This is a genomic window from Specibacter sp. NPDC078692, from assembly GCF_040686835.1.
In the GTDB taxonomy this organism is placed as follows: domain Bacteria; phylum Actinomycetota; class Actinomycetes; order Actinomycetales; family Micrococcaceae; genus Specibacter.
In genome coordinates this window covers 57,672-110,004 of record NZ_JBFBLV010000012.1, presented here as the reverse complement: position 1 = coordinate 110,004, position 52,333 = coordinate 57,672, and the positions used below count along the sequence as shown (strand labels likewise).

General features: G+C 60.8%; 55 protein-coding genes and 1 riboswitch (1 of these 56 running past the window's edge). Of the genes, 33 read left to right on the top strand and 22 right to left on the bottom strand.

Annotated features, from left to right (window positions below; genetic code table 11):
* Positions 1-76 precede the first annotated feature (76 nt).
* From AB0O97_RS10670 to AB0O97_RS10660, 3 genes are all read right to left on the bottom strand, one after another.
* Positions 77-295 carry a hypothetical protein gene (locus AB0O97_RS10670; protein WP_363882298.1) on the bottom strand — a complete coding sequence of 73 codons (219 nt, stop codon included), beginning with the start codon at positions 293-295 and terminating at the stop codon, positions 77-79.
* Between the two features lie 227 nt (positions 296-522).
* Positions 523-999: a GNAT family N-acetyltransferase gene (locus tag AB0O97_RS10665; RefSeq protein ID WP_104109121.1), complete on the bottom strand. Its 477-nt coding sequence runs from the start codon at positions 997-999 to the stop codon at positions 523-525.
* A 17-nt stretch (positions 1,000-1,016) separates the two neighbouring features.
* A complete protein-coding gene (locus AB0O97_RS10660; RefSeq protein ID WP_104108471.1) occupies positions 1,017-1,367 on the bottom strand; it encodes a metalloregulator ArsR/SmtB family transcription factor in 351 nt (116 codons plus the stop codon).
* A 146-nt stretch (positions 1,368-1,513) separates the two neighbouring features.
* On the opposite strand from AB0O97_RS10660, the gene arsB reads away from it, so the two are divergent.
* From arsB to AB0O97_RS10620, 8 genes are all read left to right on the top strand, one after another.
* Positions 1,514-2,545, top strand: coding sequence for an ACR3 family arsenite efflux transporter (gene arsB, locus AB0O97_RS10655; protein WP_104109122.1), 1,032 nt, complete (start codon positions 1,514-1,516; stop codon positions 2,543-2,545).
* A 54-nt stretch (positions 2,546-2,599) separates the two neighbouring features.
* Positions 2,600-3,022 (top strand): arsenate reductase ArsC, encoded by a 423-nt coding sequence (locus AB0O97_RS10650; protein WP_104108472.1) that lies wholly within the window; start codon positions 2,600-2,602, stop codon positions 3,020-3,022.
* Between the two features lie 14 nt (positions 3,023-3,036).
* A complete protein-coding gene (trxB, locus tag AB0O97_RS10645; RefSeq protein WP_363882296.1) occupies positions 3,037-4,008 on the top strand; it encodes a thioredoxin-disulfide reductase in 972 nt (323 codons plus the stop codon).
* Between the two features lie 71 nt (positions 4,009-4,079).
* Positions 4,080-5,588 (top strand): FAD-dependent oxidoreductase, encoded by a 1,509-nt coding sequence (locus tag AB0O97_RS10640; protein WP_363882294.1) that lies wholly within the window; start codon positions 4,080-4,082, stop codon positions 5,586-5,588.
* Positions 5,589-5,604: 16 nt separating this feature from the next.
* A complete protein-coding gene (locus tag AB0O97_RS10635) occupies positions 5,605-6,267 on the top strand; it encodes an arsenate reductase ArsC (protein ID WP_363882292.1) in 663 nt (220 codons plus the stop codon).
* A gap of 9 nt (positions 6,268-6,276) precedes the next feature.
* Positions 6,277-6,798 (top strand): universal stress protein, encoded by a 522-nt coding sequence (locus tag AB0O97_RS10630; RefSeq protein WP_104108476.1) that lies wholly within the window; start codon positions 6,277-6,279, stop codon positions 6,796-6,798.
* Between the two features lie 15 nt (positions 6,799-6,813).
* Positions 6,814-7,233 (top strand): low molecular weight phosphatase family protein, encoded by a 420-nt coding sequence (locus tag AB0O97_RS10625; RefSeq protein WP_363882290.1) that lies wholly within the window; start codon positions 6,814-6,816, stop codon positions 7,231-7,233.
* Positions 7,234-7,533: 300 nt separating this feature from the next.
* Positions 7,534-8,256, top strand: a complete 723-nt coding sequence (locus AB0O97_RS10620) for a hypothetical protein (RefSeq protein ID WP_104108478.1) — start codon at positions 7,534-7,536, stop codon at positions 8,254-8,256.
* Positions 8,257-8,724: 468 nt separating this feature from the next.
* On the opposite strand, the gene AB0O97_RS10615 is transcribed toward AB0O97_RS10620, so the two are convergent.
* Complete coding sequence (locus AB0O97_RS10615; RefSeq protein WP_363882288.1) at positions 8,725-9,459, bottom strand: FCD domain-containing protein; 735 nt, start codon at positions 9,457-9,459, stop codon at positions 8,725-8,727.
* A 190-nt stretch (positions 9,460-9,649) separates the two neighbouring features.
* Between AB0O97_RS10615 and AB0O97_RS10610 the strand changes: the two genes are divergently transcribed.
* From AB0O97_RS10610 to AB0O97_RS10595, 4 genes are all read left to right on the top strand, one after another.
* The gene (locus AB0O97_RS10610) at positions 9,650-10,195 is read left to right on the top strand and encodes a gluconokinase (protein ID WP_363837758.1); all 546 of its coding nucleotides are present in this window, start codon (positions 9,650-9,652) and stop codon (positions 10,193-10,195) included.
* A 64-nt stretch (positions 10,196-10,259) separates the two neighbouring features.
* A complete protein-coding gene (locus tag AB0O97_RS10605; RefSeq protein ID WP_363882286.1) occupies positions 10,260-11,663 on the top strand; it encodes a GntP family permease in 1,404 nt (467 codons plus the stop codon).
* A 515-nt stretch (positions 11,664-12,178) separates the two neighbouring features.
* On the top strand, positions 12,179-12,955 hold the full coding sequence (locus AB0O97_RS10600; RefSeq protein WP_363882284.1) for a type 1 glutamine amidotransferase domain-containing protein: 777 nt from the start codon (positions 12,179-12,181) through the stop codon (positions 12,953-12,955).
* A gap of 263 nt (positions 12,956-13,218) precedes the next feature.
* On the top strand, positions 13,219-13,389 hold the full coding sequence (locus AB0O97_RS10595; RefSeq protein ID WP_363882283.1) for a hypothetical protein: 171 nt from the start codon (positions 13,219-13,221) through the stop codon (positions 13,387-13,389).
* Between the two features lie 8 nt (positions 13,390-13,397).
* Here the strand turns inward: AB0O97_RS10595 and AB0O97_RS10590 are convergent, their stop codons facing one another.
* The gene (locus tag AB0O97_RS10590) at positions 13,398-14,111 is read right to left on the bottom strand and encodes a hypothetical protein (protein WP_363882281.1); all 714 of its coding nucleotides are present in this window, start codon (positions 14,109-14,111) and stop codon (positions 13,398-13,400) included.
* A 179-nt stretch (positions 14,112-14,290) separates the two neighbouring features.
* On the opposite strand from AB0O97_RS10590, the gene AB0O97_RS10585 reads away from it, so the two are divergent.
* Positions 14,291-15,511, top strand: coding sequence for an MFS transporter (locus AB0O97_RS10585; RefSeq protein WP_363882279.1), 1,221 nt, complete (start codon positions 14,291-14,293; stop codon positions 15,509-15,511).
* An 89-nt stretch (positions 15,512-15,600) separates the two neighbouring features.
* Here AB0O97_RS10585 and AB0O97_RS10580 read toward each other — a convergent pair whose 3' ends face one another.
* The 3 genes from AB0O97_RS10580 to AB0O97_RS10570 form a co-directional block, all read right to left on the bottom strand.
* Complete coding sequence (locus tag AB0O97_RS10580) at positions 15,601-16,911, bottom strand: LLM class flavin-dependent oxidoreductase (RefSeq protein WP_363882277.1); 1,311 nt, start codon at positions 16,909-16,911, stop codon at positions 15,601-15,603.
* A gap of 27 nt (positions 16,912-16,938) precedes the next feature.
* A complete protein-coding gene (locus AB0O97_RS10575; protein WP_363882275.1) occupies positions 16,939-17,703 on the bottom strand; it encodes a 3-oxoacyl-ACP reductase in 765 nt (254 codons plus the stop codon).
* Positions 17,704-17,776: 73 nt separating this feature from the next.
* A riboswitch (TPP riboswitch) is annotated at positions 17,777-17,870 on the bottom strand.
* Between the two features lie 77 nt (positions 17,871-17,947).
* Entirely contained in the window at positions 17,948-18,514 is a 567-nt protein-coding gene (locus tag AB0O97_RS10570; RefSeq protein ID WP_363837738.1) for a TetR family transcriptional regulator, read from the bottom strand.
* A 76-nt stretch (positions 18,515-18,590) separates the two neighbouring features.
* On the opposite strand from AB0O97_RS10570, the gene bioB reads away from it, so the two are divergent.
* From bioB to bioD, 5 genes are read left to right on the top strand one after another with little or no spacing between them, the layout of a single operon-like run.
* On the top strand, positions 18,591-19,718 hold the full coding sequence (bioB, locus tag AB0O97_RS10565; protein ID WP_363882274.1) for a biotin synthase BioB: 1,128 nt from the start codon (positions 18,591-18,593) through the stop codon (positions 19,716-19,718).
* A 58-nt stretch (positions 19,719-19,776) separates the two neighbouring features.
* The gene (gene bioA, locus AB0O97_RS10560; RefSeq protein WP_363882306.1) at positions 19,777-21,090 is read left to right on the top strand and encodes an adenosylmethionine--8-amino-7-oxononanoate transaminase; all 1,314 of its coding nucleotides are present in this window, start codon (positions 19,777-19,779) and stop codon (positions 21,088-21,090) included.
* The gene (locus AB0O97_RS10555) at positions 21,090-22,400 is read left to right on the top strand and encodes an 8-amino-7-oxononanoate synthase (RefSeq protein ID WP_363882272.1); all 1,311 of its coding nucleotides are present in this window, start codon (positions 21,090-21,092) and stop codon (positions 22,398-22,400) included. Before bioA ends, AB0O97_RS10555 begins: the two co-directional genes overlap by 1 nt.
* The gene (locus AB0O97_RS10550) at positions 22,387-23,505 is read left to right on the top strand and encodes a cytochrome P450 (protein ID WP_363882270.1); all 1,119 of its coding nucleotides are present in this window, start codon (positions 22,387-22,389) and stop codon (positions 23,503-23,505) included. The genes AB0O97_RS10555 and AB0O97_RS10550 overlap by 14 nt, the downstream gene beginning before the upstream one ends.
* A complete protein-coding gene (bioD, locus tag AB0O97_RS10545; protein WP_363837727.1) occupies positions 23,502-24,209 on the top strand; it encodes a dethiobiotin synthase in 708 nt (235 codons plus the stop codon). The genes AB0O97_RS10550 and bioD overlap by 4 nt, the downstream gene beginning before the upstream one ends.
* Before the next feature lie 251 nt (positions 24,210-24,460).
* On the opposite strand, the gene AB0O97_RS10540 is transcribed toward bioD, so the two are convergent.
* The 4 genes from AB0O97_RS10540 to AB0O97_RS10525 form a co-directional block, all read right to left on the bottom strand.
* A complete protein-coding gene (locus AB0O97_RS10540) occupies positions 24,461-25,270 on the bottom strand; it encodes a DUF1206 domain-containing protein (RefSeq protein ID WP_363882268.1) in 810 nt (269 codons plus the stop codon).
* Positions 25,267-26,010: a phosphatase PAP2 family protein gene (locus AB0O97_RS10535; protein WP_363837721.1), complete on the bottom strand. Its 744-nt coding sequence runs from the start codon at positions 26,008-26,010 to the stop codon at positions 25,267-25,269. Before AB0O97_RS10535 ends, AB0O97_RS10540 begins: the two co-directional genes overlap by 4 nt.
* Before the next feature lie 83 nt (positions 26,011-26,093).
* Entirely contained in the window at positions 26,094-27,026 is a 933-nt protein-coding gene (locus AB0O97_RS10530; RefSeq protein ID WP_363882267.1) for a diacylglycerol kinase family protein, read from the bottom strand.
* A 70-nt stretch (positions 27,027-27,096) separates the two neighbouring features.
* On the bottom strand, positions 27,097-28,263 hold the full coding sequence (locus AB0O97_RS10525) for a phosphatase domain-containing protein (RefSeq protein ID WP_363882265.1): 1,167 nt from the start codon (positions 28,261-28,263) through the stop codon (positions 27,097-27,099).
* Between the two features lie 156 nt (positions 28,264-28,419).
* On the opposite strand from AB0O97_RS10525, the gene AB0O97_RS10520 reads away from it, so the two are divergent.
* Positions 28,420-28,806, top strand: coding sequence for a VOC family protein (locus AB0O97_RS10520; RefSeq protein ID WP_363882263.1), 387 nt, complete (start codon positions 28,420-28,422; stop codon positions 28,804-28,806).
* A gap of 48 nt (positions 28,807-28,854) precedes the next feature.
* On the opposite strand, the gene AB0O97_RS10515 is transcribed toward AB0O97_RS10520, so the two are convergent.
* The 4 genes from AB0O97_RS10515 to serB all read right to left on the bottom strand — a co-directional run bounded on the left by AB0O97_RS10515 (position 28,855) and on the right by serB (position 31,920).
* Positions 28,855-29,265 carry a VOC family protein gene (locus AB0O97_RS10515; RefSeq protein ID WP_363882261.1) on the bottom strand — a complete coding sequence of 137 codons (411 nt, stop codon included), beginning with the start codon at positions 29,263-29,265 and terminating at the stop codon, positions 28,855-28,857.
* 708 nt (positions 29,266-29,973) lie between these two features.
* Positions 29,974-30,189 (bottom strand): hypothetical protein, encoded by a 216-nt coding sequence (locus AB0O97_RS10510; RefSeq protein WP_363882259.1) that lies wholly within the window; start codon positions 30,187-30,189, stop codon positions 29,974-29,976.
* Between the two features lie 671 nt (positions 30,190-30,860).
* A complete protein-coding gene (locus AB0O97_RS10505; protein WP_363882257.1) occupies positions 30,861-30,995 on the bottom strand; it encodes a hypothetical protein in 135 nt (44 codons plus the stop codon).
* A 10-nt stretch (positions 30,996-31,005) separates the two neighbouring features.
* Entirely contained in the window at positions 31,006-31,920 is a 915-nt protein-coding gene (serB, locus tag AB0O97_RS10500; protein ID WP_363882255.1) for a phosphoserine phosphatase SerB, read from the bottom strand.
* A gap of 103 nt (positions 31,921-32,023) precedes the next feature.
* Between serB and AB0O97_RS10495 the strand changes: the two genes are divergently transcribed.
* The 7 genes from AB0O97_RS10495 to AB0O97_RS10465 all read left to right on the top strand — a co-directional run bounded on the left by AB0O97_RS10495 (position 32,024) and on the right by AB0O97_RS10465 (position 37,585).
* Entirely contained in the window at positions 32,024-32,809 is a 786-nt protein-coding gene (locus AB0O97_RS10495; protein ID WP_363882253.1) for an ABC transporter ATP-binding protein, read from the top strand.
* Positions 32,810-32,896: 87 nt separating this feature from the next.
* The gene (locus tag AB0O97_RS10490; RefSeq protein ID WP_363882251.1) at positions 32,897-33,676 is read left to right on the top strand and encodes a sulfite exporter TauE/SafE family protein; all 780 of its coding nucleotides are present in this window, start codon (positions 32,897-32,899) and stop codon (positions 33,674-33,676) included.
* Positions 33,673-34,509 carry an RNA methyltransferase gene (locus AB0O97_RS10485; protein ID WP_363882249.1) on the top strand — a complete coding sequence of 279 codons (837 nt, stop codon included), beginning with the start codon at positions 33,673-33,675 and terminating at the stop codon, positions 34,507-34,509. The genes AB0O97_RS10490 and AB0O97_RS10485 overlap by 4 nt, the downstream gene beginning before the upstream one ends.
* 9 nt (positions 34,510-34,518) lie before the next feature.
* Positions 34,519-34,980: a peroxiredoxin gene (locus tag AB0O97_RS10480; RefSeq protein ID WP_363882247.1), complete on the top strand. Its 462-nt coding sequence runs from the start codon at positions 34,519-34,521 to the stop codon at positions 34,978-34,980.
* Between the two features lie 95 nt (positions 34,981-35,075).
* A complete protein-coding gene (locus tag AB0O97_RS10475; RefSeq protein ID WP_110106206.1) occupies positions 35,076-35,330 on the top strand; it encodes a type B 50S ribosomal protein L31 in 255 nt (84 codons plus the stop codon).
* 93 nt (positions 35,331-35,423) lie between these two features.
* Entirely contained in the window at positions 35,424-36,485 is a 1,062-nt protein-coding gene (locus AB0O97_RS10470) for a biotin/lipoate A/B protein ligase family protein (RefSeq protein ID WP_363882245.1), read from the top strand.
* Complete coding sequence (locus AB0O97_RS10465; RefSeq protein ID WP_363882243.1) at positions 36,464-37,585, top strand: tellurite resistance/C4-dicarboxylate transporter family protein; 1,122 nt, start codon at positions 36,464-36,466, stop codon at positions 37,583-37,585. The genes AB0O97_RS10470 and AB0O97_RS10465 overlap by 22 nt, the downstream gene beginning before the upstream one ends.
* Here AB0O97_RS10465 and AB0O97_RS10460 read toward each other — a convergent pair.
* Genes AB0O97_RS10460 through glgC form a run of 5 tightly spaced genes read right to left on the bottom strand, consistent with a single transcriptional unit; the run spans position 37,582 to position 45,240 of the window.
* Positions 37,582-38,586, bottom strand: coding sequence for a VOC family protein (locus tag AB0O97_RS10460; RefSeq protein ID WP_363882241.1), 1,005 nt, complete (start codon positions 38,584-38,586; stop codon positions 37,582-37,584). The genes AB0O97_RS10465 and AB0O97_RS10460 overlap by 4 nt on opposite strands.
* A gap of 47 nt (positions 38,587-38,633) precedes the next feature.
* On the bottom strand, positions 38,634-41,294 hold the full coding sequence (gene pepN, locus AB0O97_RS10455) for an aminopeptidase N (protein ID WP_363882239.1): 2,661 nt from the start codon (positions 41,292-41,294) through the stop codon (positions 38,634-38,636).
* A gap of 36 nt (positions 41,295-41,330) precedes the next feature.
* Complete coding sequence (locus AB0O97_RS10450) at positions 41,331-42,365, bottom strand: putative sulfate exporter family transporter (protein ID WP_363840515.1); 1,035 nt, start codon at positions 42,363-42,365, stop codon at positions 41,331-41,333.
* Positions 42,359-43,798, bottom strand: a complete 1,440-nt coding sequence (locus AB0O97_RS10445) for an SDR family NAD(P)-dependent oxidoreductase (RefSeq protein ID WP_363882237.1) — start codon at positions 43,796-43,798, stop codon at positions 42,359-42,361. Before AB0O97_RS10445 ends, AB0O97_RS10450 begins: the two co-directional genes overlap by 7 nt.
* Complete coding sequence (gene glgC / locus AB0O97_RS10440; RefSeq protein ID WP_363840521.1) at positions 43,795-45,240, bottom strand: glucose-1-phosphate adenylyltransferase; 1,446 nt, start codon at positions 45,238-45,240, stop codon at positions 43,795-43,797. Before glgC ends, AB0O97_RS10445 begins: the two co-directional genes overlap by 4 nt.
* Before the next feature lie 107 nt (positions 45,241-45,347).
* Between glgC and glgA the strand changes: the two genes are divergently transcribed.
* The 7 genes from glgA (at position 45,348) to AB0O97_RS10405 (ending at position 51,534) form a co-directional block, all read left to right on the top strand.
* A complete protein-coding gene (glgA, locus tag AB0O97_RS10435; RefSeq protein WP_363840524.1) occupies positions 45,348-46,550 on the top strand; it encodes a glycogen synthase in 1,203 nt (400 codons plus the stop codon).
* A gap of 237 nt (positions 46,551-46,787) precedes the next feature.
* Entirely contained in the window at positions 46,788-47,000 is a 213-nt protein-coding gene (locus tag AB0O97_RS10430; protein WP_363882235.1) for an aldo/keto reductase, read from the top strand.
* Entirely contained in the window at positions 46,940-47,134 is a 195-nt protein-coding gene (locus AB0O97_RS10425) for a hypothetical protein (protein WP_363882308.1), read from the top strand. Before AB0O97_RS10430 ends, AB0O97_RS10425 begins: the two co-directional genes overlap by 61 nt.
* A gap of 163 nt (positions 47,135-47,297) precedes the next feature.
* A complete protein-coding gene (locus tag AB0O97_RS10420; protein WP_363840530.1) occupies positions 47,298-48,074 on the top strand; it encodes a cyclase family protein in 777 nt (258 codons plus the stop codon).
* Between the two features lie 47 nt (positions 48,075-48,121).
* Positions 48,122-49,777 carry a thiamine pyrophosphate-binding protein gene (locus AB0O97_RS10415; RefSeq protein WP_363882233.1) on the top strand — a complete coding sequence of 552 codons (1,656 nt, stop codon included), beginning with the start codon at positions 48,122-48,124 and terminating at the stop codon, positions 49,775-49,777.
* Between the two features lie 69 nt (positions 49,778-49,846).
* On the top strand, positions 49,847-50,617 hold the full coding sequence (locus AB0O97_RS10410; protein ID WP_363882232.1) for a DUF6318 family protein: 771 nt from the start codon (positions 49,847-49,849) through the stop codon (positions 50,615-50,617).
* Positions 50,614-51,534: a PKD domain-containing protein gene (locus AB0O97_RS10405; RefSeq protein ID WP_363882230.1), complete on the top strand. Its 921-nt coding sequence runs from the start codon at positions 50,614-50,616 to the stop codon at positions 51,532-51,534. The genes AB0O97_RS10410 and AB0O97_RS10405 overlap by 4 nt, the downstream gene beginning before the upstream one ends.
* Before the next feature lie 78 nt (positions 51,535-51,612).
* On the opposite strand, the gene AB0O97_RS10400 is transcribed toward AB0O97_RS10405, so the two are convergent.
* Positions 51,613-52,333 carry the 3' portion of an acyl-CoA dehydrogenase gene (locus AB0O97_RS10400; protein WP_363882228.1) on the bottom strand. 1,355 nt of this gene lie beyond the right edge of the window, so only the last 721 of its 2,076 coding nucleotides appear in the window; its start codon lies beyond the right edge, outside the window — the gene reads right to left on this strand; it ends in the stop codon at positions 51,613-51,615.

The following is a 52,333-nucleotide window of genomic DNA, read 5'->3' as shown; positions in this document are numbered from 1 at the left end:
CGACGTTGACTTTTCTTCTCTGACATCACTGACATCCTCTCAGCAGGATCAAAAATCCCGCTAATTCGGGTGTCCACTAATTCAGGCTAACCCCATTCAGGGTTGCTGTCGTTGCGAGAAGAGTGTCCGCGGCTGACACGCCCGTGTGGGGTGCCCGTTCCAGAGACTTTGCCAGGGTGCAGCCAGGCCACCAATCCGGCCAAGCCATATTCGGATCGGCAATGACGTCCCAAACTTCCTGCTGGGTATTGGGGAACGTCCATGAAGAAGAGAGGTCGTAAAGGCGAGCTGTCATGGGGTTATTGTTGCACGGGGCCTGCCGTATGGACACCAGGGGCCTTTGTCTCCCCATGGGCGTGACAGCATCCGATGCCGGAGGATCAGAAGATAGCTAGTGCGGTTCATCCAGCCAGACATCCAGCATCCAACTTATTTGTTTCGGCTAGCTTCTTCCGTGGTCTTTGCAGCTTCGTGGGTGGGGTTCGAGGGTGCAGGAATATGGCCATCAATGCTGGATGGTACTTACAGTCTCTGTTCCACCAAGATGGTGTCTCGCCAGGTTCCCGCGTGGGGGCCGTAGTCCATGTGTGCTATGCGTTCGCGGTGGCCGATCCGCCGAAAGCCTGCCTTGTCATGGAGGGCCAAACTGGGGGAGTTCTCAGGGAAGATCGACGACTGGATGCTCCAGTAACCAAGTTCCCGCGCGCGTTCGGCTAAGGCTTGGAGCAGAATAAGTCCGATGCCACGGCCGGCAGCTCCGGGATTCACATAGACGGAATGCTCGATGACGCCTTGGTAGACCTCACGGGTCGAGGTCGGTGTTGCGGCAGCCCATCCCTGCACTGCGCCATCGGCACTGGTGGCGACGAGGTTGAGCCCTGGAATTCTACCGGCGAAGAAGTCCTCCATAGACGGAGTGGAGATAGTGAAAGTAGCGTTGCCACCTTCGATTCCGGCGGCATAGATCCGTTCAACGGCAGCCCAATCGGACGGGATCATCTCCCGAATTTCGGCGCTCACAGGCCCAGGATGCGCGCGGATGCTGCTTCGAGTGCTCCGGGTACCAGCGAGTAGTACGCCCAGGTGCCTCGTTTCTCCCGCTCCAACAAGCCAGCCTCAACCAAGATCTTGAGGTGATGGGAAACGGTGGGCTGGCCCAGGTCCAAGGGTTCGGTGAGGTCACAGACACACGATTCGCCGCCCTCGCCCGCCTTGACGATGGAGAGCAGCCGCAGCCGGTTCGGGTCCGAGAGTGCCTTGAGAATTCGGGCAGAATCCTGGGCGTCGGCGGCGTTGAGCACGGGGCGTTCGCTGGGTTCGCAACAGACTTGCTCGGTGGTGGTCTCCATCGTTAATGCAGTGTTCATGTATCCATTATGCCCATAGATTGACAATTGTCGATATAGGGGTGAATACTTTTTGTATCGACAATCGTCAATCTTACGCTTAACTGGCTAGGAGCCTTGTGAGTACCAAGACCACCACCCCTTCCTTTTCCGGCGAAGCCGCCGTCATGGGCAAGCTCTCCACTCTGGACCGCTATCTTGCGGTGTGGATCATTGCCGCCATGGCTGCCGGGCTACTGTTGGGACGTTTCGTTCCCGGCCTGAACACGGCCTTGGACTCGGTGAAGATTGGTTCAGTGTCCCTGCCGATCGCCATCGGCCTGCTGGTCATGATGTACCCGGTCTTGGCGAAGGTTCGCTACAACGAGACCGGTCGTGTTCTGGCGGACCGGAAACTGATGATCACCTCGCTGATCATCAACTGGGTTGCGGCGCCGGCGTTCATGTTCGCCCTGGCCTGGATCTTCGTTCCTGATCTTCCTGAGTACCGCACGGGCTTGATCATTGTGGGCCTTGCCCGGTGTATTGCCATGGTTATGATCTGGAATGATCTGGCCTGTGGTGACCGCGAGGCCGCGACCGTGCTGGTGTTGATCAACTCCGTATTCCAAGTCTTCGCTTTCGGCGTACTGGGTTGGTTCTACCTTCAGGTTCTCCCGGGCTGGTTGGGACTTCCGACGACGTCGGCTGACTTCTCTTTCTGGGCCATCACCGTCTCGGTGCTGATCTTCTTAGGGATTCCTCTGTTGGCAGGTTTCCTGACCCGCACGATTGGGGAGAAGGCTAAGGGCCGTGACTGGTACGAGGGTAAGTTCTTGCCCAAGCTGGGCCCGTGGGCACTGTACGGTCTGCTCTTCACGATCGTGCTGTTGTTCGCACTCCAGGGAGAAGCCATTACCTCCAAGCCGCTGGACGTGGTCAGGATCGCGCTTCCGCTGCTGGTGTACTTCGTGGTCGTCTTCGCCGCGGGCATGGTGATCGGCAGGGTCCTGAACCTGGGTTACGCGAAGACCACCACCCTGGCCTTCACCGCCTCGGGCAACAACTTCGAGCTCGCCATCGCTGTCGCGATCGGAACCTATGGTGTCACTTCCGGACAGGCACTGGCCGGCGTCGTCGGACCCCTCATTGAGGTGCCCGTACTGGTTGCACTGGTCTACGTCGCCCTGTGGGCACGCAAACGATTCTTCACCAACTAGCCATTGCCGCCTTGCCTCAACGTCCCTCAAACTTTCCTTCAGGAGCATGATCCAATGAGCAACACTGAAACCATCAAGAAGCCCTCCGTACTCTTCGTTTGCGTGCATAACGCTGGCCGGTCACAGATGGCCGCCGCCTACCTCAGCACCCTCTCCAACGGTGCGATCGAGGTCCGATCCGCCGGTTCCCAGCCTGCCGCCTCGGTTAATCCGGCCGCTGTGGAGGCCATGGCGGAAGAGGGCATCGACATGTCCACCGAAATCCCCAAGATTCTCACCACAGACGCGGTGAAGGAATCCGACGTCGTGATCACCATGGGCTGCGGGGACACCTGCCCGATCTTCCCCGGCAAGCGCTACGAAGACTGGGAACTCGAAGACCCGGCAGGGCAGGGTGTGGACTCCGTCCGCCCGATCCGGGATGACATCAAGGCCCGCATCCAGGCCCTCATCGCCGACCTTCTCCCCGCCAACTAGAAAAGGGCCCTGTCATGACTGAACAAATCATCATTATTGGCTCCGGCCCCGCCGGCTACACGGCCGCGATCTACGCCGCCCGCGCCGGGCATGCGCCGCTGGTCATCGCCGGCGCCGTCACCGCCGGTGGGGCGCTGATGAACACCACCGAAGTGGAAAACTTCCCCGGCTTCCCGGCCGGCATCCAGGGCCCCGAACTCATGGACAACCTCCAAGAGCAAGCCGAACGCTTCGGCGCCCGCATCATCTTCGATGACGTCACCGCCACCACCCTGAACGGTCACCTCAAGTCCGTCACGACGGCAGCCGGGGAGAGCTTTGAAGCGCCAGCCATCATCCTGGCCACCGGCTCCGCCTACAAGGAGCTCGGCCTGCCGGAAGAGAAGAAGTTCACCGGCCACGGCCTGTCGATGTGCGCCACCTGCGACGGGTTCTTCTTCCGCGAGCACGACATCGTCGTGGTCGGCGGGGGCGACTCGGCCATGGAGGAAGCGACGTTCCTGACCCGCTTCGCCAAGTCCGTGACCTTGATCGTGCGTCGTGATGAGCTCCGGGCCTCGAAGATCATGGCGCAACGGGCCATGGAGAACCCGAAGATCCACATCAAGTACAACAGCGCCGTTACGGCCATCCAGGGTGAAGACAAGGTTTCCGGTGTCACCGTCCGCGACACCATCACCGGCACCGAAGAGGACCTGGCCGTCACGGGCGTCTTTGTCGCCATCGGCCACCTGCCCCGCACAGAGCTGGTGGCAGGGCAGGTCGATTTGGACGAGAACGGGTACATCCGGGTTCAGGCACCAACGACGCACACGAACCTTGAGGGCGTGTTTGCCTGCGGCGACGCCGTGGACTCCCGGTACCGGCAAGCCATCACCGCAGCGGGAACCGGGGCCGCCGCCGGCCTGGACGCCAAGAGCTACCTCGCTGCCTTGGATGACCGCCACAGCACCACGGCCAGCATCACTGAACCCGCCCTCGCCTAAACACCACCTGGCAGGGCCCTCAGCAACCGCTTACGAAACTAATTGTGAATATCTCAAGGAGAACCACGAACATGACGACCCAACGAAACGACCTGCCAGTAGCCATCATCGGCGCCGGCCCGATCGGCTTGTCCGCGGCCGCGAACCTGATCGAACGCGGCATCACACCCCTGATCTTTGAAAAGGGTGCCGACGTGGGTGCGGCCATTCGCCAGTGGGGACACATCCGTCTGTTCTCCTCCTGGGAGCACAATATCGACCCCGCGTCCCGCCGCCTGCTTGAGCCCACTGGCTGGACCGAACCGCGCCTCACGGCCCTGCCCTACGGCGCCGAACTCGTGGAGCAATACCTCAACCCCCTTGCTGCCGTACCGGCGATCAGCGCTGCCCTGCGTACCTCCTCGACGGTGACGGCTGTGAGCCGATTCGGCATGGACAAAACCCACTCCCGCGACCGTAACGAGCAGCCCTTCCTGGTCCGCGTCGCAACCGCCGACGGGACCGTGGTTGATCACCATGTACGCGCCGTGATCGACACCTCCGGCACGTGGGCGCAGCCCAACCCGTTGGGCCAGGCCGGCCTGCCCGCCCCCGGTGAGACCGAAGCCATCGCGGCCGGCCTGATCACCGAACCCTTGGCTGATGTCACCGGTGCTGACCGTGCCCGCTTCACCGGCAAACACGTGCTCGTCATCGGAGCTGGGCACTCCGCCGCGAACACCCTCATCTCCCTAGGCCAGCTGGCCAAGAACGAGCCCGGTACCCGCATCACCTGGGCCGTGCGCGGGGCCGACGCGTCCCGCCTCTACGGCGGCGGGGACCTCGACGGCCTACCTGCCCGCGGCCAGCTCGGCACCCGGCTGCGCGGCCTGGTGGAAGAGGGGCACATCGAGCTGCACACCTCCTTCACCACCACCGCCTTCTCCACTACGGATCAGGGATTGGCCGTCACTGGCAGCACCCCGAACGGGGACCTGACACTGACCGTGGACCTTCTGATCCCGGCCACCGGGTTCCGCCCCGATCTTGACATCCTGCGCGAAATCCGTCTGGAACTAGACCCGATCGTGGAAGCACCCCGAGATTTGGGGCCGATGATCGATCCCGAGTTCCATTCCTGCGGCACCGTCCCAGCCCACGGAGCCAAGGTCCTGGCCCACCCGGACAAGGACTTCTACATTGCCGGGATGAAGTCCTACGGCCGCGCCCCGACCTTTTTGATGGCCACCGGCTACGAGCAAGTCCGCTCCATCGTCGCCGCCGTGGCCGGAGACCAAATGGCCGCCGATCAGGTCCACCTCGAACTGCCCGAAACCGGTGTCTGCTCAACCGATCTTGGTGGTAGCTGCGATCTCCCGGGAGTCACCGGCACCGAACAGGACATGGCAGCAGATTCTTGCTGCTCCACCCCGGAACCCGTCGTTCTTGGCCTGCCCACCGTTGGTGGGTGCGGTGCCCCGGCCGAAGACACCACCGCGGCGCAGGAAGCAGCATCATCATGCTGCGCCGCCCCGGAACCTGTACTTATCGGAATCCCTACAGGACTGGCCCACGGCCGCTCCGCCACCATCACCGACTAAAGGAAATGAGTCAGCCATGACCGAGCCCCGCAAGAGCGTACTGACAGGCCTCAGGGACGACACCGCCGTCTTAGAGCGCATCAGTGAAGACCTGACACAGAAATTCACGGGCATCTTCGCCGCCGAAACAGTCGAGCGCTACGTTTTTGAGTCCTACACGGCCCTGGCCAGGACATCACGGATCCGGACCTACCTGGCTTCAACCACGGCCCGATTCGCAGCCGACCGACTCAGGGCCTTGGCCCAAGCCAAGGGCGCCATCGCTCACGACGTGCCCGAAGTTCTCTTCGTGTGTGTTCATAACGCCGGGCGCTCCCAGATGGCAGCGGCGTTGCTGAACAAGCACGCCCAGGGCGCTGTGCACGTCCGCTCCGCAGGGTCCGCACCCGTCGCCGAGCTCGAACCCTCCGTCATGGCAGCAATGGAGGAGGCTGGCATTGATCTTTCCGAGGAATTCCCCAAGCCCCTGACCGATGACGTGGTGCGGGCTGCCGACGTCGTGGTCACCATGGGGTGCGGGGATTCGTGCCCGATCTACCCGGGCAAGCAGTATCTTGATTGGAAGATCGAAGACCCGGCCATGAAGGACTTGGCCGGGGCTCGGGAAATCCGGGACGAGATCGACCTGCTGGTCCGGGAACTCCTCACCGAACTCACTACCGCCAAAAAGGAAAACTAAGAGGGTATCATGAGCGAGCAACCAGCCAGGGCAGGGTTTAGCGGTTCACCGGTCATTGTCGGGGTCATCCCCGATCAAGACCCGGCAGTGTGGGCCAGGGCTCTGGAACTGGCCGAAAGCCACTCGGTGCCACTCATCGCGGCGTTCGTGGACCCCGCCAGCTACCTGATCGAATGGACACCAGGGAACAAGGTCCTGCCAATCTCACTGGAACCCGTCATTGAACCAGACGATGAAACCGCTATTGCGGCAGCAGAACTCAAAGAATCTCTGGCTGCCGCAGCGGCCGGTTACGGGGTGGACTGGTCCCTGCGGATCATTGGTGGAGACCCCGCTCTGGCCCTCGGCCGCCTGGCCGAAGCGGTCGGTGCCGCCACCATCGTCATCGGTGCCCGGCGCCCAGGATTCATGGCGAAAGTCGATGAACTCGTCTCCGGTTCCCTCATGCACCGCCTCCTCACCACCCAAACCGTCCCGGTCCTGGGTATCCCTTCCCCCGATGTGCAACGTCACTTCCACTCCCATGGCTGAAAGTAGAACCAATCGATGAGCAACAAACCAGGCGTACTCTTTGTGTGCGTGAAAAATGGTGGCAAGTCTCAAATGGCCGGCGGCCTCATGCGCCACCTCGCAGGCGACACCGTCACCGTCTACACCGCAGGAACGAAACCCGGTCCATCCTTGAATGCCCAGTCCGTGGAATCCCTGACCGAGCTTGGCATCGACATCAGCGGCGAACGAACCAAGCCCATCACGGCCGAGATGCTCGCCAATGTCGGTCTGATCATCACCCTGGGCGGCGAGGCCGTGGTGGATCCTGTCCCGGGGATTGAGATCCGCAACTGGGACACCGATGAACCCTCCGCACGTGGGATTGAAGGCATGGAACGCATGCGTCTGGTCCGCGACGACATCAGGGGTCGCGTCGAAGCCTTGGTCGAAGAAATCAGCGCAACCAACAACTAATAGCAGGGCACACTCATGCTCCATTGGATGGCGATGCCCAGCAGCTGGCCTTGACCGCCTCTGCTGGTTTTCTCCTGTTGCGCCGCTGTTCCTAAAACGGACCGTTTATGACACACCGGTGCGGATTTGATCGCTTCGTGGCAGTGTCCTGTGATCAGTTGATGTTGCACCTGCGCCCGCAAAACAATTCCTCAGTGCGCCATTTTAAGTCGATGTGAGGCGGCGAATGTCTTCGGGAACCAGGGGGGAGGCCGGAGAATTATTCGGATCAGGTACCGTGGGATGCGAGGAGGTACATTCATGACTGTGAAAGCTGCACACATGGTGTCAAAGGGCTATATCCGGGAGTGGGCAGACGCGAAGAACATTGTCGACGTGCTTGATCTCCAGGACGGTCGAGGGTATCGCTCCTCATACAACAAAGCCACAGTCGTAAGCTACGGCTACGACGCCAAAATCCTCACCCGTGACCTCGAGTTGGACTACTCGCATATTGAAAACAGTGGAACCCCGGCGATCGTCAAACTGCGTAACGGAGACCCATTGACGGCGGCTGAACAAAGCGCCGTCATCGCGTTCCTTGACATGCACCTTGATCGGGGGAGGTATGCGGATAAAACTAAGATTCGTGTTCCCGCCATGGTGTTGAAAGCCGGAGGACGAATCGAAGATGCAGAGCTTGCCCTCGGAGATATGTTGCTCCTGTCACAGTCCTTTCAGGATGTCCTCAGGCTGACCGCTCTTGGGCTTGAACATTGGCCGTGGCAGATAAGAGAAGAAATGGGCCTTGCAACCGGAGACGGCGGGGTCCTCCTTTGGCGGCAACCCGACGGTGCTGAAATCTCCACAGTCTCCTTTCCACTCTCCCCGACCCAACTGCTTGTGATCGGTCAAGACCTCGCTGAAGATGCTCCTCTAAATTCGCGGCTTGCAGGGAACAGCAGGCGGTGGATCGTCGGAGAAAAGGGAACGCTCGATTTAAGTATGGCGGCGGTTATTGCGGCTCGACGATCTCAGGGATGATCTTCCCGCTTTGGGTGCTGCCATACTGGCAACGGTCACAATCGATTAGACCATGGATACCCGTTCTTGCATCCAACCTCGGTAAGGATTCTTCTGGATTCTGTTGCATGGCATGCTGAGGGTCTGACTTGAAGCTGTCTGCAGTTGGTGGCGAACAAGAGGATACAACCGACTCGCCATAAACACGCCAGAATCAGCGACAATTGCCGACTGTTTAGTACCCTTCATTGTTGCAAGTGACCCTCTAGAGCAAACGATAATGCGGAGTATTGGCAAGTCAAAATCATCCTCTCAGCCTAAAGCGGGGGTCGTCGGTTCGAATGCCGCAGCGGTTGAAACCGTCAAGAGTCTGGCATCACGGAGGGCGCATGTTCCGCCACGGGGCACCTTCGCAAGAGAATCAGCCTGAGCCGTGCGGCGAGCGGAATGAAGATGATGGTTCAAAAATAGTCCCGCAAAGTAGCGGAGTCAGCGCAAGCCCATCGCGTTCCGGACCTCATTCAGGATGCGGTGGACGGCGGTCTCCGCCATGACAGCGTCACCGCGGGCCACCGCCGCCGCAACATCCTCGTGGGCCTGCAAAGCCTCGTTCCGCGGCTTGAAAGGCATCAAGCCCTGCTTGGTTCGGCTGGTGAGCACCTCGGCCACCATGCCTTCGAGTGCCGTGAACATCTCATTGCCGCAGCTTTCGAGCAGCAAGCTGTGGAACTCGATGTCCACCGCCAGGAACGCCTCGAGCTCGCCGACTTCGCCAAGCCGCCTCAACTCTGCAGCCAAGAAAACCAGCCTGGCCCGTTCCGCCGCGCTCGCCCGGCGGGCAGCTCCGGCAGCCGCAATGGGCTCGATGGCGATGCGCAACTCCGTGAGGCTGCTGTACTGAATATCGCGCTGGGCAGAGCCCAGACGCCAGCCCACCAACTCGGGATCAAAGACATTCCACAGCCTGCGCTCCTGGACCACGATGCCCACCCGCCGACGCGAATACACCAAGTTCATGGACTCCAGGACCTTCATGGTGTCCCGCGAAACGGTACGGGAAACGCCGAACTCCTGCTGAAGGCCCTCAAGGGTCAGCCGGCTGCCCGGCGGAAGGGTCCCTGCAGCGATGGCGGAGCCAACCGCCTCGAGAACGCGTTCATGCATAGCGGGGGAGGCCCCGCCGTCGTGCGCGTTATCCGCGTTCGGTACTGTCGCCGTCGACATCTTCCCTGCTTTCCTCTGCGCTTGCGCGCCCTTCGATCGTACCTAGAAATTTGCAAAGGTATGACTTGTGACACCAAAAGATAGTATCTATCGACAGAAATGGTGATACCTTATTTTTCGGCGGACTTTCTTGTGAGTTGCGCAACGAACGTTCTTCATTGGCCAACGGCGTCTTCTTCGGAGTTGATACATGCAGTATTCAGCCACACATCTGGTGGTGATGGGCGTTGCCGGTTCCGGCAAGTCCACCATTGCGGCAGCTCTTTCCCAGCAGCTTGGCTGGGCATGTGCCGAAGCGGACGAGTTCCACCCGAAGTCCAACATCGAGAAGATGACCCGGGGCATTCCCCTACAGGACGAGGATCGATGGCCCTGGCTGCGGGAAATTCAGGCCTGGATGACCGCCCATGCCGCGGCCGGGAGGAGCACCGTGCTCACTTGCTCCGCGCTCAAGCAGAGCTACCGCAAGCTGCTCTCCGAAGCAAAGGGCCGGGTCCTGTTCATCCACCTCGACGGCGGCGCCGCGCTGATTGGCCAGCGCATGCAGGGCCGCGAGGGCCACTTTATGCCGCCCACGCTCCTGCCCAGCCAGCTGGCCACCCTTGAACCGCTAACCACCAACGAACTTGCCGCCGGCAGCCTACGTCTGGACATCTCCAATTCCCCGGCGGAGATCGTCACCGCTGTGCTGGCTGGCCTCACACTTCCCGCTCAGACCGAGCTCAGTACCCGCTGAGCTCGGCCACCGAGCTTGTCCAATATTTCCCCACTCCCCACGTAGTTCAGTTCAAAGGAGAACCATGGTCATCGAAGGATGGACCCAAACGCTAGGCGCAGGACCTCTGCTGCTCATCGCGGCGGCATCGATCTTCGTACTGCTGTTCCTGATCATCAAGCTTCGGATGCATGCACTCGTCGCCCTGATCGTGATCAGTCTCCTCACCGCATTCGCCACCGGAATCCCCGCTAACCAGGTGGTTCCCGTGTTGGTCAATGGGTTCGGTACAACCCTCGGCACCGTGGCTCTCCTCGTAGGCTTGGGTGCCATGCTCGGCCGCATCGTTGAGACCAGCGGTGGCGCCAAGGTGCTGGCCGACTACCTGATCGGCGTGTTCGGCGAAAAGCGTGCCCCGTTCGCCCTGGGCCTCGCCTCTTTGATCTTCGGCTTTCCCATCTTCTTCGACGCCGGTCTGGTGGTCATGTTGCCCGTCGTGTTCGCCGTGGCCCACCGGCTGGGCGGGGGAGTGCTGCGTTACGGCCTCCCGGCTGCCGGCGCCTTCTCCGTGATGCACATCTTCCTGCCGCCGCACCCGGGCCCGGTCTCCGCCGCTGCCTTCTTTGATGCCAACATCGGCCTGGTCCTGATCGCTGGCCTCATCACCGCCATCCCCACTTGGTACGTCACTGCCTACCTGTTCGGCCTGTGGACCGGCAAGAAGCTGGTCCTTCCGGTCCCGGCGATCCTGGGCCAGGCCAGCGCCGATGCCGAGTCCAACCCGCCGCGCTTCCGCACCATTATCAGCCTGCTGCTCCTGCCGCTTGTCCTGATCTTCATCAACACCGGCCTGAACACCCTGGCATCCTCCGGGGTGCTGTCCGAGGAGGTCAAAAACGAGCAGTGGTTCCAGGTTCTGCGCACCATCGGTGAAACCCCTGTTGCCCTGCTGATCGCCGTTCTGGTGGCCGTGTTTGTCCTGGGCACCCGCCGCGGCCAGAACGCCGGAGCCATAGAGAAGCTGCTCGAATCCTCGCTGGGCCCCGTATGTTCGGTCATCCTGATCACCGGCGCCGGTGGCATGTTCGGTGGTGTGCTCCGCGCTTCTGGCATCGGCTCGGCACTGGCCGATGTTCTGGGTGACCTAGGTATTCCACTGATTCTGGCAGGCTTCCTGATCGCCGCCATCCTGCGCATCGCCCAGGGTTCCGCCACCGTGGCCCTGACCACAACCGCTGGCCTCATCGCCCCGGCCGTGGCCATCGCCGGTGTGAACGGCATGCAGGTTGCCGCCCTGGTAATCGCCGTGGCAGCCGGCTCCGTGGTGGTCTCCCACGTCAACGACTCCGGCTTCTGGCTGGTGGGCCGTTTCTTCGGCATGGACGTCAAGACCACTCTGAAGACCTGGACCGTGATGGAAACTCTGATCGGCGTCATGGGCTTCGCCATTGCCGTGGTCATCTTCCTGTTGGCCGGTGTAGCGGGTTAGCTCGGCACCTGCCAGCCACGGCTGACTGAAGAACGACGGCGGGACGTCCAGATAGATTCTGGCGCCCCGCCGTGGTTCTTGATCAAGGCAAACCTCCCAGAAATAGTCTCCTGTGAAACTCTCGTTGGCAGGTTCTACGGCGGCAAGGCTCGGCATCTTTGGTTTCAGCTGCCCAGTCCCTTCGCCGCATGCCCCACCGAACGCATGCAACCCCTTGATTAGGGGACACGAGGCCAAATTTTGGGGCAAAAATCCTGTCCCATGTGCTCAACTCCCGAAATTGAGTCGATGATGACGGAGTTGCACCGTTCGCGGGGAGGGTGTGGACTTGTTGCGTTTGCCAGGGTTGCGAGAATCAAGATGGTATGTAATCGATCTCGCGACAAGGACCATTAGGACCCTCGTTGGCTGTGACGGCAACGATTTTGCGCGCGCAGCTTCCGGAAGCTTTTTATCCAAACAGGACAGCTTGGCCTGACTCAACTAGGCTGGAAAGTGGACGAAAGGAGCATTTCATGAAGAAAATCCTCATGGTATTGACCAGCGTTTCCGAGATCGGCGATACAGGCGAGAAGACCGGTTACAACGTGGCTGAGGCTGCGCATCCTTGGAAAGTCTTCAAGGATTCCGGGCATTTCGTTGATTTTGCGTCCATCAAGGGCGGACAACCTCCGCGCGACGAGGTGGACACGGCAGATCCCATCCAAGTTGCTTTCACAGAAGATGAGACCACGCGTGCCGGTCTCTACAACACGGCCTCTGTCGACGTCGTTGATCCCGAACAGTACGACGCCGTCTACCTCGTGGGAGGCCACGGCACCATGTGGGACTTCCCTGACAGCGAAGGCCTGCAGAACCTAGTAGCCAGCGTCTACAGTGCCGGCGGCGTGGTGGGCGCTGTCTGCCACGGTCCTGCCGGCCTGGTGAACGTCAAATTGGCCAACGGCATCCACCTCGTCAATGGCCGTAAAGTGGCAGCTTTCACCAACGATGAAGAAGTTGCCGCAGGAAAGGACAAAGTCATCCCGTTCTTCCTGGCTGACAGACTTGGGGAACTGGGCGCCACGCACGTCTTCGCTGACGTCTTCGAGGAGAAAGTTGAGGTGGCTGACCGTTTGGTGACAGGTCAGAACCCCGCCTCAGCTGCTGGCGTAGCCAAGGAAATGGAGAAGCTGCTGGCGGAGGTCATTCACCAGGAGAAGGCTGAGGAGCAGGACGAGGCGGAAGCAGTCCGTGCCCAGAAGGACGCTGAGAAAGCGGCCAAGAAGGCCGCAACCGATACCGGTCACTGACTCAGCAACCCACACTGGAGCTGGCTGCCGCACCGAAGATGGTGCGGCAGCCAGCTTTAGTTCTCTAGAAGTCTGCAGGCTTCTAGCTCGGTGGGGGAGAGAGTTGAGGCAAGGATTCACTGCTGCCGTTTATAGCTTCGGTCCATCGGGACGCGAAAATATCACAAATCCGGCGATCAAAAGGATCGAGGACCTACCCCGCCACGGTTCCGCTGGTTGCCCCTCTGGAGCGCAGCTGCTCGATGAGTTGTGTGAACGCAGCGATGTCTGTTGGACAAACGAAGGGGGGAGAAGCCGGAGCCCTCAAGGCCGGAATCCTCGGTGTCCGTGTGGTGGCTGACTCTGTCGCCTACCAGGAGCATAAAACGGGACAACAGCCGGCCTGCGAGCTCATCGTCCAACATGCCTTTGAAACCTTTGGCCGGATACCATGACCCGTGGACTATTTAGCGCTCTTCTTCTCTGTAACAGGAGCATGCATGAGCCCTTCAAGCCCTGAATTCTCCGTCTCAGTGGCTTGTTCCTCGCCGTCGGTAGCGTCGGTGGCCGTGCCGTGGGCTTCGTCGTCGGACGTGTTATCGACAATGGCGAGGGCTGCCGTTTTGGGTGCCTCGACCACTTCTGCGGGTTCTTCCGGAGAATCCGTGGCTGAGGTGTCTGCCAGGTTGACCTCCAACAGTGAGCTGCGATGACGGCGAGCGTTAGCCAACATGAACAATCGTTCTGCCGCGGCCGTATCGCCCTCCTCCTTAAGGAGAGAACCGGCTGCCATCAAGGCTTCGGCAGCAACGGCGTTTTCGCGGTAATCCAGAAATGCCCTAGCGGCTGATTCCGAGGAGATCTTGTTGATCTGGGCGCTGACGCGGCTGGCGTCCTCCAGTGAATATCCATGTCCCAGCTGGTAAACCTCGTGATAAAGGAAGGCATAGTTTTCCTCCCTGAAGTCCATGGAACGATCCAAACGAGCCTTCAACTCGGTCTGCTCCGCAGGGGAGAGATCGTCCACTTCAAGTCCGATGCGGTGGGCAAACTCTCGCAAGTATTCGGGGCTGGCCAGAGGCATGCCGCTCAGCGCGATGCGAGTTTCGCTCGCCTCTGCTGGCAACGGCTTGGGAGCGGAAAAGAGGGCAAGGAATTTTTGGATCAAGGTGTTCACGGGTTCTCCATTGGTAAAAGCTGCCCTTAAATCTTCTCAGTCTTCGGGGACTTTGCATGTATGGGAACCAGTGATACTCGACGCAGTGTGAGGGCGAGGTAGGTCCAGGTGGCTCGACAGGGGAGTCCGGCACGAAGCAACCCCGCCCCCGCATGCCCTGACCGCATAGGATCGTAACCATGACCAAAACCCCCTCGGATTTCTCCCGGCGCCGTCTTGCCATTTTCGCTTTCATGCTGACGTTCGGTATCGGCATGTCATCGTGGGTGGTCCGGACTCCGGCCGTGCGAGATCTTCTGGACGCCTCCACCGCCGAGATGGGTCTGGTGCTGTTGGGCCTCTCCGTAGGTTCCATGAGCGGTGTGCTTTCCTCAGCCTCCGTAGTGCGCCGCCGCGGCGTACGATTCACGGCAATGGTGGGCGGAGCCAACTTCATCATCGGCATCGCCATGATCGGCATCTTCGCGGGGGCGTCCAACCATGCCGGAGTTTTCGCCGGACTGGCACTGGTGGGCTTCGGCATTGGCGTCTCGGAAATCGCCATCAACATTGAAGGCGCGGCACAGGAAACACTGTCCGGGAAATCGGTCATGCCCGCCCTCCACGGTTGCTTCAGTCTGGGAACCGTGATTGGTGCGGTAGTGGGCATCCTGCTGACAGCCATCAACTTCTCCGTCACCTGGCAATTGGTCCTAGTGGCCTTGCTCGGTGCCGCCGTCTTGGCTACCTTGACCCGCTTCATCTCGGCGGAAACTGGCCGCGTCAGCCGCCTCCCGCGCGACGAAAAAATGCAGCAACCCCGCACATCCTGGCTCGACGCCTGGCGCGAACCCCGCATCCTCATGCTCGGGCTGATCATCCTCGCCCTGGCGCTCGCCGAAGGATCCGCCATGGACTGGCTACCCCTGCTCATGGTGGACGGACACGGCCTCACGCCCACCCTCGGCTCCGTAATTTTCGCCGGCTTCGCGGCCGCCATGACCATTGGCCGGTTCCTCGGCGCCCCGCTGCTGAAACGGTTCGGCAACGCCACCGTCCTGCGCGCCAGCACACTGATCTCCGCCGCAGGTATTGCGCTGGTGGTCTTCGCCGACAACCCGATCATCGCCGGCGCCGCAGTGTTGCTCTGGGGCGTGGGCGCCTCCTTGGGCTTCCCCGTGACCTTGTCCGCCGCGGCCGACAGCCCTGACCCCACCTCCGCCGTGGCCGCCGTGGCCACCGCCGGTTACGTTGCCTTCTTGGTAGGACCGCCCTTGCTCGGTTTCCTCGGCGAGGAGTTCGGCCTGCGCGGCGCCATGATCCTGGTTTTGGTCGTGGTGGCTCTCGCGTCCCTGCTGACCAATGCCGCCAAATCGCGGCCCCGCAAGGACACCACCGAATTGGAGTCAGCTGCCCTCTGACTCTTCTTTCTCATAAGGTTCGACGCCGGGAGCCCACCTTTCGCTGGAAGGTGGGCTCCCGGCGTCGTACGTGAAAAAGGCGAGGTTACTCAGACTGGTGGGCGCGCAAGGCCCAAGGTTTCACGCAGGGTGCTGCCTGGATAAGCGGTCCGGAAGAGGCTGCGCTCCTGCAAGATGGGCACCACCAGCTCCACGAAATCCGTCAGCGATTGCGGATAGGCGGGGCACATGAGGTTGAAGCCGTCGCAGGCGCCGGACTCAAACCACTCCTGAATTTCATCCGCAACCTCGGTGGGCGTGCCAATCATGGTGGCATGGCCACCGCCTGCAGCCAGGAAACCCAGCAGTTCCCGCAACGTTGGGTGCTTCGTCTCAATGATGCGCTGCACCGTCAGGTAACGCCCTTGCGGACCTGTGAACAATTCAGCAGGCGGTAGCGGCGCCACCCGCTCATCAAGTCCATGGGTGCGGTAATCCTGACCCGTGAAGACGCCCAGTTGCGCAATGGCTGCGTCAATATCCAAGTACGCATCGAGGGCCCGTTTCTTCTCCAGCGCCTGGGTCTGAGTTGCCCCGATATAGGTGACCAAGCCGGGCAAAATGGGAACTCCCGTGCCGCCGCGCCCTGCTTCATTCAGCCGCATTTTCATGTCTGCAGCGAACTCGAGCGCTGATTCCTTGTCCCATGCCACCGAATAAATGGCCTCGGCACAGCGGGCGGCGAAGTCCCGCCCGGATTCCGAAGATCCTGCCTGAAACAGCACAGGCCGGCCTTGGGGAGGGCGCGGAACATTCAGTGGACCTGCCACCGAGAAATGCTTGCCCTGATGATTGATGGGGCGAATGTGCTCGGGATCGATGAACGTCCCGCTGTCCCGGTCCCGGGGGAGTGCACCATCAGACCACGAATCCCAGAGCTGCTTGAGAACCCGGACAAACTCGTCGGCGCGCTCATACCGCTCGGCATGGGGCGGAAGTGCGGCCATTGAGTGATTCTGGGCCTCAGCATCAAACATGGACGTGACGATATTGGCCCCCGCCCGGCCGCCACTGATGTGATCCAGCGAGGCCAGCATCCGCGCAGCGTGGAACGGCGTGTAAAAACTGGCGGACACGGTGGTGACCAGCCCGATGTGGTGGGTGGCCCGGGCCATGGCGCTCAACGCCGTAATCGGTTCAAGAAGCCCCGGAACGCCTGCTGAATACCGGCGGTTCACGCTGTGCCCGTCGGCAAAGAACACGGCGTCAAGGAAGCCGCTTTCGGCCAGCTGGGCCAGCTCCTCGAAGTAGGCAATGCTGCCGACCCTATCGGCACTGGATGCTGGATGCCGCCAGCCCATGGTGTGGTGTCCGGTGCCAAACAAGAAGGCGTTGATGTGTAATTCTCGTGTCTTTTCCATGGTGTCCGTCCCCAATTTCACTCTCTCCTAATTCATCACTAGTCCGCCGTCGACCACCAGATTTTGTCCCGTGATAGCCCGTGCCCACGGCGAAGCAAAGAACAGGGCCGCGTCAGCAAATTCGGCAGGGGTGGTGACCTTGCGCAGCGGTGTCCCGCCGGCGATCAAGTCAAAGACCTGCTCGGGGGTAGCCGAGGAAGCGTCTGTGCTGCGCAGCAGACCTCCGGAGACCATGTTGACGCGGATGTTTGCCGGTCCCAGATCGGCCGCGAACGTCCTGGTCAACGCCAGCAAAGCCGCCTTGGCCGCGGTGTAGTCGTGGTAGGGGACCACCGGATTCTGAAAAAGGTTGGTGCCGATGTTCACAATGGCACCGAAGCCGGCTTCCTTGAGCCCAGGCAGCACGGCTTGGATGGTGTTCAGCGCCCCGCCCACCACTCCAGCGAACTGGGCCTGGAAATCTGCAAAGCCAATCTCATTGGCCTTGGGCCTGGCGTCTCCGTTGAAGGAAAAGTCCGGGAGGGCGTTGTTGATCAGGGTGGTGATGGGTGCGCCGAAATGCTCGGTGGCGGCGCTGACCATGGCTGCCACGTCATCGCTCTTGGTGACATCGGCACGCAGCGCAATGGCTTGATCGGGGCCGATTTCGGTGGCCAGTTGCTGGGCCCCGGCTTCACTGTTGCGGTAGTTCAACACCACCCGGGCGCCTTCACGGTAAAAGGAGCGGGCAATCTCCACGCCGAGCCCGCGACCGGCGCCGGTGATGAGAACAATCTGGTCTTTGATGAGCATGTGTGCACCTTTCAGAAGCGCGAAAGGATGCACAAAATTACGAGATATACACCAAAAAACGGCGTTCTCGTCCTTGATTCCGGACCGGCATCCCTTCGCTCGGATTATCGAGATCAGGTTCGACGGGTCTAGCTCTCAGCCGCAATGCGGCACCCCGTGCAGTGTCCAAGAGCAAAGCTACCACGTCCCGCTCGAAGCCCAGCCGCGGATTGGTTCTGAGTGGTTCGGATTGGCCCAGCGTGGTTCAGCTAGCTGCCAGCCCGCTCAGCATGAGATCCAGCCCGAAGGTGAATATTTTGCCAGCATCCCGTTCCGTATCAGCCAGCAATCCTGCGCCCGTCAATCCGGTCCGGGTCTGTTCATCGGTCACCGAACCCAAAACGTAGGAAAGCAGCGCCTCGGCGGCCCACTCGGCTTGATCCGCGGCGAGCTTTTCGCCTTCCAGCAGTGCGCCAAACTGTTGTAGCGGGGCCGTGGAACGTGGATCCAGGGCGTGTGCCAGTGCCACCACCTCGGCGCTGTCCCGCACCGTCAGCAGCGTTTCCCGAACACGCACCGCCAGCTCGCGAAGGCTATCCGGTGACTGAGCTGCTACGGGTGCCAGGATCAGTCCGGCGAGCACGGTGAGCAGTTCCTGCTTGTTTTTCACATGCCAATACAGTGCGCCCGGCTGCACCCCTAGATCACGGGCCAAGCGGCGCATGGACAAGTCAGCTAGGCCATACTCACGCAGGATTTCCATGGCTGTCTCCACGATTGCCTCACGCGTCAACGCCATCTTGGCCCCACCCTTTCCAGAATCCCATGCCACCGCAGCACCCCTCCATCTTGCCCCATCAGCAGGGCCCGTGATTGACAATGTCCACAGCTCACCCCACTATTGAACGGTGTTCAATTACTTTACAGACCTCGCCGATCGCCAACTCGACGGTGCCACCTTGACCCGCGATCAAGCCCTCGCCATCCTGGAATCCACCGATGATCAGCTGCTCGATCTGGTCGCGGCCGCCGCCCGGCTGCGACGTGCCCACTTCGCCAACACGGTCAAAGTGAACTACCTGGTCAACCTCAAATCCGGGCTCTGCCCTGAAGACTGCACCTACTGCTCCCAACGCCTTGGATCAGCTGCCCAAATCCTGAAATACACCTGGCTCAAACCCGAAGATGCCCTCGCTCAGGCGGCCACCGGCATCCGCGCCGGTGCCTCCCGGGTCTGCCTCGTCGCCAGCGGCAAGGGCCCCAGCGACCGCGACGTGGACCGCGTGGCCGGGATGGTGGGCAACCTCAAGGAGCAGTACCCCGCCGTGGAGGTATGCGCCTGCCTCGGCATCCTCAAAGACGGCCAAGCCCAGCGTCTGAAGGCCTCCGGGGCCGACGCCTACAACCACAACCTGAACACCAGCGAAGAAAACTACGCCGACATCTGCTCCACCCACACCTTCGCCGAACGCGTGCAAACCGTGGAACATGCCAAGGACGCCGGCCTCTCGCCGTGCTCGGGACTGATCGTGGGCATGGGAGAGAGCAACAATGACCTCATCGACGCAGTCTTCGCCCTCCGCGCCCTGGGCAGCGAATCCATCCCCGTCAACTTCCTCATGCCCTTCGACGGCACCCCGCTGGAAGGCACCTGGCTGCTCACCCCCGCCCACTGCCTGCGCATCCTCGCCATGGTTCGCTTCGCCTGCCCCGACACCGAATTACGCATGGCCGGCGGGCGCGAAATGCACCTGCGCACGCTCCAACCCCTGGCCCTCCATGTGGCCAACTCGCTCTTCCTCGGCGACTATCTCACCAGTGAGGGCCAATCCGGGGCCGACGATCTGGCCATGATCGCCGACAACGGCTTCGTCGTGCTGGGTGCCAAGACGTCCGCTCTCCAAGTTGCGGGCCTCCCTGACGTGGCCCGCCCTGAGCTGAACCGTCAAGAAGCGTTCGACGCCGGAACCTCCGTGGTCAGTCCCGTCACCATCCGCCGGCGCGGGGCCGGGACGGCCGTGGCGCCCAATGCTTGAGGCTGCCACGATCGCCGCAGCAACCGCTGTGAAGGTTGTGCCTGGTGCGGATCCCGGGATGCGATCGCTGATTGCCAGGGACAGAGGACTGCTCTGGCACCCGTATGCGCCGCTGGATGGGGACGCACCTTATGCCGTCCATGCCGGCAACGGGGTAAGGCTGAGCCTTGGAGCTGCCGATGGCAGAGAATTTGAGGCCATCGACGCCATGAGCTCGTGGTGGTCCATGATCCATGGCTACCGCAACCCGGTCTTGGATCAGGCACTGCAGGAGCAAGCCGGGAAGTTCAGCCACGTCATGTTCGGCGGGCTCACACACCAGCCCGCCGTGGAACTTGCCGAACGGCTCATCGCAATGATCCCGGATGGTCTTGACCACGTGTTCTTTGCCGACTCCGGCTCGGTCTCCGTGGAAGTGGCGCTCAAACTCGCCATCCAGTACCAACTGGGCCGCGGCCGCCCTCAACGCACACAATTCCTGGCACTGCGCGGCGGCTACCACGGCGACACGTTCGCGGCCATGAGCGTGTGCGATCCCGTCGACGGCATGCACGCAGCCTTCCCCTCGCTGGTAGCTAAACACCATTTCCTGCCGCGGCCACCTGCCGCCCGGCTCATAGATGGAGAACTGCTTGCCGACCCTGCCGAAGTGGCTGGGTGGATCACTGCGCTGGAGGAAACCGTCGCCCGCCACCGTGACGAGCTGGCCGCCATCATGGTTGAACCCGTGGTGCAAGGCGCCGGCGGCATGCACTTTTACGCACCCCAGTGCCTTGCCGCCGCCCGCCGCGTAGCTGACGATCACGGACTGCTGCTGATCGTGGATGAAATTGCAACAGGTTTTGGCCGGACCGGCAAGCTCTTTGCCTCGGAGTGGGCCGGGATCGTCCCGGACATTATGTGCGTGGGCAAGGCACTCAGCGGCGGCTACCTGACCTTGGCGGCCATGCTGTGCTCTGCCCGCGTGGCGCGCACTATTACAGATTCCCCGCTGCGTGCCCTCCTGCACGGGCCCACCTTCATGGCCAATCCGCTGGCATGCGCCGTGGCTTGTGCCTCCATGGACCTGCTGCTGTCCGCGGATTGGCAGAGCAACGTGCAGCGGATTGAACAGAATCTTGCCGTAGCTCTGGCTCCGGCCACCAACCTCGGATCCGTGCGGGATGTGCGGGTCCTTGGTGCCATCGGTGTGGTGGAGCTTGCCGAAGCGGTGAATGTTCCCGCGGTGACCCGTGCTGCCTTGGAACACGGTGTCTGGGTGCGGCCCTTCCGCAATCTGGTTTATACGATGCCGCCCTACATCAGTAGCCCGGCGGATGTGGCCACGATTGGGGCGGGCATCACCGCAGCCATTGCCCAGGCGCACGGCTGATGGCCAGCACTCCTGAACGTGCTGGCGCCCCCGCTGAAACCACCAGTGCAAGCACGGCCATGGAGGCGTGGCTTGCGGCACGGGCTAAGGTTCGGCGGCAACGTGGCCTGGTGCGCACGGCCTCGATGCGGCTCTGGCCGGAGGAGTCAGAAAGTCCGGTAAACCCGCTAGCTCCTGACAACCCCGACGGCGCCGCCTCTGGGGAGATCATTGACCTAGCCTCCAACGACTATCTGGGACTCTCCGGCGATCCGCGGGTCATCGCCGCCTCGGTGGCAGCGCTGCAGGATTTCGGCGCCGGAGCCAAAGCATCGCGCGTTGTTTGCGGCACCACCCCTGCCCACGTGAAACTCGAAGAACAGCTCTGCGCCCTCACCGGGCAGCAAACTGCGCTCGCATTCTCCAGTGGGTACACAGCAAACCTTGGTGTGGTGACAGCACTGGGCGGGCCGGGCACCCTGATCATCCACGACGCCCACGTGCACGCATCCCTCATCGACGCCGTCCGGCTCTCGCGCTCGCAGGCCATTGCCGTGCCCCACAATGACCTCAATGCCATCTCGGTGGCACTGAAGAATCGAACCCAACCACGCGCCATCGTGGTGGTTGAATCCGTCTATTCGGTATTGGGCGACGCGGCCGATCTGCCGTTGCTGGCCCAGTTATGTGCGGAGACCGACGCCCTCTTGCTCGTGGATGAGGCCCACAGCTTGGGCGTGGTCGGTGACGGGAGGGGTGCCGTTCATGCGGCGGGCTTGGCTGGTACCCCGCACGTGGCGGTGACCGCCACACTGTCCAAGTCACTGGGATCCCAGGGCGGTGCTGTGCTGGGTTCGCCCGCCCTGCGCGAGCACCTGGTGAACTCGGCCCGGACGTTTATTTTCGATACTGCTTTGGCGCCGGCTGCGGCTGCCGGGGCTGGTGAAGCGGCACGGATTGTGCTGGCCGAGCCTGAGCTGAGCAACCGCGTCCGAGCCAACGCAGCCGCCCTGGCCCGCAGTTGTGGAGTGCCTGTGGCGGCGGGCGCCGTGCAATCTGTCCCGATGAAATCGGCCGCCCACGCCGTCCACGTAGCTGAGCAATTGCGGACGGCGGGCATCCAGGTGGGCTGCTTCCGCCCGCCCAGCGTGCCCGACGGTGTGTCCCGGCTCAGGCTCACCGCCCGGGCCAGCCTCACTCCGGAACAACTGCAGCGTGCCACGGACAAGCTGGCACTGCTGGTACCGAATTCCCGGGTTAGTCCCGCGCCCAGAAAATTAACTGACGTTCTGCACCATGAGGAGCACGGTTTTGACCTTGACAAGCATTAGCAGCCCGCAGCTGGTTAAGGAGGTCATGCGGCGCACGGAGGATTTCATCCCCAGCAACGCCCTAACCTCGGTGGTCGATATGGCGCCTGGCACACTGCGCATTCTGGCCAAGGCGCGCTTCGCTTTGCCCCCGGTGCTGGCCTCGGCGACGGGGGAGAAGCATCGCGCTGTCCGGACCATGGTGGGCAAGTTTTTTACGCCTGCCAAGGTTATGGGCATCAGCGAGCGAGTCCGTGAACTGAGCGCGGAGCGGCTGGCAGTGACGGCTGCGGCACTGGCCCCTGCCGCACTGAAGTACGGTGCCGAAAGCCGTGGTGTTCCGGGACATCGCATGGTGGACATGGCTGAATCGATTGCCATGCACATTCCGCCGGTCATCATGGCAGAACTGACAGGTCAGCCGATGCCCGAGCTTTCCCTGCTGAAACGCTGGAGTCAGGACTCCCTGGAACTGTTTTGGGGCTGGCCCGATCCCGATCGGCAACAGCAGCTGGCCCACAGTGCCGCAGAATTCTACGGGTGGCTTCGCGGTGAAGCCGATGCTGCGCGTGGGACGGATTCCCTCTTCGGGGTGTTGCACGCCGCTGGTCTGAGCCAAGCCGAGATCTGTTCTCTGGGCTATTTTTTGGTGATTGCCGGCCAGGAGACCACCTCCTTGCTGATCAGCACGGCACTGTATCGAGGAATCCAAAAGGGCTCGTATCCGGACGCCCCAGCGTGGGCGGACTTGGCGGAGCCCGCCGCTGCGGCAGCGCACGTCCTTAACGTACTGGCCACCGAATCGTCCGTGCATACGTGGCGGCGGGCAGTTGCGCAGAACACCACGCTCGGCGGCCTTGAGCTGCCAGCCGGTGCCGAGATTTTGCTCGAGCTCAGCGGCCATCACCCTGCCGATGCCAGCCCTACCGCGTATTCGCTGGCCTTTGGGCACGGCCTACACCGCTGTCTGGGCGCCAAATTGGCTGAAATGGAGGCTGCGTTGGTAGTGGAGGAAACCGCACGCGCCCTGCCGGGGCTGGAACTTGCAGGTCCCGAACCTGAATGGCTGCGCTTGCTGTCCTTTCAAGCACCGCTCACCGTGAACGTCGCTGTAAGGAAGCCATGAATCAGCCCACCACTATTTCGCCCAGCATCATTTTCATCACCGGCACCGATACCGACGTTGGAAAAACAATCACGACCGCGGCCCTGGCAGCTTCCTTTGCAGCAGCCGGCGCCACCGTGGCCGCATACAAACCCACCCAAACTGGCGTCTCTGGCGCCGAACCGGGCGACATGGACGAGGCGCGCCGGCTCGGCGGCATCTCCACCGTGGCGGAGGGCATCCGGTTGAGCGCACCCATGGCTCCAGTTGCCGCAGCAGAACGAGAAAACCGAAGTCTGCCGTCCTTGACTGACCATGTGAACACCATCAGCGCATTGGCAGGCTCCCATGACGTTGTCCTCGTTGAGGGTGCCGGCGGGCTGCTGGTGGAAATGGACCAACAAGCTCACACGCTCGCGGATCTGGCGGCGAGCGTGAAAGACGTGGCCCAGGTCCTCATAGTGCTGGTCTGCCGCTGCGGTTTGGGGACCTTGAACCACACACAATTGACGCTTGAAGCCCTGGCGCACCGCGGACTTCCTGCGACAGGTTTGGTCATTGGTTCATGGCCGGAGTTGCCCACCGATCTTGAGCTGGGAAACCGCAGCTATCTTGGTTCCCTCCCCGTGCCATTGCTGGGCGCCTTGCCAGCGGGCGCGGCGGCTCTGGCGCCCGACGTCTTCCAGCAACGTATCCCGAGCTATCTGCAGCTCCCCAAGGAGTGAGGTCTTGCTCATAAGGTTCGACGCCGGGAGCCCGCCTTCTCGCGAAAGGGGGGCTCCCGGCGTCGCACGTGGTTTGACGACGGGCACCACAAGCACGAGTACCACGTGCCTGGTGGCCGATCATGGACTCATGACGATTGAGTTCCTGTACACATTGATCAGCAATGCGCCAGACATTGTGGGGACGGCGTTTGGGGGTTCGCCCCCATCGCACTCGAGGGCGTGGATCTTTTCCCTGGAGAGCCTGCCGATTAGAGCCGGGCTAGGCGTGCGCGGGCAAAACTGTAGAGTCCGTAGGCGATCAGCCCCACGCCGATCATGATCAAGATGGCCTCCCCAAACGGCAGTGCGGCAAGGGCCTTCAGCGCACCGTCCAGGCCCGCGGCATCCTTGGGATCCACCTGCACGGCGGCGATGACGAACAGCACACCGAGCGTGACAATGGCGATGCCCTTGGCAATGTATCCTGTCATTCCCAGCGCGTCCACGGCCTTCTTCGCCTGACCGGATGGCAGCGCAATGTCTTCGTGGAACTTCTTCGTGGCGCCCTTGTAGATGAAGTACCCGCCAATGCCGGCCGTGACCAGCCCCACCACAATGAGCAGTGCCTGCCCACCCGGCAGCGACAGAATGGTCCCGCTGGTTTGTTGCGCACTTTCGGAGGAGTTGGACGGGTTCCGCAGAGCCAGCGAGAGCGCTGTCGAGGCCAGCGCGGCATAGGCCACACCCTTGCCGAGCGAAACCAGACTGCGCACCCACCGCTTTTTGGACGAGGAACCAATACCCAGCGCGGCCTGGACCAGAAGCCACAACGCCAGTGCCGCCAGGCCCACCACGGCGACCCACAGCAGGATCATGCCGCCGGGCAACTTCGCCATCTGCGCGAAAGCTCCGGACTGATCCGATTCACCGCCCTGATGGTTCGCGATCTGGATGGCGAGGTAGCCCATGAGCAGGTGCATGAGGCCACTGGCCGCGAAGCCGATCCTTGCCATGATGGTCAGCGCCCGGCTGTTTCCGGCTTTGCTGACAGCCTGATGAGCCTCGTTGGCGGCATTCATGTTCCATCCACCTGAGGCTGAGACTTTTCGCCGTGGACATGTTCCCCACGGATGCGGACGGTCCGCTGTGTATCGATGGCCATGATGGCTCCTAAGATGACAAGGGATAGAGAAATGGATGCCGCTGTGTCAGTGATCCAGTGGTAGCCAAGGTACAGCCGGCTGGCCACCTGCGCCAGAATGACCACGGCGGCAATGCTGAACAGCAGCACCGTCAGAGCCTGATTTTGGCGCCGGCTCGCAATCAAAAAAGCCAGTATGAGCAGGAAGTCTGCTGTGCCCAGGACGTGGCCGGACGGGAATGAGAATGTACTGTCCGGGCTCATCAGCATGAGGTCTACCGGAGGCCGCGGATGCTGAACTAAGGGCGCTAAGACCTTGGCCAAGATCACCCCGGTGATCATTCCGCAAGCCAGCAAAATGGGCCGCCAGGCGTGTTTGGCCAGCAGCGTCCAGCCCACCAGTACCACCAGGACGATGATGGGCAGCGCCGTCGGCCCGAACACCACAGCCAACACGGACATGATGGCCGTCAGCCCGTCGTTGCGCAGCGAGACAAACCAATCTGCCACGGGCTGATCGAAGCGCTGCAGCCCGCTGTGGGTCATGACGCTGACAACCAGCACCGCGAACAGCGCCAGGCCCACCACCATGAGAACTAATGCGGTGCGGTACAGCCCGCGCCTGGTGGAGGCAGCAACGAACCTTTCCTCCACAATGAACTTTTGCCGCCAACTCATCGGTTAGTTCCCTTCCGTCGGCCGACGTCGGCTTACGTCTGCTTACTTTGCTCGGCTTACTTGGTCGGTTTACTCTGCTCGGTTTACTTGGCCGGGGCGCTCATTCTGATGGTCAGCGCCTGTGGCTCCACGCTGACTTTGAGGTGGCGCACCTCGCCGAGATGATCGCCGTCGAGCTCGAATTCCTGCGGACTATCCAATTCAATGACAGCACTCTTGCCCGAGTAGCTCTGCACCGACTTATTGCTCTTAGTGCCCTTGCCAAAGACACCGGCCACGACGCTCAACCAGCCAAAGCGGCCGCGCGGTGCCAGCACCAGCAGGTCCAGGATGCCGTCGGTGAACAGGGCGTCGGGGAAAATCTGGACGTCTCCCATCAGTTTCCCGCAGTTGCCCACCATGACGCTGCGCATTTTTCGGTGGATGGCGTGCTGGCCGTCGATGGTGATGGTGGCACCGACAGGCTTGCCCGGCAGCTTGCGAATCCCGGCTTCGACGTAGGCCAGCCAGCCCACCCGATCCTTGAGTTCATCGTTGGTATCGCCCATGATGGCGGCGTCGTAGCCAACTCCGGCGGCGACCAGGAAGATCTGTTCCTGCTTGCTGTGATCGAGCACGGCCTTGACCACATCGATCTTCGTTTCGGAACCGGACAGCACGCTCTGAGCTGCGTTGAGCGGATTGGTGACGTCCATCCCCAAGTTGCGGGCCAGCAAATTGCCGGTGCCCAGGGGCAGCAAACCCATGGCCATGTCCGTGCCGGCCAAGACGGAGGCCACCGTGCGGACGGTGCCGTCGCCGCCTGCTGCAATAACGACGTCGACCCCTGCCTCAAGCGCCTGCCGCGCCTGACCAGCTCCTGGGTCTTCCTCCGTGGTTTCCAGCCACAGTGGCTCGGCCCAACCCGCGTCGGCGCACAGCTGGAAGAAGTCCGCTTTGAACGATTCGTCAGGCGCCTTGACCGGGTTAATAACAACGGCGGCGCGTTGGTTCTGCTGTGAGTTGTTCTCGGTCATGACGTCTCCTGAGTGAAGGAATGTGGAACTGAACAGAATAGTAGCCTGTGGTTCGGCAGGGCAGCAGCTTCTAGAGCAGTCCGAGCGCTGCGAGTTGTTCCGCGAGGCCGGCCCCATCCGGCGCAGAAACCCAGGGTGCTTCGCCGTGGTTGAAGGCAGGGTCGTCAGGGGCGTGGGAACCAGCATGGGCGTGGCCGACAGCATGCGCATGGCCACCGGCCAGCAGCGCCTCGCTGGGGGACAGTTGGCGGATGGCAATGGCTGCCGTCTGCTGCGGATGGGTCCGGGCAAACTCGGCGTAAATGGCGGGATCGTGCTGGCCGTCGTCGCCGATCAGGAGCCACTTGACGCCAGGGAATTCCTGGGCAAGCCGGGCCAGGTTGCGGAGTTTGTGTTGGGGCCCGCTGCGGAACCAGTACTGGCGGGTGGGGCCCCAATCGGTGAGCAGAAGGACGCCGTCGGGATATAAGTTCCGGGCCAGGAAGCGGGCCAGTGCCGGTGCCACATTCCAGGCGCCGGTGGATAAATACAGGACGGGTGCGCCGGGGTTTTGAGCCACGACCCGATCCAGCATGACGGCCATGCCCGGAGTGGGTGTCCGTGCGCGCTCGCTGAGAACCAGCGTGTTCCACAGTGCCAACAGGGGCCGGGGCAAGGCGGTGACCATGACGGTGTCATCAATATCGGAGACGATGCCGAAGGTGGCCTCCGGATCGACGATCTGAACGCGAGTCTGCGCCGGTTTGGCGCCTGCGCTGCGCAGCGTGATGGTGTGCCAGCCCGGCGTCAAGGAGCATTCCAGAACCACATCCACCAGCCCGCCGGCATCGGCCTGCACGAGGTGAGTCACGCCGTCGACCTCTACCTCAACGGTGCTGCTGCGAACGGGCACACTCATGAAGGCCCGCCAGCCGCGCACCGTGCCTGTGGTGTTGGTCCCGGAGGTGCGCATCAGGACCACCCGGGCCAGAACGCGCACCCAGGTGGTACTGCCGTAGCCGGGGTAGGCCACCACGGTGGGGACGGCGCCGGTTGAGGTGGCGATGCGTCCACGGATGGTGTGGATGGCGTCGGCCACGTGGATGACCTGCTTGAGGAGCGCCCGGGCCCGAGGGGGTGTTGCCGTGGTGGCTGCGGCTGTTGTTGCTGCTGTGATTGGCTCTCTGGGCGTGCTTGGCGTGCCGGATTGCTGCTTAGCGGTGGTGCGGAAGAGTGATTTTCGCGAAGACGTAGGCATGGTTCACTGTCCCACAAATACGGTCGGTGGTGCGAGCGCGCGCGGGGACTGATGGTGTTCGGACGCCTCAGCTGACATGCTCCTAAGTAGTATGTTTCAAAGGCAGGCTGCAGGCCTGCCGCGATGCAGCAAGCCGAGCCGAAAATAGGAGTCCTGATGGATATGCGCTTGGAATTAGTCCCGCTACCCACCACCGATGTTGATCGGAGCAAAGCCTTCTACGTTGACCAAGTGGGATTCACCCTCGATCACGATGTGGAGCCGGGCAACGGTATGCGGGTTGTTCAGCTGACTCCGCCGGGGTCCGCGTGTTCCATTGTTATTGGCGTGGGCATCAGTGACCCCACCGCCGCGGCCGTCCACGGACTTCATCTGGTGGTGGATGACCTGGAGGCTGTCCGCCAGGCACTGCGAGGCAAGGGAGTGGAGGTTTCCGACATTAGCGATATGGGTGGCGGTGTCCGCTATGCGTACTTCAGTGATCCTGACGGCAACTCCTGGGCCTTGCAACAGATTTCCGTTTCGGCACGCTTGCCTGAGTAGGGCGGGCCGGGCTGGCTAGTTCACAGTTCGGCTTCTTAGTTGGGCGTCTTAGTTGGGCGGCGCAGCAGCGGTCACTTGCCAGACGTGCCCATCGGGATCGGCAAAAGCGCCAACATAGCCCCAAGGCTGTCGCGCAGGCGCAGTGACTGGAGTGGCTCCGGCGTCTTGGGCCTTCTTGATCAGATCGTCGACGCCGGGTTCACCGTCTGCTGTGATGCTGATAAAAGTCTCGCTCTGGCTACTGGATGCTACCTCGCGGTTTCCCACCACCCAGCCAAACCCGCCAGTGGGAATGAGCATGAGCCGCACCCCGTCATTGATCTGGAACTGTAATGGTTCCGGGATGCCGTCGTCGGCAGCTTCACCAATGGGGCTCAGACCGAGTCCTGTTGTGTAGAAGTCGAATGATGTGCGGCGATCCGCGATGGGAAAGCTGATGATTATTGCTGAGTTCTCCATGGTTTCATTATGGGCCTTGGGTTGCGGTTTGGGCTCCGGACTGGTGGGTGAAAAGTCCTGAATTTCGAGAGTTTTCACCTAAGTGTGAGGTGCGTTGAGAACCACATGTTCGCTGGGGATCCGTCTCGGAATGATCTGCAATGCAATGTGACCGCCTTTCCCAGTGCCTCGCAAGCCTTGGTTGGCCAAGATTGTATCGAATATTTTGTGCATCGCATCCTCATACGTTTGAAAGCGGTCAACGCCGAAAAGTTGAAGATCTCATCGGTCGCTCTGATGTGTTCTTCCGCCAAATCGATGAGCGTCACCGCCCATTCTCTGTTGGGCGCGACGGTCGAGAGGTCTCCATCCAGCAGTATGGCGTCTATGCTGGCCCGGCCCTGTTCCCAGCGAGCGATCATGGTCATTCCTCTCCACTTTCAATGTTCAGTTCAACCATTGGCTTATTCAGAATGGTCGCCAGGAAAGGGTCGGTCTTTCGTTCCCAAGCGTCGGGGCTGACTCGCTCAATATTGACTTCCTGTCCGGTTATTTGACTCGCTTGCATCGCTGACGTCGAGGCGTCGCGCCTAGTAACCTCGCCCACCAGCAGAACGTCTATGTCGTTCGGAGTAGCCACTGGGTGGCCCTCGTGGCGGGCTGCCCATGACCCGAAGATGAGTGCATGCTGTATTCCTGGCACTTGTGAAGCAGTGAATCGAGGACTACTCACGAGCCGCGATTTCCCTGGCGGCGATCTTTGAACAAATCTGAGTCCACCAGCCGGCTGATTTCACGGTGGACGGTGGCCGGTAGCTCGCCGACCTTGCGCCCGAGTTCCGCCAGCGTATATTCCTTCTCCGGATGGAGTAATAACAAAGCGAGCAAGGCGCCCTGAGTATTCGACCTACACAGAGTAGCGAGGGCTGAATGTGGAGTCTTCATATAAAGTAGCTATCCATTTAGTGGACCCTGTTCTGCACGTCATAGTCTGGACAGGTATTTCGACGTTGCGTATGGACTTGAGAGGTTGGACGGCCGGAAACGCGTGGGTGCCCGCCCGGATCGGCACCACCATCGCAAAAGGGACGGCGCTTGCGGGAAAAGACGGCATTAGACGGCCGTCTTTTCCCGCAAGCGCCGTCCGATGTGGAGCTACCCCACTATTATGGTGCCCACATGATGAGGCGGGCCACAGCTCATCACCCCGGGTCCACTAAATGGATAGCCATCTTGTGCAAACAGATGTTCCCTTGGACGTCTAGAGACAACGCCGCTCACTACGGCGAGAGCTGCGGTGTGGCTTTGACACGTCGCGGGCACGGATTTCTGTTGTCGTCTGCACAGCCTTCAGGCGTCCGTTTGCGGAACACTCTTCGGGTCACTGGTGTGGCCCAAAGCGGAACCGTCAGGGCGTAGTCAGTGCTCGCAGACGTTACGGCGGTGGCCAAGTTGGATCTCTGCTACGACGAGAATGTTCTCGTCAACGGTGAAGGTGATGCTGTAGTCCCCCATGTGAACTTCTGAGTATGTGAACTCTGAGGACGGGACGCTCTTGGAGGGATATTGGGCCCCTCCTCTGCCATCGCTTCGTCGAACGCCGCCACCTCTTCGATTCATTCTAGGGCCTCAAGCATCTGCTCGTAGCGCTCAGGGCTGACAACGACATGTTTGGCTTGTACGTCCTGCGCCTTGAAATGAGCATGAAATGGCTTCCTTGAATGGAAAGCCATACGGATAACGATGCCCACTCGTTGCTTCCTAGATGTTGGCTAGTACCAGTGCCACATCTAGGTTCGGGATGTTGATCTGGGCGTCGGCCACCGCCCGGACTGCAGGCTTGGCATTGAAGGCCACGCCTAGGGTTGCTGCGGCCATCATGTCTAGATCATTTGCGCCGTCCCCAATGGCCATCGTGGCGTCCGGTCCAATGCCCGCTTCGACGCTCCACGACCGCAATTGCACGGCCTTGGCGGCGCGGTCCACGACGGCTCCGCTGACCTTACCGGTCAAGTGCCCGTCAACAATTTCCAGATCATTGGCCATGGCGTGGTCCAGACCTAGGCGTTGGGCCAATGGAGCGAGGATCTGGGAGAAACCACCGGAGACGGCACACACCACATGTCCCGCAGCTTTGGCGTCGGCCACGAGCCGCTCGGCGCCCACAGAAAGCTTAATTTTTGCGCCCACATCGGCCAGCACACTTTCCGGTAGCCCGGCCAGGGTAGCCACCCGGTGGTGCAGGCTCTGCGCGAAATCCAGTTCTCCGCGCATGGCAGCCTCCGTGACTTCGGCCACCTCGGCTTCCTTGCCGGCATGTGCGGCCAGCAATTCAATAACTTCTTGTTGGATCAGTGTGGAATCAACGTCCATGATGATGAATTTACGTGGTGCCTCGCGCAGCGAATCGGGGACCACAGCAGTGCTTACACCGTCTTGGGCAACATCTGCCAGCGCGGCGCGGAGGCGGGCAATGCGTGCTGCAGCCTGCGCATCAGTGGCTCCGCTCGGATCAAGTGAACCCAATTCCAGTACTGCCGCCACAAATCCTGGGTGGTTCTCCGTGCGTTCGCTGGCCACCGTGTAGCCATGTTCGATCAAGACTGACCGTACCTTTTCAAGGGCGGTGGGAGAGAGCGTTTGGCCGTAGCTGACTGCAGTGAATGTGGAGGGCATGAGTAGCATTCTAGCCAATCAAGGGCACCGCTTGCCTCAGTGGCCGGTGATGGGGCCGCTTCGGTTAGCGTTGGCCGCCTTTCTTGTCATAGGCTCAGTTCTTATGAGTGAAGTTTTGGGTTTGGCCGGTGTCAGCGTAGTCCGCGGCACTAAGACATTGTTGGACAACGTCGATTGGCATGTCGCCGAGGGTGAGCGCTGGGTGGTGCTTGGCCCCAATGGCGCAGGCAAGAGCACCTTGCTGCAGATTGCCGGTGCGCGTATGCATCCGACCCGTGGCGTAGCAGGCATCCTCGACGAGGTGCTGGGCGCCGTGGACGTTTTTGAATTGCGTCCCAGGATCGGTGTAGCCTCGGCTGCCCTGGCTCACCAGATCCCGGAGCACGAAAAAGTTCTCAATGTGGTGGTCACCGCTTCCTACGGTGTCACCGGGCGTTGGCGTGAGGATTACGAGCGCGACGACGAACGCCGCGCCTTTGGGCTCTTGGAAGAGTGGGGAGTTTCCACCTTCTTCAACCGCCCCTTCGCTTCCTTGAGTGACGGCGAACGCAAACGCGTTCAGATAGCCCGCGCCCTGATGAGCGATCCCGAATTGCTACTGCTGGATGAGCCCGGCGCAGGGCTTGACTTGGCTGGCCGTGAAGGTCTCGTCAAGCGCTTGAGTGAACTGGCAGCTGATCCTTTCGCGCCGAGCACCGTCCTGGTCACTCACCACCTCGAGGAGATCCCGCCGGGCTTCACCCACGCACTGTTGCTCCGCGAGGGCGGCGTTGTGGCCAAGGGACCCTTGGCTGAAGTCTTGACCGAAGAAAACCTCAGCAAGACCTTTGGCCTGCCGCTCACCGTGACCAGCAACGCCGGACGGTACACCGCGACGGCACGCGACTAGTCACACCGGCAGTCAAAGCGGCAGCCACACCCCAAGCCGCCGCCCGCACTTTTCTACCCCCATATTGCGAAGGACCTTTCCCCGGCAGTGAACGCGCTCGAATCCTTCTTCATACTGCTCGGCGGCTTATGGGCCGGAACCATCAATTCTGTGGTTGGGTCCGGCACATTGGTCACCTTCCCTATTTTGATTGCCCTGGGCGTGGTTCCGGTCATGGCTGTTGTCAGCAACGCCATGGGCTTGATCGCCGGCGGAGTCTCCGGCACGTGGGGGTATCGGCGCGAGCTGCGCGGCATGAAGTCGAATCTGCTCAAGCTCATGCCGGCCTCCATTCTGGGTGGCATCACCGGGGCTTACCTACTGCTGCACCTGCCGGAAACGGTGTTCGCCCTGGTAGCGCCCGCGTTGATTGTGTTGGCATTGACACTTGTCATCTTCCAGCCGCGACTCCAACGCGCTATCCAGGCCAAGCGCGGCGCCGGTCCCTCAGCCCGCACGCACGATCTTGCGATGGTTGCGCTTGTCTATCTGACCGGTGTCTATGGTGGGTATTTTGTGGCCGCTCAGGGCGTGTTGCTCGTGGCGATTCTGGGCATTTTCATGTCGGGAACCCTGCAAAACGCCAACGCCGTGAAGAATCTCCTCTCGCTTAGCGTCAATGTCGTGGCTGCTATCTCATACCTGTTGTTTGCTCCTGAAAAGATCATTTGGCAGATCGTGGCTCTGATTGCGGTCAGCTCGCTAGCGGGTGGATTCATTGGGTCCCGCATTGGCCGAAAACTTTCCCCCGTGGTCCTGCGCAGCGTCATTGTCACGCTCGGCGTGGTGGCACTGTTCTTCATGATCCAGAAATTGGTAGCCGCATGATCATCCATCTTGAAACTGCCAGCGATCCCCGCGTCAGCGATTACCACTCCCTGACCGATGTGCAGCTCCGTAAAACGCGAGAACCCGCCGAGGGTCTCTACATCGCCGAAAGCCCCAAGGTAGTCCGCCGCGCACTCGCCGCCGGACACCGACCGCGCTCGTTCTTTCTAGCCGAGAAGCGTCTGCCAGAGATAGCGGATGTGCTGGAAGCTCACCCGGACATCCCCGCCTACGTGGGCACCGGGGCCATGCTGGAGGAAATCACCGGCATCAATCTGCACCGGGGAGCCATGGCAGCCATGCACCGCCCCGCGCCACTGGAGATTCCCAGCCTCTTGGCCGCGGCCCGCCGTGTGGCCGTGCTCGAAGACATCAGCGACCACACCAATATTGGTGCCATCTTCCGCAGCGCTGCCGCGCTCGGCATCGATGCCGTTCTGATCAGCCCGCGCTGCGGTGACCCGCTGTACCGGCGCAGTATTCGCGTCAGCATGGGCGCGGTTTTTCAGGTTCCGTGGGCACGTCTGCCGGAAGGCCCCGCTGGTTTCCGGTTGCTCCACGAAGCTGGATTTACGACGGCGGCCCTCGCCCTTTTGCCTGATTCGCTCACTATCCATGAGCTTGCCGCCCGCAACGAGGAAAAACTCGCGCTCATCCTGGGCAGCGAGGGTTACGGACTCAGTACTGAGACTTTGGCTGCTGCAAACCACTCAGTCATGATTCCCATGTATGCCGGTGTGGACTCGCTCAATGTCGCTGCCGCCAGCGCGGTTGCCTTCTTCGCTACAGATCCACGCACCTCAAAGAGCATGAGCGCCGCTGCTCACGAGTAGTGTTGAAGCATGAAGATTGATGAGAAAGTTGCCGAGTTTTCCCTGCCGGATCAACACGGACAGGTTCGCAGCCTCTCCGAGCTCAGTGCCAATGGTCCTGTGGTGATTTTTTTCTACCCCTTGGCCGGCAGCGGCGGCTGCACCAAAGAGGCCTGTCATTTTCGTGACATGCAAGCCGAATTTGCCGCTGAAGGGGCCTCCATGGTCGGAATCAGCACCGATTCGGTGGCCAAACAGCTCGATTTCGCCACCAAAAACCACTTCACTTATCCTCTCCTGAGTGACCGTGAGGGAAAGGTAGCCGATATCTTCGGCGTCCGACGTCGCCTGTTGGCAAAGTCACTTCCGACTAAAAGGGCCACCTTCATTGTGGATTCTGGCCAGATTCTGCGGTATCAGATCGCCAGCGAAACCAATATGGATGTCCATGCCGACGGCGCCTTAGCCGCTTTGCGCGCGCGGGCTTGGTGAAATGGGCCAGAACCGGTAAAGTTTCTAGCTGGCCCTTGTGGCCATAACATTCATCAGTCTGGCAAAAACCAGGCAATAACACTCTGAGGTTCACCGTGAAGCAGAACACCCACCCCAAGTACGAAGCCATTGTATTCAACGACCTGGCTTCCGGCACCAAGTTCCTGACGCGCTCCACCGCGACGTCCAAGAAGACCATCGAGTGGGAAGACGGCAACACCTACCCCGTCATCGACGTTGAAATCTCCTCAGAGTCACACCCGTTCTACACGGGCAAGCAGCGCATCATGGACAGCGCCGGCCGCGTCGAGCGCTTCAACGCTCGCTTCGCAGGCTTCGGCAAGAAGTAATACTTCTTCCCACAGTTTCATTGGCAGGGCCCACACCGGTTGGTGTGGGCCCTGTTTTTGCACTTGGTGCGGTGCACTTGGGAAGATGTAGTCATGGCTTCCCAATTGCACGGCGAATATAAGGTCCACGGCGGAAAATTAGTGGTCGTTGACTGCTCTGTCACGGACGGTCTGCTCCACGATGTCCACGTCAGTGGTGACTTCTTCCTAGAACCTGACGAAGCCCTCGATGACATTAATGCAGCTCTGAACGGTGTACCCGCAAGCCTTTCAGCCGATGCATTGGCGGAAGCCATTACTGCGGCACTGCCTGCCGATGCGGTGCTCTTTGGTTTCTCGGCGCAAGCCGTGGCCATCACGGTCCGCCGCGCCCTGACCAAGGCAACGAGCTGGATCGACCACACCTGGGACATTATTGCTCCGGTAGTTCTGCCTACGGCACTGAACGTGGCGCTGGATGAGGTGCTCACAGAAGAGGTGGGTGCAGGTCTCCGTAACCCCACCCTCCGTTTTTGGGACTGGGATGAACCCTCGGTGGTGATTGGCAGCTTCCAGTCCGTCCGCAATGAACTCGAACCAGCCGGTGTGGAAAAGTACGGCATCAACGTGGTTCGCCGTGTCACGGGTGGCGGCGCCATGTTCATGGAAGCCGGTAACTGCATCACGTACTCCTTGTATCTGCCTCAAACCTTGGTGGATGGCTTGAATTTCGAGGACTCCTACAAGTTTCTTGACGCGTGGGTGCTGGCCGCCCTGGAATCCATGGGCATTGAAGCGTTTTACATCCCACTCAACGACATTGCCACGGACAAGGGAAAAATAGGTGGTGCAGCCCAAAAGCGCCTGAGCAATGGCGCCATGCTTCACCACGTGACTATGAGCTACGATATCGACGCCGACAAAATGGTGGAAGTGCTGCGCATCGGCAAGGAAAAGCTCTCGGATAAGGGAACTCGCTCGGCGAAGAAACGCGTGGATCCTCTGCGCCGCCAAAGCGGTATGACTCGGCAGGAGATTTTGGAGCGCATGTCTGAAACTTTTGCCGCCCGCTACGACGCTCATCCGGCGACGCTCACAGAAGCAGAACTCGCCGAGGCGCAGCGCAGGGTTGAGAGCAAGTTCGGCACCGAAGAATGGCTGCACCGCGTGCCATGAGCCACTTCGCCCGTGCCACCTCACGCATCAGGACTAATTGGCCCAATCAGCCGCCGGCTTCTTTTGCTTTTGTCATGGCCACGGGCATTGTGGCCGCGGCGCTGCTGGATGCTGGCTGGTCACGGGCATCATGGACACTGCTGTGGATTGCCGTTGCTGGTTTACTGGTGCTGATGGTGGGCTTGCTGGGCCGGCTGCTGGCCCACACCAACCACGTTGTGGCCGATTTCCGTAACCCCCACAAGGGTTTTGGTTACCTGACCATGGTGGCTGCCATCAACGTGGTGGGTATTGGCTTTCATCCTGTAGCGCCCGCTGCCACGTGGATCATGGCCGCCATGAGCATTCCGCTGTGGCTTTTTTTGGCCTATGGCGTGCCACTGTCGATGATGCTGCGTACCGAGATTGGTGAGACCAGAAGCCCCCGGCTCCTCCCGGTAGACGGCACCTGGTTCTTGTGGGTGGTGTCTACGCAATCGCTGTCCATGGCCGCTGCGTCGCTGGCTTCCGGTGGCAGCCAAGTTCGTCTGCTCAGCGACGCGGCAGTGGCCCTGTGGGGTATTGGCATCATGCTGTACCTGACCCTGACAACACTCGTGATGTTGCGCCTGCTGACAGGCGGCGAGAACCAAGGCGGTATTGTGCCCACCAATTGGATCTTCATGGGTGCCACGGCAATTACCGTCCTTGCCGGATCCATGATTTTGCACCTGCCCGGTGATGTACCGGTTGTCCAGATGGCTGGTCCCACGGTGGGTGGCATCAGCTATCTGCTCTGGGCCTTTGGGTTGTGGTGGGTGCCGTTGCTGGTGGCCTTCGGCTTCTGGCGCCACCTAGTTAGGCGCGAGCCGCTGAACTACTCCACTTCCTTGTGGTCCGTGGTGTTCCCTTTGGGCATGTTTGCCGTGGCCACCTACAGATTCGGCACCGTCAATCAGATGCCGTTGGTGGCCTGGGTGGGCAACGTAGCCACCTGGGCTGCCGCGGCTGCCTGGCTAGCCGTCTTTTTGGGGATGGCCTTTACGTGGGGGCGTTGGGTGCTTCGCGGCCCCCAAAGCCCCGGTCTACCCGGCCCGCGCCTCCAGCGCCCGAACCCTTAGGCGAGCAACCGCACCGTATTGCCCCAGGGGTCATCGACAGTGATGAGGCCAGACTCCTGCATAAAAGTCAGCCCAGCATCACTGAGGCGCCGTGCAACGTCCTGCAGCGCGGCTTCATCGCCCACGTGAACAGCGAGGCTTCCCAGCCCCGAACTCTCGCCCCTAGCCTTGGCGCCGGCGCTGCTCCACGTGTTTGTCGCAAGGTGATGGTGGTATCCGCCGGCCGCGTAGAAGAGTGCCCCGTTCGCTTCGGCAGTGACGGCGAAACCGAGCGTGTCGGCGTAGAACGCGCGAGCCTGCTTCAGGTCACCCACGCGCAGGTGCACGTGCCCTACCGTTGCTGCTGCATCCGTGGCGGCTGCGCCTAGATGCTCGTTGAGGAACGCGTTGGGATCCAGTACTGCTGATCCCATCTGGACAAGTCCGTCTTTCCAAACCCACTCCTCCCTTGGGGTGTCGCTATAGAGCTCCAGACCATTCCCGTCGGGATCAGAGAAGTAGAACGCCAGGCTCACTGCGTGGTCCGCGCTGCCTGCATAACTCTGTGGAGCTTCGGTGACCACGTTCAACAGCGTCTGGGCAAGTGCTTGTGCGGTGGGATAGAGGATTGCCGAATGGTAGAGCCCGGCCTCGGTGGGCGAATCTGCGCTAAGGCCGTCAGTGCGTGTGACGGATAGCAGTTCGACGCCGTTGTTGCCTAGGCTGAGGCGCTCGGAGGACTCTCCGAGCACCTCGAGGCCCACCGCGTCCACATAGAAGTCACGCATGGGTGCCAGTGCTGCAGTGCGCAGTTCGATCGTGCCCAGCTGGGTGCTGTCCGGCAAGACGGCGGCTGTTGCTCCTGTGGCGCTAGACCCTGCGGGCGTATCTGAGGAGGTGGCATTCATGCCCCGCCAGATCCCGGCGGCTGCCAGAAGGAGGATCAAGGCTGAGGCAAGAACGATCCAAAGGGTGCGCTTGGGGTGTGGACGGCGGGAGACAGCGGTTTGTTGGGAGACCATACTCCTTAGCAACTAGTTGAAACTACAACTTATTCCGATGGTCTTGATTACCTCCCTGCCTGCGCACGCAATGCTCGCAGGAGGTGATCACGCTGTTCGAGGACGATCCGGCGAAGACCCCTGGCAGCGTTTGGGTGCTCTGCTAACCACTGGTCCGTACGGTGGACCACCGGGTGGTGCTCCGGGGTGAGCCCGCCAGCCAGATCCTGGTGCGCCGGGAACAGTCCTCGGACAATGCGACCGGCGATTTCCAAACTCCGAGTGTTCCACACCGACTCAATGACCTCAAAGTACCGTTCTGCATACGGCTCCAGCAATTCCTGGCTACCCATCATGAAGCCTTCAATCGTGGCGCTCAACAGCTGGTTGCTCAGTGCAGTCTGCTCCACGGCTTCGGCCCAACGCTGTTGCTTCAAGGCGGCCTCGGGCAGTGCTGCCACGGCCGTGCAGTGGTTGGCACGGTGTTCAGCGGTGGTATCGGCGGCCAACTCGGCATCGAGCTCGGCAATCGTTGCTGCACCACGCGCAGCGAGCTGCTGCCACAGGAGCCAGCGCAGGCTGCCATCCACTTCCAGGCCTTCCGGCACGTCACTTCCGGCGAGAAGTTCCCGGCTCCGGGAGTTCACAGCGTCGCTGCCCCTACCCAGGAGCGCAAGGGTGCGCACCCAGATCAGCTGTTCGTCGCTGCCAGGTGTGGCCTGGCCCAGATGATGTTCGACGCCGGCCAGCAACAGTTCCGCGGCATGGGCCCGGTCTGCGGCGGGGCAGTAGTGGTTCACTGCGTGCAGTGCGTTGTCAGCCAGAGTCTGCAGCAAGCTCGTGTCAGCTTCGCCACCGGCGTGGGACGCCACGGTGCGAAGATACACGGTTGCCGGGAGCATGCCGTCACGCGTCGCATTCCACAGGGTCGACCAGACCAGGCTGCGGGCCAGCGGATCAACAATGCGGCCAACGCTCGCCAGTGCCGTGCTCATCGAACCGGGGTCCAAGCGCACCTTGGCGTAGCTGAGATCCTGATCGTTCACGAGCACTAGATCGGGAACGGGGGAGCCCACGGCGTCGGTCACGACCGTCTCAGCGCCCACCACATCGAGTGTGAACGATTGGCTCTTGACCAAGGCTCCGGCGTCGTACGTGAAGAAGCTGATGCCCAAGCGGTGCGGGCGGAGGGCCGTGCTGCCGGTGACCGGATCCAGGGATGTCTGCTTGATGGTCAAGGAGGTCACGGCACCCTTGTCGGTGTCCAGATCAGGGATCAGCGTGGACATCCCGGAGGTGCCCAGCCATTGGCTGGCCCACTCGTTGAGATCGCGGCCCGATGCGTGGCTCAGCGGTTCCAGCAGATCGTTGAGGGTGGTGTTGGAGTATTCATGGTTGCGGAAGTACTCCCGGGAGCCGGCGATGAACGCGTCCTGGCCAACATAGGCCACCAGCTGCTTGAGCGCGGAGGCGCCCTTGGCGTAGGTAATGCCGTCAAAGTTGGCCTTGGCAGCTTCCAAATCGGGGATGTCAGCCACGATCGGGTGCGTGGTGGGAAGCTGGTCCTGCGTGTACGCCCATGCCTTGCGGCGGCTGGAGAACATGATCCAGGACTTCTGACCCCACTCGGTGGCTTCGGCCACGGCCAGATGGCCCATGAAATCGGCGAAGGATTCCTTCAGCCACAGATCATCCCACCAGCTCATCGTTACGAGGTCGCCAAACCACATGTGGGCCATCTCGTGCATGATCGTATTGGCGCGCTGCTGGTAGGCGGAATCGGTGGCACGAGAGGCGTGGAGGTAGGCCTCGGTGAAGGTTACCAGGCCCGGATTCTCCATGGCGCCAAGGTTGTATTCGGGCACAAACGCCTGATCGTACTTGCCGAACGGGTACGGGTAGTCGAAGAGCTCGTTGAAGTACTTCAATCCCGCCTTGGTGACCTTGAAGATCTCATCAGCATCAAAATGCGGCGCCAGGGATGCCCGGCAATAGGCGGCCAAGGGGATATCCACGCTCGTGCCTGCGTGCGTGCTCTCGGGTGGGAAAGCCATGGTGAAGTGGTCTTCGACTTTGAAGTACGGTCCGGCCAACACCGTGGTGATGTAGGTAGAGATGGGGAGCGTGGGGGCGAAGTCCCATCGGGTGGTGCCGGAGTCGGGGAGCTCAGCCTGAGCGGCCACTGTAGCTTTCGCCGTGGGCGCCTTGCTCACTACGGACTGGTTGGAAGCCACTTCCCAGCCGCTCGGTGCCGTGACGTGGAAGGTGAAGGGAGCCTTGAGGTCTGGCTGCTCAAAGTTGGCGAAGACCCGGCGGGCGTCGGCCGGTTCGTATTGGGTGTAGGTGTAGGTCTGGCCGTCGGCGGGATCCACGAATCGGTGCAGGCCCTCGCCGCTGGTGGAGTAGGCGGCGGTTGCGGTGACCACCACCTCGTTCTCGGCGGCGAGACCCGGAAGGTGAATCCTTGCATCATCCACCACCTCAGCAACGTCCAGCGGCGCTCCATTCAGCAGAACCGACTCCACGCCGAGTCCCATGAAGTCCAGAAAGGTCTGCGCCGAGTCCGGCACGGAGAGGTCCGCTGCGAAAGAAATGCTGGTTCGGCTGGCGAATCCAGGAACTGAGAGGTCTTGCGCCTCGCTGAGATCTAGCTCGACGTCGTAGCTGTGGACGGTGAGGAAGGATTTACGGGTGGCGGCATCGTTGCGCGAGAGATTGAAATTAGACACCCTGTGATTCAATCACGCACGGGCTCTTAATGCAGATCAGGCAGCCATCAGGTGCACGGCGCCGAAAGCCAGTAGTGCGATGAGCGCCCAAGAACACAGCGCCATGACGGTGGCCCGCAACCCGGTATCCAGTAGATCGCGGACCCGGACACTGGAACCTAGGCCAAAGAGCGCTGCGCCAAGGGCTATGTCCTGGGCCAAGGCGCCGGCCTCAATGCCAGCTTCCGGCAGCCACCCCGTGGTGCGCAGGGCCGCCAGCGCCAAGAAGCCCACCACAAAGAGGGGGATGACAGGTGGAAACGTGCCCGTCTCCGCTGCGTTCTTGTGCCGCCGCCGTTCCATCGCCCCGGCAACACCCACAATCGGCGCTAGCAGCACTACACGGGTCAACTTAATGACCACGGCGGCACTGAGTGCAACGCTTCCAGCGGTTTGAGCCGTGGCCACCACCTGCCCCACATCATGAACGCCCGCGCCCACCCACTGGCCGAACTGCAGAGGTGTGAGCCCCAGCGGGTGCATGAGCAGCGGCAGGACACCAATGGCAAGGGTGCCGCAGAGGGTCACCAGCGCCACGGGCAACACGGTGTCCTCGTGCTTAGTGCCCTTGACAGCTGCCATGGCGCCAATCGCCGAGGCGCCGCAGATGGAAAAGCCGGTGGCGATCAGCAGGGGAGTGTCGCCGCCGAGCCGGAACAGCTTCCCCAGCACAAACGTTCCAGCGAAACTGAGCAAAACCACTGCCACCACAAGAGCAACACTGATCCAGCCCAGATCCATAATGTCGCCCAAGCTGAGCTTGAGCCCCAGAAAAACGATCCCCACCCGCATCAGGTGCTTGCCGGCAAAGTTCAGCCCTGCCCGCCACGGGCCTTGGCACCACGCCGAGGTCCCGGGCAGGTTGACAGCGGCAATACCAAGTACGACGGCGACAGTCATCGCCGGCAGCATCGGCACCAGGGCGTGGACCGCTAAGGAGACGGCCACCGCCGCGAAGGCGGCTGCCAAACCTGGCCCTAATGTCCGCAAGGATGCCGCAAAAGCCAGCCTGCCGGCGTCGTCCTTCACCACGGGCTGGGCTTGTAATCCTTTAGGAAAACACCGTACTGGTCTTCGCCGGATTCACCCATGACGATGGGATCGTAGACGCGGGCGGCGCCGTCCACCAAGTCCAAGGGCGCATGGAAGCCCTCTTCGGCGAGGCGAACCTTGGTGTAATGCGGGCGTTCATCGGTGATCCAACCGGTATCCACGGCGGTCATGAGAATGCCGTCGGAATCGAGCATTTCCTGGGCACTAGTGCGCGTGAGCATGTTCAGAGCGGCCTTAGCCATGTTGGTATGGGGATGGCCGGGTCCCTTATAGGCGCGGGAGAACTGGCCCTCCATGGCGGAGACATTGACAATGTACTTGCGGTTGGCGCTGGATGCCTGCATGGCCGGGCGGAGCCGGGATACGAGCAGGAACGGTGCCGTAACATTGCAGAGCTGGACCTCGAGCATCTCCAGCGGATCAACCTGATCAACCACCTGGGTCCAGCTGTTGATCGCGGCGACATCGGGAACCAGACCGCCTGCGTCGATGGCGGTGCCGGCTTCAATGCGTTCTAGCGAGGCCGATCCCATGGAGAGGGCCAGTGAGGCGATCTCATCGCCTGCCAGCTGTGGGTGCTCCATCATCTGCGTGGCCAAAGCCAGCGGATGCTTGTCATGGGCGTGACCAAAAGTGACCAACTCCGGCATGGGGGTGTCCGTGGGGAGCTCTTCCAACTCGGCGTCCACCAAAGGCTTGTAGGCGTTGCCTGAGCGGCGCACCGTCTGCGCAGCATTGTTGATGATGATATCCAGGGACCCGGCCTCGTTGAGGGAATCGGTCAGGGCCACCACCTGAGTTGGATCGCGCAGGTCAATACCCACTACGCGCAGCCGGTGAAGCCATTCACCGCTATCTTCCATGGCGGCAAAGCGCCTGGCCGCGTCCTTGGGGAAACGGGTGGTGATGGTGGTGTGCGCGCCGTCTCGCAGCAGCCGCAAGGCAATGTACATGCCAATTTTCGCGCGGCCACCTGTTAGCAGGGCGCGCTTGCCACTCAGATCGGTCCGTGCGTCGCGCTTGGAATGGTTGAACGCGGCACAGTCCGGGCATAGCTGGTGGTAGAAAGCATCCACGAGTGTGTAGTGCTGCTTGCAGATGTAACACGGGCGGGAACGCAGCAGCGTCCCCGCCGTCTCACCCGTCGCTGACGGTTTGAGTTTGTTACCCCGCGTCTCATCGTCGATCCGGTCAGGAGCTGCCGTCGCGGTCAACGCAATAACAGCCTTATCGGCGTCATTGATCGCGTCACGCTTGACTACTCGGCGGTGCCGTTTGACGGCCTTGAACATCTTGCCTGTAGCTCGGCGAACCGAAATATAGTCAGGATGTTCTTCGTCGTAGACGTGGATGTTCTCCAAAACTTTTAGACAATTTTGGATTTCTTCAGGGGTTAAATCGGGGGCGCTCACCCCACAATGTTAGCCTCTTCGCCGTCAGACGCTGACCCATCGGGTACCGCGCTGATAGCTGCGATCTGGTTCTTCACCACCTTGTCAAGGGTTTCCTGAGCCAGCTGGCCTCGACCCATGGCCAACTCCAGCGCTTCGGGAAGCTCTGCAGCGGCTGCCAAGGCAAGCTTCTTTTCCCGAGCATCCGGGGGTGAAACAATCTGCCCCTTACTCAAAACGGTCAGTCCGGATTCGGTGATGGTGAAGCCGCGAGCCCTGTCGAGTTCCGGATCCACACCAATCGTGGCGCCCGCGGGGATCTTGACATTCTTGTCAATAATCGCTCTGCGCACCACAGCACCGGCACCGACGATGACCTTGTCCATGAGGACGGATTCTTGAACACGTGCCCCGACAGCGACGTACACATCGTTGGATAAGACGGAGTTTTCCACAACACCGCCGGAGACCACTACACCGGGAGCCACGATCGAATCGAGCGCGGTTCCCACCGAGTTCTGCTCCCCACGGACAAACTTTGCCGGCGGCGAGGTGGTGTTGCGGGTGAAGATGGGCCAAGCCCTGTTGTACAAGTTGAAGATCGGCATAGGCGAGATCAGGTCCATGTGAGCGTCGTAGTACGAATCAATGGTCCCTACATCGCGCCAGTAGTTCCGGTCCCGATCGGTGGCGTCCGGGATGTCGTTCGTGGAGAAGTCGTAGACAAACGCCTCATCGCGACGGACAAAGTAAGGGATGATGTCCCCGCCCATGTCATTCTTGGTGTGTTCCTGGACGGCATCATGCTCCAGAGCCTCAACGAGTGCATCGGCATCAAAGACGTAGTTGCCCATGGAAGCCAAGAACTGGTCCGGAGCATCAGGAAGTCCAGGCGTCGATTCTGGTTTCTCCACGAAGGCGGAAATTTTGTGGGCGCCGATCGCTCCGTCGATCTTGGCTTCATCAATCTCGATGACACCAAACTGATCGGCCATTTCCAAGGGCTGACGCACGGCGGCAACTGTGGCGCGTGCACCGGAGGCAATATGGCTTTGGACCATCTGTTCGAAGTCCATGCGATAAACGTGATCAGCGCCAACCACAACAACAATGTCCGGTTCAGCATCGACGATCAGGTTCATGGATTGATAGATGGCATTGGCGCTACCCAAAAACCAGCTCTTGCCGCGGCGCTGTTGTGCCGGAACCGAGGCAACGTAGTTACCCAATTGTGTGGACATGCGCCACGTTTCTGAAATATGACGGTCCAAACTATGGGATTTGTATTGCGTCAACACGACGATTTTGAAATAACCCGAATTTGCCAAGTTGGACAATGCGAAATCAACCAACCGGAATCCTGCGAATGGAACGGCCGGTTTTGCGCGGTCTGCTGTCAAGGGCATCAATCGCTTGCCCTCACCGCCTGCTAACACGATCGCCAGAACTTTCTTTACTGACATGATCCCAACCTCCGACAGCTTGAATGGTGCACCGTGCTGTGTCTTATCTATGAGTCACAACAACTTCACACTAGAACAAATGTGTCCAGACAGACTACCTTGATAGGGTGCGTATAGACATTGTGACAAAAGAGTTTCCGCCCGAGATTTATGGTGGAGCCGGCGTGCATGTGGCCGAGCTCAGCCGTGTCTTGGCAGCCAAAGCAGATTTGCATGTGCATGCCTTCGGAAAGAAAAGGGAGAAGGATTTTCATGGGGCAAATGTGACCTCTTATGAAAATCTTCCGGAACTTTCGGATGCAAATGCAGCGGTGCAGACTTTGGGTGTTGATTTGCAGGTGGTTTCGGCCATTGCAGGATCAGATCTGGTCCATTCACACACCTGGTATGCGAACATGGCCGGCCATATTGCCTCGCTGCTCCATGGCATCCCGCACGTGCTCAGCGCCCACAGCCTTGAGCCGCTGCGCCCCTGGAAAGCTGAGCAGTTGGGTGGCGGTTACGCCGTTTCTTCGTGGGTGGAAAAGACTGCATATGAAGCTGCCGCTGCGATTATTGCTGTCTCGGATGGCATGCGTCAGGACATTTTGCGCAGCTACCCCGATGTAGATCCGGCGAAGGTGAAGGTCATTCACAACGGCATTGACGTCGATGCGTGGCAGCGGGATGAGAAGGACGACGTCGTCCGTTCACTTGGTATTGATCCGGACCGTCCCAGCGTGGTGTGGGTTGGGCGTGTTACGCGTCAGAAGGGTGTCCCCTACCTTTTGAAGGCGGCCGCGGCACTGCCTCCCGAGGTGCAGTTGGTGTTGTGTGCCGGTGCTGCCGATACTCCTGCGCTTGGTGCCGAGGTCAATGAGCTCATTGAAGGCTTGAAAGCCCAGCGCGACGGCGTCATCGTCATCGAGCGCATGTTGCCTCGCGCTGAACTGATGCAGGTGCTCAGTCATGCCACGGTGTTTGCTTGCCCGTCCATTTATGAGCCGTTGGGCATTGTGAATTTGGAAGCCATGGCGTGCGGTGCTGCCGTGGTTGCCAGTGCCACCGGTGGAATCCCGGAGGTGGTGGCTCACGGCGAAACGGGGTTGTTGGTTCCTCTTGAGCAGGTCTCCGACGGTACTGGAACGCCCTTGGATCCGGAGAAGTTCGTAGCGGACTTTGCCGCTGCGATGATTGAAGTTGTCAACGATCCCGCCCGAGCACGGGCCATGGGAGAGAAGGGCCGCCAGCGCGCCCGAGACCACTTCTCGTGGGAATCGATTGTCGAGCAGACCCTCGAGGTCTACAAGAGCGTGCTCCCACAGGCGTAAAGACTCTCAAGAGTTGGCAATTGTCGAGAGGGAGGGGTCCGGTCATATTGACAGGGCCCTTTCCTTCTTAACGTGACTTTAGGATGAGTGAAAGGACACCCATAATGCACACTCGCAGTCACACCCAAATGCCAGAATAGGACCCATCAGGCTGACGATCAGTCTTGAACCAGCAGATACCGCGCCTCATGAACGTTCGAGGTTAGTCCGCTCGGTAAAGGTTTCCTGACCGGGGCCGTGGCTCAACGGATTCAGTACGCGAGCGGAGATATGCGAACCACCATTTCGAAGTTCAGCGAACAGAATCGGCCAGCGAATCAGGGACTTCTTGACCAGGTCACTGCAATTGCTGAGACAAAGGGTGCTAGTTCTGGCCAGATTGCCCTCGCGTGGTTTCTTGCGCAGCAACCCTGGATCGTACCCATTCCCGGACCGGTCATACCTCACTGATCAAGGAAAGTGTTGGTTCAACAGCCGTAGTGCTCTCGGCCGACGAGCATGCCGCCGTTTCGGCCCTGGCTGCCAGCGTTGGTGTTGCAGGTGCGGGCTACAGTGGCCATCACCTCGGGCTGGTAGACGGTTAAGTAGTATCAGGGAGTTATGCTACGGGGCGTTGGATTTATGAGCAAGTGTGACCCGCAGGAATCCGCCATGTGAGCAGGGCTGTCTATTCGCACCAAAATACCGTCAGATGATTAACAAATCATTGCCCTGACGGTGCGTTCCGTCCTCACTTATGGAGATTCCTTGAGTCCTCTCACTGCAGTGCTGTCCTCACTGGCCACCGGAGCCGTCGAGGTTTGCGACCTGACCGCGCCGCTTTCGGCCGACACTCCTACCCTGGTGCTGCCCGAGCCGTTCGCCAACCTGATCGACTTCAGCATTGAGGCTGTCTCCGAGTACAACGAGCCCGGTCCCTTTTGGAAGCACCACAACATCCACACCGGTGAGCACATCGGCACCCATATCGACGCGCCGATCCACTGGATCTCCGGCCGCGACGGCAAGGACGTTTCGCAACTGGACCCGGCCCGCCTGGTGGGTCCCGCCGTAGTACTCGACTTCAGCGCAGAGTCCGCTGAGAACCCCGACTTTCTCATCGACGTCGAACATCTGCTTGCGTGGCAGCAAAAAAATGGTGCCTTCCCGGCCAATTCGTGGCTGCTGTTCCGCACCGGATGGGACCAGTATGATCACAGCCAGGAAGCGTTCCTGAACTTGGATGAGACCGGATCGCACACCCCCGGATTTACGGCAGAGTGCGCGCAGTGGATTGCCCAACAGCCGGAGATTTCCGGAATCGGCGTGGAAACCGTGGGGATCGACGCCGGTGAAGCAGCCGCGCTCAACCCGCCATTCCCCATGCACTACTTCCTCATGGGCGCTGACAAGTACGGGATCACCTCACTGAAGAACCTGGACAAGCTGCCGGCGCACGGGGCCATGATTGTGGTGGCTCCACTGCCTATTGTTGGTGGGACAGGAGCGCCCACCCGCGTGCTGGCACTGATCCCGGCGCAGTAATTGTGCTGCTCTAGCGTCGAGGCCACTACGCAGCTAAGGAAGCAGTCATGAATATTGCACAACTAGTCGGAAAAACCTTGGCTGAGCTGGGCGTTGGCCACTGCTTTGGTGTGGTGGGTTCGGGGAACTTCACCATTACCAATGCGCTCATGGAGCACGGCGTCCCGTTTACTGCGGCGCGGCATGAGGGAGGCGCAGCCACCATGGCTGACGCCTATTCGCGAACCAGCGGCAAGGTTTCCTTGGTCTCCGTGCATCAAGGGTGCGGTCTAACCAACGCTGCAACCGGCATTGGTGAGGCCGCCAAGTCCCGCACTCCCATGATCGTTCTTGCCGCTGAGGCTGCTCCCAGTGCAGTGTACTCAAACTTCGCCATGGACCAAGATGCACTTGCAGCATCTGTTTATGCTGTGCCAGAACGCGTGCACTCTGCTGCCAGCGCAGTGGCGGACACCGTCCGGGCCTACCGCCGCGCTGTGAATGACCGGCGCACTGTTGTGCTGAACCTGCCGCTGAACGTGCAGGCCCAAGAGGCTCCCACAGAAGCCGCCACTGTACCTGGCGTGGTTCCGGTTGAGCCCATCCGGCCTTCGCGTGCTGCTGTCCAGGCTTTGGCCCGATTAGTGGCCGATGCCCGGCGCCCGGTGTTCGTCGCCGGGCGCGGGGGTCGCGGCGCGCGGAACGAAATTCTCGCCCTCGCAGCTCATGCCGGTGCCCTGGTGGCGACCTCCGCGGTAGCCAAGGGTTTGTTCAATGGGGAGAAGTTCAATCTGGGGATCTCGGGCGGATTCTCGTCCCCGCTGGCGGCTGAGTTGATAGCTGATGCCGATCTCATCGTCGGCTTCGGCTGTGCCCTGAACATGTGGACCATGCGTCACGGTCACCTGATCGGGGCTGACACCAAAGTGGTCCAGGTTGACCTCGAAGAACAGGCGCTTGGTGCCAACCGGCCCATCGATCTGGGCGTGGTGGGCGATTCGGCTCAGGTTGCTGCGGACACTCTCGAGACCTTACTAACTACCGGCGTTGAGGTACGTGAAGGCTACCGCGGTCCGGCTGTTGCGGCTCGTATTGGATCCTCAATCCACTGGCAGCAAGTGGAGTTCGATGACCTTTCAGACGGCCAGCTCATCGATCCCCGCACCTTGACCAAGGCGCTGGATAAGATGCTGCCATCCGAGCGCATTGTGAGCGTGGATTCGGGCAACTTCATGGGCTATCCGAGCCAGTTTCTGAACGTGCCGGACGAATATGGTTTCTGCTTTACCCAAGCTTTTCAATCGATCGGTCTGGGATTGGCCACCGCGATTGGGGCGGGACTGGCGCAGCCGGGACGAATGCCAGTGCTAGGAACTGGCGACGGCGGTTTCCACATGGCGATCGCCGAGCTGGACACCGCGGTGCGGCTGAAAATGCCACTGCTCTGCATTGTCTACAACGACGCCGCTTATGGAGCCGAAGTGCACCACTTTGGCCTTGACGATCCTGCTGCAGACATGCGTTCAGTCGAGTTCCCAGAAACTGACTTTGCAGCCATTGGCCGTGGGTTTGGTGCGGATGGCATCACGGTTCGCACGCTTGCGGATCTGGACGCGGTAGGGGATTGGCTCGCTTCCAATCCGAGCAGACCTTTGGTTATCGATGCAAAAATCGCCAATGACTCGGGCTCATGGTGGCTGGCGGAGGCGTTCAAGGGACACTGACTCTTGGCACGCGCCTAACCCCTGTGGATCCCACCCTCCTGTGGATAACGTAGTGGCGCGTACTGCTGCTTGGCTGTATTTTGGAATGAAGCCAGCAGCCGCGACTTCAACGAGGAAGCCGTTGCTGTTCAGCAGATGTGGGGACAGGCCATGCGCCGCACCGTAGTTGAACATCGAGGAAGTAGACAATTCGCCCTAGTGCTACTAGCGGTCGGTTCCCTAGTTCTGGCCGGCTGTTCGTCCTCATCGCCGGTTGATCCAACAACTCCGACGAGCTCAGCTCCGACCACCAGCATCGAATCTTCAGGGCCTGCTGTGCCTCCAACAACGGCATCTCCGACTCCATCTCCTGCTGTTTACAAGCCAGCGACGGATCAGGGACCAGCCGAGAACGTCCCGGTTCCGGCATTACCGGAGAAAGCCAAAGAGTTCAGCAAAGAAGGTCTCATCGCCTTCGCTGAATACTGGTACTCAACCCTTGGCTATGCCTTTGAAACCGGCGATCCTGAGCCCATGATGGCCATCAGCGATCCCAACTGCAAAACATGCGAGGTCATGAGGAAAGCCGTCATTAGTGGCCATAAGGACGGCAAATGGATCATGGGCGGAACCATGGCCATCGATCCCCCTCGTTCAACATTTAACCAAATGGCAGACGGTACCTACCAGGCAACAACCATGGCGCGCCAAGAGCATGTGAAGTACTTCAAAGCCGACGGTACTATCTCGACAGACTTTGGTGTCAAAATCGCTGAGAAAGACATCTTAGTTGGGGTCTATCAAGACGGTCATTGGATTGCCAAGACTGTCGAACACGTCAACGGATCCAAATCGTCATGAAGACAGGTCCCTCTGCTCTGAGAATTCTTCTTATCCCGCTTCTCGTGGTTGCCTCACTGGCACCTGCGCCCACCCAAGCCGATGAAGCAGGAAACAATGACGCAGCATGGAACGGCGATGAAGTGGACACAGAGGGATGGCTACCGATTCCGGGGTCGGAAGGTGACTTAGGAAAATCGCCGTCCATCGGCGCTTCCGATGACTTTGTCTATGAAGCACGACTTGCCTGCACCGATGGTGACATGACGATCTTTCCTGCGTGCTCCACGATTATGCCCTCCTGCTCGACGGGCAGCAATGAGCCGCAGGGGGAAGCTGGAACAGCAATCTACTGGTATCGGGCTGACAAATCAGTTTCCCCATTAATCTGGCATTATTTCTCCGGCCCGACCTGCATCCATGACGAGCAACCCAGGGACCTCCTCGCTGAGATCGCCGGGCAAATAGCTACCGAGTTCCAGCGCACCCCAGTAGTAGCGGCCGAATTCGGCAGCCAACCCGGCCCTCACACCCTCCGCGGCAAAGAAACCAACGTCTGGGCCACAGCCACCACCCAAACCTTCAACCTCACCATGCTCGGCCAAAACGTCACCATCACCGCCACCCCAGTCGCCTACACCTGGAACTACGGCGACGGCACCATCTGGGGACCAACACCCATTCACGGCGCACCCCTGCACCAAGACCGGATCGGCGAACAAACCCAAACCAGCCACATCTACACCGAAACCGGCCGCCTCACCATCAGCGTCACCACCCACTTCGACGGCACCTACACCGTCAACGGCGGCCCCGAACTACCCATCCCCGGCCAAGGCAACATCCCCTCACCAGCCCAACCACTGACCGTCTGGCGCGCCGAAACCCACCTCTACGCCGACGACTGCATCGTCAACCCCAACGGCATCGGCTGCTAACCCAGGCAAAACCACCGCACAAAGGAACGACGGCGGCACCCAAGGTGGGTGCCGCCGTCGGCCATGCATCGGTGAAGGTTACTTCTTGGAAGCGGCCTTTGCCTGCTGGATTAGGACCTTTTCATCGATAGGACCATCGGAGCTGGCGCGGAGCTTGCGGAAGTAGTCGCGAGCTTCGTCCTGGCGCTCACGCTCAATGCCCGTGGCAATGGTGGCCCGCAGGTGTTCGGGTCCGTAGCCAAAGGCATCCACCAAATCGAGCGCGTGGGGACGCAATTTGCTGAGTATGCGGTTGATGTAGGGGGACAGGGTGCGGGCGCGCATCATGGAAATACGGCCATTCATCAAGTACCAGGAGAGGTGCTTTTCGATCAGGCTCAGGCCAAAAAGATCGCGAAGGCGGGTCATGACGCGCTTGGTACCAGGATCGGTAATACGGCCAAGTGCGGTGGTGAACGCTTCCCACTGCAACAACTCTGCGTGGGCGCGTGCGGCCTCAATGAGATCATGCTGATTGTTGTTGAAAACCTCTGCACCCTTCGCCTTGGGAAGCTTCGCGGCTTCCTTGAGAGCGCCGGCAACGTCAGCAACCATGGCCTGGACCCGATCGGACAACATGGCCCGCTGTGTGTCTTCATCCTTGAGTGCCTTGGCCGACTTCTGGGCCGAACCCGTGTCTGCTACAAACTGGGCAACCTGGCGCAGGCCAGTCTTGTTGATGGTTAGATCGGCTGCCTGATCGGCGACGAAACGGGCCAGGACACCAAAGTCTAGGTTCCGGAACTCCTTGCTGTAATCA

Bases quoted from the DNA above. Each gene is read 5' to 3' on its own strand.
- AB0O97_RS10485 (WP_363882249.1), top strand. From the start codon at position 33,673: ATGATCATCCATCTTGAAACTGCCAGCGATCCCCGCGTCAGCGATTAC.
- AB0O97_RS10595 (WP_363882283.1), top strand. From the start codon at position 13,219: ATGTCTGTTGGACAAACGAAGGGGGGAGAAGCCGGAGCCCTCAAGGCC.
- AB0O97_RS10650 (WP_104108472.1), top strand. From the start codon at position 2,600: ATGAGCAACACTGAAACCATCAAGAAGCCCTCCGTACTCTTCGTTTGC.
- AB0O97_RS10520 (WP_363882263.1), top strand. From the start codon at position 28,420: ATGGATATGCGCTTGGAATTAGTCCCGCTACCCACCACCGATGTTGAT.
- AB0O97_RS10415 (WP_363882233.1), top strand. From the start codon at position 48,122: ATGAATATTGCACAACTAGTCGGAAAAACCTTGGCTGAGCTGGGCGTT.
- AB0O97_RS10610 (WP_363837758.1), top strand. From the start codon at position 9,650: ATGCAGTATTCAGCCACACATCTGGTGGTGATGGGCGTTGCCGGTTCC.
- AB0O97_RS10460 (WP_363882241.1), bottom strand. From the start codon at position 38,586: ATGGTCTCCCAACAAACCGCTGTCTCCCGCCGTCCACACCCCAAGCGC.
- glgC (WP_363840521.1), bottom strand. From the start codon at position 45,240: ATGTCAGTAAAGAAAGTTCTGGCGATCGTGTTAGCAGGCGGTGAGGGC.
- AB0O97_RS10665 (WP_104109121.1), bottom strand. From the start codon at position 999: ATGATCCCGTCCGATTGGGCTGCCGTTGAACGGATCTATGCCGCCGGA.
- AB0O97_RS10515 (WP_363882261.1), bottom strand. From the start codon at position 29,265: ATGGAGAACTCAGCAATAATCATCAGCTTTCCCATCGCGGATCGCCGC.
- AB0O97_RS10640 (WP_363882294.1), top strand. From the start codon at position 4,080: ATGACGACCCAACGAAACGACCTGCCAGTAGCCATCATCGGCGCCGGC.
- arsB (WP_104109122.1), top strand. From the start codon at position 1,514: ATGGGCAAGCTCTCCACTCTGGACCGCTATCTTGCGGTGTGGATCATT.
- AB0O97_RS10630 (WP_104108476.1), top strand. From the start codon at position 6,277: ATGAGCGAGCAACCAGCCAGGGCAGGGTTTAGCGGTTCACCGGTCATT.
- AB0O97_RS10635 (WP_363882292.1), top strand. From the start codon at position 5,605: ATGACCGAGCCCCGCAAGAGCGTACTGACAGGCCTCAGGGACGACACC.
- AB0O97_RS10575 (WP_363882275.1), bottom strand. From the start codon at position 17,703: ATGCTCATCAAAGACCAGATTGTTCTCATCACCGGCGCCGGTCGCGGG.
- AB0O97_RS10670 (WP_363882298.1), bottom strand. From the start codon at position 295: ATGACAGCTCGCCTTTACGACCTCTCTTCTTCATGGACGTTCCCCAAT.
- AB0O97_RS10585 (WP_363882279.1), top strand. From the start codon at position 14,291: ATGACCAAAACCCCCTCGGATTTCTCCCGGCGCCGTCTTGCCATTTTC.
- AB0O97_RS10510 (WP_363882259.1), bottom strand. From the start codon at position 30,189: ATGAAGACTCCACATTCAGCCCTCGCTACTCTGTGTAGGTCGAATACT.
- AB0O97_RS10495 (WP_363882253.1), top strand. From the start codon at position 32,024: ATGAGTGAAGTTTTGGGTTTGGCCGGTGTCAGCGTAGTCCGCGGCACT.
- trxB (WP_363882296.1), top strand. From the start codon at position 3,037: ATGACTGAACAAATCATCATTATTGGCTCCGGCCCCGCCGGCTACACG.
- AB0O97_RS10525 (WP_363882265.1), bottom strand. From the start codon at position 28,263: ATGCCTACGTCTTCGCGAAAATCACTCTTCCGCACCACCGCTAAGCAG.
- AB0O97_RS10405 (WP_363882230.1), top strand. From the start codon at position 50,614: ATGAAGACAGGTCCCTCTGCTCTGAGAATTCTTCTTATCCCGCTTCTC.
- AB0O97_RS10620 (WP_104108478.1), top strand. From the start codon at position 7,534: ATGACTGTGAAAGCTGCACACATGGTGTCAAAGGGCTATATCCGGGAG.
- AB0O97_RS10605 (WP_363882286.1), top strand. From the start codon at position 10,260: ATGGTCATCGAAGGATGGACCCAAACGCTAGGCGCAGGACCTCTGCTG.
- AB0O97_RS10555 (WP_363882272.1), top strand. From the start codon at position 21,090: ATGGCCAGCACTCCTGAACGTGCTGGCGCCCCCGCTGAAACCACCAGT.
- AB0O97_RS10540 (WP_363882268.1), bottom strand. From the start codon at position 25,270: ATGAATGCCGCCAACGAGGCTCATCAGGCTGTCAGCAAAGCCGGAAAC.
- AB0O97_RS10600 (WP_363882284.1), top strand. From the start codon at position 12,179: ATGAAGAAAATCCTCATGGTATTGACCAGCGTTTCCGAGATCGGCGAT.
- AB0O97_RS10470 (WP_363882245.1), top strand. From the start codon at position 35,424: ATGGCTTCCCAATTGCACGGCGAATATAAGGTCCACGGCGGAAAATTA.
- AB0O97_RS10615 (WP_363882288.1), bottom strand. From the start codon at position 9,459: ATGTCGACGGCGACAGTACCGAACGCGGATAACGCGCACGACGGCGGG.
- bioD (WP_363837727.1), top strand. From the start codon at position 23,502: ATGAATCAGCCCACCACTATTTCGCCCAGCATCATTTTCATCACCGGC.
- AB0O97_RS10625 (WP_363882290.1), top strand. From the start codon at position 6,814: ATGAGCAACAAACCAGGCGTACTCTTTGTGTGCGTGAAAAATGGTGGC.
- bioA (WP_363882306.1), top strand. From the start codon at position 19,777: ATGCGATCGCTGATTGCCAGGGACAGAGGACTGCTCTGGCACCCGTAT.
- AB0O97_RS10465 (WP_363882243.1), top strand. From the start codon at position 36,464: ATGGCTGCACCGCGTGCCATGAGCCACTTCGCCCGTGCCACCTCACGC.
- serB (WP_363882255.1), bottom strand. From the start codon at position 31,920: ATGCCCTCCACATTCACTGCAGTCAGCTACGGCCAAACGCTCTCTCCC.
- AB0O97_RS10535 (WP_363837721.1), bottom strand. From the start codon at position 26,010: ATGAGTTGGCGGCAAAAGTTCATTGTGGAGGAAAGGTTCGTTGCTGCC.
- AB0O97_RS10530 (WP_363882267.1), bottom strand. From the start codon at position 27,026: ATGACCGAGAACAACTCACAGCAGAACCAACGCGCCGCCGTTGTTATT.
- AB0O97_RS10580 (WP_363882277.1), bottom strand. From the start codon at position 16,911: ATGGAAAAGACACGAGAATTACACATCAACGCCTTCTTGTTTGGCACC.
- AB0O97_RS10480 (WP_363882247.1), top strand. From the start codon at position 34,519: ATGAAGATTGATGAGAAAGTTGCCGAGTTTTCCCTGCCGGATCAACAC.
- AB0O97_RS10660 (WP_104108471.1), bottom strand. From the start codon at position 1,367: ATGAACACTGCATTAACGATGGAGACCACCACCGAGCAAGTCTGTTGC.